Origin of the sequence: Klebsiella sp. 4_1_44FAA (assembly GCF_000238715.1) — a bacterium.
Classification (GTDB): Bacteria; Pseudomonadota; Gammaproteobacteria; order Enterobacterales; family Enterobacteriaceae; genus Klebsiella; species Klebsiella pneumoniae.
The window spans coordinates 27,640-83,953 of the sequence record NZ_JH414801.1; the positions used below are offsets into that span (position 1 = coordinate 27,640).

53 protein-coding genes and 3 pseudogenes (1 of these 56 cut by a window edge) are annotated in these 56,314 nt (G+C 57.6%); 21 read left to right on the plus strand and 35 right to left on the minus strand.

The annotated features are described in order from the left end of the window. The 9 genes from HMPREF1024_RS12535 to fkpA all read right to left on the minus strand — a co-directional run. On the minus strand, positions 1–401 hold a 401-nt coding region (locus tag HMPREF1024_RS12535), incomplete at its 3' end, for a GTP-binding protein (protein ID WP_009308712.1). A gap of 69 nt (positions 402–470) precedes the next feature. Further along, a complete protein-coding gene (fusA, locus tag HMPREF1024_RS12530; RefSeq protein ID WP_002920103.1) occupies positions 471–2,585 on the minus strand; it encodes an elongation factor G in 2,115 nt (704 codons plus the stop codon). A 96-nt stretch (positions 2,586–2,681) separates the two neighbouring features. Next, on the minus strand, positions 2,682–3,152 hold the full coding sequence (rpsG, locus tag HMPREF1024_RS12525; RefSeq protein ID WP_002920113.1) for a 30S ribosomal protein S7: 471 nt from the start codon (positions 3,150–3,152) through the stop codon (positions 2,682–2,684). Between the two features lie 96 nt (positions 3,153–3,248). Further along, on the minus strand, positions 3,249–3,623 hold the full coding sequence (rpsL, locus tag HMPREF1024_RS12520; protein ID WP_002920115.1) for a 30S ribosomal protein S12: 375 nt from the start codon (positions 3,621–3,623) through the stop codon (positions 3,249–3,251). 124 nt (positions 3,624–3,747) lie between these two features. Next, positions 3,748–4,035: a sulfurtransferase complex subunit TusB gene (tusB, locus tag HMPREF1024_RS12515; protein WP_002920119.1), complete on the minus strand. Its 288-nt coding sequence runs from the start codon at positions 4,033–4,035 to the stop codon at positions 3,748–3,750. 7 nt (positions 4,036–4,042) lie between these two features. Next, complete coding sequence (gene tusC / locus HMPREF1024_RS12510) at positions 4,043–4,402, minus strand: sulfurtransferase complex subunit TusC (protein ID WP_004174061.1); 360 nt, start codon at positions 4,400–4,402, stop codon at positions 4,043–4,045. Next, positions 4,402–4,788 (minus strand): sulfurtransferase complex subunit TusD, encoded by a 387-nt coding sequence (gene tusD, locus HMPREF1024_RS12505; protein WP_002920128.1) that lies wholly within the window; start codon positions 4,786–4,788, stop codon positions 4,402–4,404. Before tusD ends, tusC begins: the two co-directional genes overlap by 1 nt. Beyond that, positions 4,788–5,510 (minus strand): transcriptional regulator, encoded by a 723-nt coding sequence (locus HMPREF1024_RS12500; protein ID WP_002920130.1) that lies wholly within the window; start codon positions 5,508–5,510, stop codon positions 4,788–4,790. The genes tusD and HMPREF1024_RS12500 overlap by 1 nt, the downstream gene beginning before the upstream one ends. A gap of 168 nt (positions 5,511–5,678) precedes the next feature. Further along, positions 5,679–6,509 carry an FKBP-type peptidyl-prolyl cis-trans isomerase gene (gene fkpA, locus HMPREF1024_RS12495; protein WP_009308719.1) on the minus strand — a complete coding sequence of 277 codons (831 nt, stop codon included), beginning with the start codon at positions 6,507–6,509 and terminating at the stop codon, positions 5,679–5,681. 222 nt (positions 6,510–6,731) lie between these two features. Here fkpA and HMPREF1024_RS12490 point away from each other — a divergent pair, with 222 nt between their 5' ends. Continuing rightward, on the plus strand, positions 6,732–6,950 hold the full coding sequence (locus HMPREF1024_RS12490) for a protein SlyX (protein ID WP_002920136.1): 219 nt from the start codon (positions 6,732–6,734) through the stop codon (positions 6,948–6,950). 58 nt (positions 6,951–7,008) lie between these two features. Here HMPREF1024_RS12490 and slyD read toward each other — a convergent pair whose 3' ends face one another. The 4 genes and pseudogenes from slyD to kefG form a co-directional block, all read right to left on the minus strand. Beyond that, a complete protein-coding gene (gene slyD / locus HMPREF1024_RS12485; RefSeq protein WP_002920140.1) occupies positions 7,009–7,596 on the minus strand; it encodes a peptidylprolyl isomerase in 588 nt (195 codons plus the stop codon). A 93-nt stretch (positions 7,597–7,689) separates the two neighbouring features. After that, on the minus strand, positions 7,690–7,890 hold the full coding sequence (locus tag HMPREF1024_RS12480; RefSeq protein WP_002920143.1) for a YheV family putative zinc ribbon protein: 201 nt from the start codon (positions 7,888–7,890) through the stop codon (positions 7,690–7,692). Between the two features lie 11 nt (positions 7,891–7,901). Beyond that, a pseudogene (kefB, locus tag HMPREF1024_RS12475) lies at positions 7,902–9,705 on the minus strand (glutathione-regulated potassium-efflux system protein KefB). Further along, positions 9,692–10,255, minus strand: coding sequence for a glutathione-regulated potassium-efflux system ancillary protein KefG (gene kefG / locus HMPREF1024_RS12470; RefSeq protein WP_004151401.1), 564 nt, complete (start codon positions 10,253–10,255; stop codon positions 9,692–9,694). The pseudogene kefB and the gene kefG overlap by 14 nt, the downstream one beginning before the upstream one ends. Positions 10,256–10,428: 173 nt before the next feature. On the opposite strand from kefG, the gene HMPREF1024_RS12465 reads away from it, so the two are divergent. The 4 genes from HMPREF1024_RS12465 (at position 10,429) to HMPREF1024_RS12450 (ending at position 14,680) form a co-directional block, all read left to right on the plus strand. Beyond that, complete coding sequence (locus HMPREF1024_RS12465) at positions 10,429–12,333, plus strand: ABC transporter ATP-binding protein (protein WP_009308721.1); 1,905 nt, start codon at positions 10,429–10,431, stop codon at positions 12,331–12,333. A gap of 227 nt (positions 12,334–12,560) precedes the next feature. Beyond that, positions 12,561–13,559 (plus strand): hydrolase, encoded by a 999-nt coding sequence (locus tag HMPREF1024_RS12460; protein ID WP_024264627.1) that lies wholly within the window; start codon positions 12,561–12,563, stop codon positions 13,557–13,559. Continuing rightward, entirely contained in the window at positions 13,556–13,774 is a 219-nt protein-coding gene (locus tag HMPREF1024_RS12455; RefSeq protein ID WP_004174055.1) for a YheU family protein, read from the plus strand. Before HMPREF1024_RS12460 ends, HMPREF1024_RS12455 begins: the two co-directional genes overlap by 4 nt. 36 nt (positions 13,775–13,810) lie before the next feature. Continuing rightward, complete coding sequence (locus HMPREF1024_RS12450; RefSeq protein ID WP_002920153.1) at positions 13,811–14,680, plus strand: phosphoribulokinase; 870 nt, start codon at positions 13,811–13,813, stop codon at positions 14,678–14,680. A 54-nt stretch (positions 14,681–14,734) separates the two neighbouring features. Here the strand turns inward: HMPREF1024_RS12450 and HMPREF1024_RS12445 are convergent, their stop codons facing one another. After that, positions 14,735–15,139 carry an OsmC family protein gene (locus tag HMPREF1024_RS12445; protein WP_002920158.1) on the minus strand — a complete coding sequence of 135 codons (405 nt, stop codon included), beginning with the start codon at positions 15,137–15,139 and terminating at the stop codon, positions 14,735–14,737. A gap of 306 nt (positions 15,140–15,445) precedes the next feature. Between HMPREF1024_RS12445 and crp the strand changes: the two genes are divergently transcribed. Together crp and HMPREF1024_RS12435 are read left to right on the plus strand one after the other, a co-directional pair. Beyond that, positions 15,446–16,078, plus strand: a complete 633-nt coding sequence (gene crp, locus HMPREF1024_RS12440; protein ID WP_000242758.1) for a cAMP-activated global transcriptional regulator CRP — start codon at positions 15,446–15,448, stop codon at positions 16,076–16,078. 51 nt (positions 16,079–16,129) lie between these two features. Continuing rightward, on the plus strand, positions 16,130–18,208 hold the full coding sequence (locus tag HMPREF1024_RS12435; protein ID WP_004151402.1) for a YccS/YhfK family putative transporter: 2,079 nt from the start codon (positions 16,130–16,132) through the stop codon (positions 18,206–18,208). Here HMPREF1024_RS12435 and HMPREF1024_RS12430 read toward each other — a convergent pair. The 5 genes from HMPREF1024_RS12430 to ppiA all read right to left on the minus strand — a co-directional run bounded on the left by HMPREF1024_RS12430 (position 18,198) and on the right by ppiA (position 21,540). Next, positions 18,198–19,418: an aspartate aminotransferase family protein gene (locus HMPREF1024_RS12430; protein ID WP_002920226.1), complete on the minus strand. Its 1,221-nt coding sequence runs from the start codon at positions 19,416–19,418 to the stop codon at positions 18,198–18,200. The genes HMPREF1024_RS12435 and HMPREF1024_RS12430 overlap by 11 nt on opposite strands. A gap of 90 nt (positions 19,419–19,508) precedes the next feature. Then, on the minus strand, positions 19,509–20,072 hold the full coding sequence (gene pabA, locus HMPREF1024_RS12425; RefSeq protein ID WP_002920229.1) for an aminodeoxychorismate synthase component 2: 564 nt from the start codon (positions 20,070–20,072) through the stop codon (positions 19,509–19,511). Positions 20,073–20,104: 32 nt separating this feature from the next. Beyond that, complete coding sequence (locus HMPREF1024_RS12420; RefSeq protein ID WP_002920230.1) at positions 20,105–20,707, minus strand: putative adenosine monophosphate-protein transferase Fic; 603 nt, start codon at positions 20,705–20,707, stop codon at positions 20,105–20,107. Beyond that, entirely contained in the window at positions 20,697–20,864 is a 168-nt protein-coding gene (locus HMPREF1024_RS12415; protein ID WP_002920231.1) for a YhfG family protein, read from the minus strand. The genes HMPREF1024_RS12420 and HMPREF1024_RS12415 overlap by 11 nt, the downstream gene beginning before the upstream one ends. Positions 20,865–20,970: 106 nt before the next feature. Beyond that, entirely contained in the window at positions 20,971–21,540 is a 570-nt protein-coding gene (gene ppiA, locus HMPREF1024_RS12410) for a peptidylprolyl isomerase A (protein ID WP_002920238.1), read from the minus strand. Between the two features lie 276 nt (positions 21,541–21,816). On the opposite strand from ppiA, the gene tsgA reads away from it, so the two are divergent. After that, the gene (gene tsgA, locus HMPREF1024_RS12405) at positions 21,817–23,004 is read left to right on the plus strand and encodes an MFS transporter TsgA (protein ID WP_002920240.1); all 1,188 of its coding nucleotides are present in this window, start codon (positions 21,817–21,819) and stop codon (positions 23,002–23,004) included. Here the strand turns inward: tsgA and HMPREF1024_RS12400 are convergent. Further along, positions 23,001–24,323 (minus strand): cytosine deaminase, encoded by a 1,323-nt coding sequence (locus HMPREF1024_RS12400; protein ID WP_009308722.1) that lies wholly within the window; start codon positions 24,321–24,323, stop codon positions 23,001–23,003. The two genes, tsgA and HMPREF1024_RS12400, sit on opposite strands and share 4 nt — an antisense overlap. A 238-nt stretch (positions 24,324–24,561) precedes the next feature. Here HMPREF1024_RS12400 and nirB point away from each other — a divergent pair, with 238 nt between their 5' ends. The 3 genes from nirB (at position 24,562) to cysG (ending at position 28,955) form a co-directional block, all read left to right on the plus strand. Beyond that, a complete protein-coding gene (gene nirB, locus HMPREF1024_RS12395) occupies positions 24,562–27,105 on the plus strand; it encodes a nitrite reductase large subunit NirB (RefSeq protein ID WP_009308723.1) in 2,544 nt (847 codons plus the stop codon). Beyond that, a complete protein-coding gene (gene nirD / locus HMPREF1024_RS12390; RefSeq protein ID WP_002920249.1) occupies positions 27,102–27,428 on the plus strand; it encodes a nitrite reductase small subunit NirD in 327 nt (108 codons plus the stop codon). The genes nirB and nirD overlap by 4 nt, the downstream gene beginning before the upstream one ends. A 153-nt stretch (positions 27,429–27,581) precedes the next feature. Then, positions 27,582–28,955, plus strand: a complete 1,374-nt coding sequence (gene cysG, locus HMPREF1024_RS12385) for a siroheme synthase CysG (RefSeq protein WP_002920252.1) — start codon at positions 27,582–27,584, stop codon at positions 28,953–28,955. A gap of 72 nt (positions 28,956–29,027) precedes the next feature. Here the strand turns inward: cysG and trpS are convergent, their stop codons facing one another. From trpS to HMPREF1024_RS0126590, 12 genes and pseudogenes are all read right to left on the minus strand, one after another. Then, positions 29,028–30,032 (minus strand): tryptophan--tRNA ligase, encoded by a 1,005-nt coding sequence (gene trpS / locus HMPREF1024_RS12380; protein ID WP_002920253.1) that lies wholly within the window; start codon positions 30,030–30,032, stop codon positions 29,028–29,030. After that, on the minus strand, positions 30,025–30,786 hold the full coding sequence (gene gph / locus HMPREF1024_RS12375) for a phosphoglycolate phosphatase (protein ID WP_004188345.1): 762 nt from the start codon (positions 30,784–30,786) through the stop codon (positions 30,025–30,027). The genes trpS and gph overlap by 8 nt, the downstream gene beginning before the upstream one ends. Next, entirely contained in the window at positions 30,779–31,456 is a 678-nt protein-coding gene (gene rpe, locus HMPREF1024_RS12370; protein ID WP_002920259.1) for a ribulose-phosphate 3-epimerase, read from the minus strand. The genes gph and rpe overlap by 8 nt, the downstream gene beginning before the upstream one ends. Before the next feature lie 17 nt (positions 31,457–31,473). Beyond that, positions 31,474–32,301 carry an adenine-specific DNA-methyltransferase gene (dam, locus tag HMPREF1024_RS12365; protein ID WP_002920260.1) on the minus strand — a complete coding sequence of 276 codons (828 nt, stop codon included), beginning with the start codon at positions 32,299–32,301 and terminating at the stop codon, positions 31,474–31,476. 78 nt (positions 32,302–32,379) lie between these two features. Further along, on the minus strand, positions 32,380–33,666 hold the full coding sequence (damX, locus tag HMPREF1024_RS12360) for a cell division protein DamX (RefSeq protein ID WP_009308724.1): 1,287 nt from the start codon (positions 33,664–33,666) through the stop codon (positions 32,380–32,382). 84 nt (positions 33,667–33,750) lie between these two features. Then, on the minus strand, positions 33,751–34,845 hold the full coding sequence (aroB, locus tag HMPREF1024_RS12355) for a 3-dehydroquinate synthase (RefSeq protein ID WP_009308725.1): 1,095 nt from the start codon (positions 34,843–34,845) through the stop codon (positions 33,751–33,753). A gap of 55 nt (positions 34,846–34,900) precedes the next feature. After that, on the minus strand, positions 34,901–35,422 hold the full coding sequence (gene aroK, locus HMPREF1024_RS12350) for a shikimate kinase AroK (protein ID WP_002920267.1): 522 nt from the start codon (positions 35,420–35,422) through the stop codon (positions 34,901–34,903). Positions 35,423–35,692: 270 nt separating this feature from the next. Continuing rightward, positions 35,693–36,937: a DNA uptake porin HofQ gene (gene hofQ, locus HMPREF1024_RS12345; protein ID WP_009308726.1), complete on the minus strand. Its 1,245-nt coding sequence runs from the start codon at positions 36,935–36,937 to the stop codon at positions 35,693–35,695. Beyond that, positions 36,870–37,253 carry a HofP DNA utilization family protein gene (locus HMPREF1024_RS0126585; RefSeq protein WP_002920279.1) on the minus strand — a complete coding sequence of 128 codons (384 nt, stop codon included), beginning with the start codon at positions 37,251–37,253 and terminating at the stop codon, positions 36,870–36,872. Before HMPREF1024_RS0126585 ends, hofQ begins: the two co-directional genes overlap by 68 nt. After that, positions 37,243–37,671, minus strand: coding sequence for a hypothetical protein (locus HMPREF1024_RS12340; protein ID WP_004151403.1), 429 nt, complete (start codon positions 37,669–37,671; stop codon positions 37,243–37,245). Before HMPREF1024_RS12340 ends, HMPREF1024_RS0126585 begins: the two co-directional genes overlap by 11 nt. Then, complete coding sequence (locus tag HMPREF1024_RS12335) at positions 37,661–38,194, minus strand: PilN domain-containing protein (RefSeq protein WP_009308727.1); 534 nt, start codon at positions 38,192–38,194, stop codon at positions 37,661–37,663. The genes HMPREF1024_RS12340 and HMPREF1024_RS12335 overlap by 11 nt, the downstream gene beginning before the upstream one ends. Further along, positions 38,178–38,979 (minus strand): annotated as a pseudogene (locus HMPREF1024_RS0126590) (pilus assembly protein). Before HMPREF1024_RS0126590 ends, HMPREF1024_RS12335 begins: the two are co-directional and overlap by 17 nt. Positions 38,980–39,097: 118 nt before the next feature. Here HMPREF1024_RS0126590 and mrcA point away from each other — a divergent pair. Continuing rightward, entirely contained in the window at positions 39,098–41,656 is a 2,559-nt protein-coding gene (mrcA, locus tag HMPREF1024_RS12330) for a peptidoglycan glycosyltransferase/peptidoglycan DD-transpeptidase MrcA (RefSeq protein ID WP_004185951.1), read from the plus strand. Between the two features lie 53 nt (positions 41,657–41,709). Here mrcA and nudE read toward each other — a convergent pair whose 3' ends face one another. Next, on the minus strand, positions 41,710–42,270 hold the full coding sequence (nudE, locus tag HMPREF1024_RS12325) for an ADP compounds hydrolase NudE (protein ID WP_002920321.1): 561 nt from the start codon (positions 42,268–42,270) through the stop codon (positions 41,710–41,712). Positions 42,271–42,590: 320 nt separating this feature from the next. Between nudE and HMPREF1024_RS12320 the strand changes: the two genes are divergently transcribed. From HMPREF1024_RS12320 to pckA, 5 genes are all read left to right on the plus strand, one after another. Then, positions 42,591–44,720 carry an intracellular growth attenuator family protein gene (locus HMPREF1024_RS12320; RefSeq protein ID WP_004174025.1) on the plus strand — a complete coding sequence of 710 codons (2,130 nt, stop codon included), beginning with the start codon at positions 42,591–42,593 and terminating at the stop codon, positions 44,718–44,720. Positions 44,721–44,780: 60 nt separating this feature from the next. Beyond that, positions 44,781–45,464 (plus strand): GMP/IMP nucleotidase, encoded by a 684-nt coding sequence (gene yrfG, locus HMPREF1024_RS12315; RefSeq protein WP_004181456.1) that lies wholly within the window; start codon positions 44,781–44,783, stop codon positions 45,462–45,464. After that, positions 45,461–45,862 carry a ribosome-associated heat shock protein Hsp15 gene (gene hslR, locus HMPREF1024_RS12310; RefSeq protein WP_002920326.1) on the plus strand — a complete coding sequence of 134 codons (402 nt, stop codon included), beginning with the start codon at positions 45,461–45,463 and terminating at the stop codon, positions 45,860–45,862. Before yrfG ends, hslR begins: the two co-directional genes overlap by 4 nt. Before the next feature lie 18 nt (positions 45,863–45,880). Continuing rightward, entirely contained in the window at positions 45,881–46,765 is an 885-nt protein-coding gene (hslO, locus tag HMPREF1024_RS12305; protein ID WP_004188324.1) for an Hsp33 family molecular chaperone HslO, read from the plus strand. 360 nt (positions 46,766–47,125) lie between these two features. Then, the gene (pckA, locus tag HMPREF1024_RS12300) at positions 47,126–48,748 is read left to right on the plus strand and encodes a phosphoenolpyruvate carboxykinase (ATP) (RefSeq protein ID WP_002920331.1); all 1,623 of its coding nucleotides are present in this window, start codon (positions 47,126–47,128) and stop codon (positions 48,746–48,748) included. A 77-nt stretch (positions 48,749–48,825) separates the two neighbouring features. Here the strand turns inward: pckA and envZ are convergent, their stop codons facing one another. After that, positions 48,826–50,181, minus strand: a complete 1,356-nt coding sequence (envZ, locus tag HMPREF1024_RS12295) for a two-component system sensor histidine kinase EnvZ (RefSeq protein WP_002920333.1) — start codon at positions 50,179–50,181, stop codon at positions 48,826–48,828. Further along, a complete protein-coding gene (gene ompR, locus HMPREF1024_RS12290) occupies positions 50,178–50,897 on the minus strand; it encodes a two-component system response regulator OmpR (RefSeq protein WP_001157751.1) in 720 nt (239 codons plus the stop codon). Before ompR ends, envZ begins: the two co-directional genes overlap by 4 nt. Positions 50,898–51,124: 227 nt before the next feature. Here ompR and greB point away from each other — a divergent pair, with 227 nt between their 5' ends. The 4 genes and pseudogenes from greB to feoB form a co-directional block, all read left to right on the plus strand. Beyond that, the gene (gene greB / locus HMPREF1024_RS12285) at positions 51,125–51,598 is read left to right on the plus strand and encodes a transcription elongation factor GreB (RefSeq protein WP_002920503.1); all 474 of its coding nucleotides are present in this window, start codon (positions 51,125–51,127) and stop codon (positions 51,596–51,598) included. Positions 51,599–51,698: 100 nt separating this feature from the next. Then, positions 51,699–54,029 (plus strand): Tex family protein, encoded by a 2,331-nt coding sequence (locus HMPREF1024_RS12280; RefSeq protein ID WP_004174023.1) that lies wholly within the window; start codon positions 51,699–51,701, stop codon positions 54,027–54,029. Positions 54,030–54,441: 412 nt separating this feature from the next. Continuing rightward, a complete protein-coding gene (gene feoA / locus HMPREF1024_RS12275) occupies positions 54,442–54,669 on the plus strand; it encodes a ferrous iron transporter A (protein ID WP_002920506.1) in 228 nt (75 codons plus the stop codon). A 28-nt stretch (positions 54,670–54,697) separates the two neighbouring features. After that, positions 54,698–56,314, plus strand: a pseudogene (gene feoB, locus HMPREF1024_RS30650) (Fe(2+) transporter permease subunit FeoB) (it continues 704 nt past the right edge of the window).

Sequence of the window (56,314 nt, forward strand, 5' to 3'; positions counted from 1 at the left end):
AACACGATGATGTACGGAACGCCTACCTGACGACCCAGCAGGATGTGCTCACGAGTCTGCGGCATCGGGCCGTCAGTCGCAGCAACAACCAGGATCGCGCCGTCCATCTGCGCAGCACCGGTGATCATGTTTTTAACATAGTCGGCGTGGCCCGGGCAGTCTACGTGCGCGTAGTGGCGAGTCGGGGTGTCATATTCAACGTGAGAGGTGTTGATGGTGATACCACGAGCTTTTTCTTCCGGCGCGTTATCGATCTGGTCGAATGCGCGAGCGGAACCACCGTAGGTTTTAGCCAGAACGGTAGTGATGGCAGCAGTCAGGGTAGTTTTACCATGGTCAACGTGGCCGATAGTACCAACGTTGACGTGCGGTTTTGTACGTTCAAATTTTTCTTTAGACACGGCTATATTCCTTACTATAGTGCTCTCCCCTTCGGAGAGAGCACGGGACTTAGGTTTTAATCCTGTGGATTATTTACCACGGGCTTCAATAACGGCCTGAGCAACGTTGTTCGGCGCATCATCATACTTCAGGAATTCCATGGTGTATGATGCACGACCTTTGGTCAGAGAACGCAGCTGAGTTGCATAACCGAACATTTCGGACAGCGGTACTTCAGCGTGGATCTTAACGCCGGTTACTTCGGATTCCTGACCGCGCAGCATACCGCGACGACGGCTCAAGTCACCGATAACGTCACCAGTGTTCTCTTCCGGAGTTTCTACTTCAACCTTCATGATCGGCTCAAGCAGAACTGGTTTTGCTTTCTTAAAGCCTTCTTTAAAGGCAATAGACGCAGCCAGTTTAAACGCCAGCTCAGAGGAGTCAACGTCGTGGTAAGAACCGAAGTGCAGACGGATACCCATATCAACTACCGGGTAACCTGCCAGCGGACCAGCTTTCAGCTGTTCCTGGATGCCTTTATCAACGGCCGGGATGTATTCGCCAGGAATTACACCACCTTTGATGTCGTTGATGAACTCGTAACCTTTCGGGTTAGAGCCCGGCTCCAGCGGGTACATGTCGATCACAACGTGACCGTACTGACCACGACCACCAGACTGCTTGGCGTGTTTACCTTCGATATCGGTAACTTTCGCGCGAATCGCTTCACGGTAAGCAACCTGAGGTTTACCGACGTTCGCTTCAACGTTGAATTCACGCTTCATACGGTCAACGATGATGTCGAGGTGCAGCTCACCCATACCGGCGATAATGGTCTGGTTAGACTCTTCGTCAGTCCATACGCGGAAAGACGGGTCTTCTTTAGCCAGACGACCCAGAGCCAGACCCATTTTTTCCTGGTCAGCTTTGGTTTTCGGCTCAACGGCGATGGAGATTACCGGCTCAGGGAATTCCATACGCTCCAGAATGATCGGCGCATCCGGGTCACACAGGGTGTCACCAGTGGTTACGTCTTTCAGACCGATAGCAGCAGCGATGTCGCCCGCGCGAACTTCTTTGATCTCTTCACGTTTGTTAGCGTGCATCTGAACGATACGACCGAAACGCTCACGTGCAGCTTTCACGGAGTTCAGTACGGTATCACCAGAGTTAACCACACCGGAGTACACGCGGAAGAAGGTCAGGTTACCCACGAACGGGTCGGTAGCGATTTTGAACGCCAGTGCAGAGAACGGCTCGTCGTCGCTTGCGTGACGCTCAGCCGGGGTATCTTTACCGTCGTCCAGAATACCGTTGATCGCAGGTACGTCAACCGGGGATGGCAGGTAATCAATTACCGCATCCAGCATCGCCTGAACGCCTTTGTTCTTGAACGCAGAACCACAGGTTACCAGGATGATTTCGTTGTTCAGAACGCGCTGACGCAGAGCTTTTTTGATCTCTTCTTCAGTCAGTTCTTCACCACCCAGGTATTTTTCCATCAGCTCTTCAGAAGCTTCAGCTGCGGATTCGATCAGGTTCTGGTGCCATTCATCAGCCAGGTCCTGCATGTCAGCCGGGATATCTTCGTATTCGAAGGTTACGCCCTGGTCTGCATCGTTCCAGTTGATGGCTTTCATTTTCACCAGGTCAACAACGCCGGTGAAACCTTCTTCAGCACCAATTGCCAGCTGCAGCGGAACCGGGTTCGCGCCCAGACGGGTTTTGATCTGACCAACAACTTTCAGGAAGTTAGCGCCCATGCGGTCCATTTTGTTAACGAACGCGATGCGCGGAACTTTATATTTGTTTGCCTGACGCCATACGGTTTCAGACTGCGGCTGAACACCACCAACTGCGCAGTAAACCATTACCGCACCATCAAGAACACGCATGGAACGTTCTACTTCGATAGTGAAGTCAACGTGCCCCGGGGTGTCGATGATGTTTACGCGGTGCGGTTCATACTGTTTGGCCATACCAGACCAGAATGCAGTAGTCGCAGCGGAAGTGATGGTGATACCACGTTCCTGCTCCTGCTCCATCCAGTCCATGGTAGCGGCGCCGTCATGAACTTCACCGATTTTGTGGTTTACACCGGTGTAGAACAGAATACGTTCGGTAGTAGTGGTTTTACCGGCGTCGATGTGCGCACTGATACCGATGTTACGGTAGCGTGCGATGGGTGTTGTACGAGCCATTTGATTCCTCGTTTATTTCTTTAGGCGTTCAGTTAAGTTATCCAGAGCGGGCGACTCATCTGAAGCGCCCGCCTGGTGACTATGACTCCGAAGGGATTACCAACGGTAGTGAGCGAACGCCTTGTTGGCTTCGGCCATACGGTGAACGTCTTCACGTTTCTTAACTGCAGTACCTTTGTTGTCTGCAGCATCAGTGAGTTCGTTCGCCAGGCGCAGAGCCATGGATTTATCACCGCGTTTACGAGCAGCTTCAACGATCCAACGCATTGCCAGGGCATTACGACGGACCGGACGAACTTCAACTGGAACCTGATAAGTAGAACCACCTACGCGGCGGGACTTAACTTCGACAGTCGGGCGCACGTTTTCGAGCGCAACTTCGAAGGCTTCCAGTTCAGATTTACCAGAACGCTGAGCCAGGGTCTCCAGCGCGCTGTATACGATAGTTTCTGCAGTAGATTTTTTACCATCTACCATCAGGATATTGACAAATTTAGCCAGCAGTTCTGATCCGAACTTCGGATCCGGCAGAATTTTACGCTGACCAATGACGCGACGACGTGGCATGGAAATACTCCGTTGTTAATTCAGGATTGTCCAAAACTCTAAGAGTTTAGTATGACATTAAGATAAATCAGTTTGGCCTTACTTAACGGAGAACCATTAAGCCTTAGGACGCTTCACGCCGTACTTGGAGCGAGCCTGCTTACGGTCTTTAACGCCGGAGCAGTCAAGCGCACCACGAACGGTGTGGTAACGAACACCCGGAAGGTCTTTAACACGACCGCCACGGATCAGGATCACGGAGTGCTCCTGCAGGTTGTGACCTTCACCACCGATGTAGGAGGTGACTTCGAAACCGTTAGTCAGACGCACACGGCAAACTTTACGCAGTGCGGAGTTCGGTTTCTTAGGAGTGGTGGTATATACGCGAGTACATACGCCACGTTTCTGCGGGCAGGCTTCCAGCGCTGGCACGTTGCTCTTTGCAACTTTGCGCGCGCGTGGTTTGCGTACCAGCTGGTTAATTGTTGCCATTAAATAGCTCCTGGTTTTAGCTTTTGCTTCGTAAACACGTAATAAATCGCCTCATATATTATGAGGACGCAGAATTTTAGGGCGGTGCCGAAAAGGTGTCAAGAAATATACAACGATCCCGCCATCACCAGGCCAACTGACCGGCATGTTTGACTGTGAGTCTGACGAAATCAGTATAGCTAACCCTGCCGACACTGTCCGCAATTTGACCAGCCAGCCCGCGGGCGTCAACGTCGTCTTGCAGCACGTATAGGGTTATGGGGGCGGATTGCAGGATCTCAAGGAAGCGACCATCGGCGATGGCCGCGGTGACGCCGTCAGACAGTAGTACCAGATCGTCGCCGTGCTCCATCAAACGAAGCATCGCTGCGATGTCGGCATGCCAGGGGGAAACACTGAGCGTATGGAGCATGGGGGCCTCAGAAACGCAAAATCACATCAAATTCATGCAGACGGGCGCGCAGGGCATCCGGCGCCAGGCATTCGACATCCACCACCCACGGGGTCGCGGGATCCAGGCCGCGCTCTCGCGCTGAGTCGGCGCACAGCCAGCACTGGTCGATATCATATAGCGACAGCAATTTAAAGGTAGCGATGTAGTCGCGGGCCAGCACAGCGCCAGGCCGCTGTTCGGGTAACAGCTGAAACACGCCGTCGCCCACAAAAAACACGCCAATATCGTCGGTGAGCGCGGAGGTTGCTAATAAGGCATCGAGGCCTTCCCTGCCAGCGGCGCTGCCGTGCGGCGCAGAGGAAAATACAAAAGCCACACGTTTCATCAGAACTGCACCATCCGATCGCAAGTAAGCGCCGCTTCCGCTAGCGCGCCGAGCCCGCTCAAGGTAAAACCCGGCTGCAAATTGTGGCCAGGCAGAGCGAGCTGTTGCGCTTCGCGTTCGTCCGTTACGCCACGACGCAGGGCGGCCGCCACGCAGATATGCAGCGCGACGCCGTGCTCATCGTGGAGGGATTGCCACCCGCGCACCAGATCGAACTCATCGCTGGCGGGCGCCGTCAACTGGTTAGCGTTAAGCACGCCTTCGCGATAGAAAAAAACGCACGCCAGCTCATGGCCTTCCTGCAGCACGGCCTGGGCAAATTGCCAGGCGCTGCTCGCCTGCTGCGTGCCATAGGCTGGGCCGGTCACCGTGAGGGCAAAACGCATTACTTATCCAGCCCCTGGAAATCGCCGCTTTTGAACTGGCGAATATAGAGGTAGACGGTGTGCTTGGAGATGTTCAGACGATCGGCTACCTGGTTAATAGCGTCTTTAATATCGAAGATCCCTTTCTCGTAGAGATTCAGCACGATTTGACGGTTTTTCGCATTGTTAGACACGCTGCGATCGGCATTCACCTCTTCAATGGTGAACTCCAGCGTCTGGGCGACCAGATCGTCTACCGAAGAAGCAAAGTTCACCGGCGAGTTCACTTCAGGCGTTTCTGGCGGAATAAAGGTGCTCATGATCTGGGAAAACGGCACATCCAGATTCATGTTGATACACAGCAGACCAATCACCCGGTGATCGCGGTTGCGAATGGCAATCGTCACCGACTTCATCAGTACGCCGCTTTTAGCACGGGTAAAGTAGCATTTGGAAACGCTGCTATCGGCGCCCGTCATATCGTGCAGCATGCGCAGCGCAAGATCGGTAATCGGTGAACCAATTTGGCGGCCGGTATGTTCACCATTGGCGATACGGATGGCAGAGCATTTCAGATCCTGCAAAGAATGCAGCACGATTTCACAGTGCGAACCGATGAGCATCGCCAACCCGTCCACTACCGCTTCATAAGATTTGAGAATATCGAAATCGGTCTGGTCAAAGGGACGTTGATCCAGCAGGTCAAGCTCGCTGGTTTCATTGGTTAAAAGCGACCTGGACATGAAAAAAAGCACTCCTTTTCAGGAGCCTGTCGTTATTGTCAGGGCAGGCTCATCATCATTATTAAGCTATCTAAAGTAATACAGCGCCTGAGGATCTTTCCAGTTTTAATTATATCTGCGCTCAATAAAAAAGCCGCCGCCTCTGACGAGACGGCGGCCTGAACCTGATTACTTCTTAGCGTCAGCTTTCGCGTCCGCGGCTTTCGCATCGCCTGCGGCTTCCGGCTGTGCATCTGCCTTCGGCGCCGGTTTGATATCCAGCAGTTCTACATCAAAGACCAGCGTAGAGTTGGCCGGGATGCCCGGGACGCCAGTTTTACCGTAGGCCAGGTCCGGCGGAATAACCAGCTTGATTTTGCCGCCTTTCTTGATGTTCTTCAGGCCTTCAGTCCAGCCCGGGATCACGCCGTCGAGACGGAAAGAGAGCGGCTCGCCGCGAGTATAAGAGTTATCAAACTCTTTACCGTCGATCAGGGTACCTTTGTAGTTTACCACCACGGTATCGCTGTCTTTCGGCGCATCGCCAGCGCCTTCTTTCTCGACTTTATACAGCAGGCCAGTTTTTGAGGTTTTCACGCCCTTCTCTTTGGCAAAGTTGTCACGGAAAGCTTTACCTTTGGCTTCGTTCTCAGTGGCGTCTTTTTCCATTTTCTGCTGAGCCGCGGTCTTCACGCGCGTTTCAAAGGCCTGCAGAGTCTGTTCGATCTCCTGGTCGGACAGTTTGCTCTTATCGGCAAACGCGTCCTGTACGCCGGCGATCAGCTGGGATTTATCCAGCTTAATGCCCAGCTTCTCTTGTTCTTTCAGGGAGTTTTCCATGTAACGCCCCAGGGACGCGCCCAGCGCATAGGCCGATTTCTGATCGTCATTTTTAAATGCCGATTTACTCTCAGCCGCCGGGGCTGCCTTCGTTGCCGTATCTGCAGCGAAGGTCAGCGGTGCATTCAGGGCGACGGCCATTGTGGCCGCCAGCAGCGTTACTTTAAACAGTGATTTCATCCATTTCTCCAGGGCCGGGGCCTCTCGCCCCAGGGTTATCGTAAAAAGCAAAAAACGTACTATAGAACGTTGCCATTAAAATCTACATACGGACGTTCCTGAATATCGCCTCTTTTAGGACTATTTTTGTATGAATAAGTTTCCTGTACGGCGCAGCGATGCTGCGCGCCAGGGGAAACTTAAGTAGAATCCGCCCGCAGGATCAGACTAAAGAGGTTACCCATGCACGATAGCACATTAGAAACGCGCCTTGCGGAGCTGGAAAGCCGGCTGGCGTTTCAGGAAATCACCATCGAAGACCTCAACAAAACCGTGACCGCCCACGAGATCGAGATGGCGAAGATGCGGGAGCATATGCGTCTGATGATCGAGAAGCTTAAGGCGACCCAACCCTCCCATATCGCCTCCCAGGCGGAAGAGACGCCACCGCCGCACTATTGAGGCGTAAAAAAAGCGGGTTTCCCCGCTTTTTTGTCGTCTTCGTGCCGAAGCGCAAAGATTAGTGGCAGCCGCAGCCACCGTGGCCGCCGCAGCCGCCTTTACCATGGTCGTGACCATGATCGTGGCCGTGGCCGCCGCAGCAACCGTCATGACCATGGTCATGATCGTGATCGTGGCCATGCGCGCCGTGCACGTGACCGTGCTCCAGCTCTTCCGCAGTCGCTTCGCGGATGGCGACGACTTCCACATTAAACTTCAGGTTCTGGCCAGCCAGCATGTGGTTGCCATCAACCACAACGTGGTCGTCTTCAACTTCAGTGATTTCTACTGGTACCGGACCCTGATCGGTTTCCGCCAGGAAGCGCATGCCAACCTGCAGTTCATCAACGCCCATGAAGACGTCTTTCGGTACACGCTGCACCAGGTTTTCGTCATACTGACCGTAAGCGTCGTTAGCGCCGACGGCAACGTCAAATTTGTCGCCCACTTCGTGGCCATCCAGCGCGTTTTCCAGGCCGGAAATCAGGGAGCCGTGACCGTGCAGGTAATCCAGCGGCGCGCTTACCGGAGACTCATCAACCAACACACCGTCTTCTGTACGTACCTGATAGGCCAGGCTGACCACCAGGTCTTTTGCTACTTTCATGATATCTCCTGAGATGGGAAGAATAGTGGCGCAGATTGTAGCGGAATTCTGCTGCCGTGTACCCTTTAGCTTAAAAAAAGCCGACGGATAACGCTAGTCGGGATGAAAAATGCCAATCACCTGCTCCTCTTTGCGTACATGCTCACGGGCCTCTTTATCTGCCTCACGCATCTGATGACCGCATTTAACGCACTCAACAACATCGACATTATTCTCACGCCACATTGCCAGCGAATCCTGCGCCTGGCACGCCGGACATTTCGCCCCGGCAATAAAACGTTTACGCACTGCCATAAGATTTACCTTTATTCAAACTCGTCCCAGCCGTCCAGCTGCCGGCTCTCTTTCTGCATTTCGCGCTGGAAAATCTCTTCCAGTTCGCGCCGGGCCTCCCGCACGCGTGATATCTGTACCGTATCAGTATGCACTGGCATTAGCTCGCGCAGCATTCGCATATCGAGGCGTCGGAAGTGCAGCTGCGCGCGCTGGGCCTGGTGAGGATGCATCCCGAGGGTGATGAGCGCTTTGCGCCCCAGTTCCAACGCACTGGAGAAAGTTTCACGAGAAAACTGCGTCACGCCGGCCTGCAGCAGCTCATGCGCCTCAACGCGCCCGCGAGCGCGGGCCAGAATATGCAGATGTGGAAAGTGTTGTTGACACATTTCCACCAGCCGCATGGTATCTTCTGGCTCATTACAGGTGATGACGATCGACTGCGCCTCTTCCGCTCCCGCCGAGCGCAGCAGCTCCAGCTGGGTGGCATCGCCAAAATAGACTTTATAGCCATAGTTGCGCATCAGATTTACCGCGCTGATGTCCCGCTCCAGTACCGTAATACGCATCTTATTGGCCATCAGCAGGCGACCAATGACCTGACCAAAGCGACCAAACCCGACAATAATCACCTGCGGCTTGTCATCCTCCACCCACGGCGCCTCATCAGTATCGTCCGCCGGATTCAGCCGTCGCGACAATAGCTTATCTATCCCCTTCATCAGCAGCGGCGTCGTCATCATCGACAACGTTACCGCCACCAGCAGCAGCGCCATCTGGTCGTGCTGAAACAACCGCTGAGAGGCGGGCAGCGAAAAGAGGACAAACGCGAACTCGCCGCCCTGGCTTAATACGCCCGCGAACTGCATCCGCTCGGAACTTCGCAGGCCATAGAGACGGGCCAGCAGATAGAGCACCAGCATTTTTACCGCCACCAGCACCGCCACGCTTACCGCCACCCACAGCAGATGGGTATACAGTACGCCAAGGTTCAGCGCCATGCCGACGGAAATAAAGAACAACCCGAGCAGCAGCCCCTTGAACGGATCGATAGCGATCTCCAGTTCGTGGCGATACTCACTTTCCGCCAGCAGCACGCCGGCAATAAAGGTGCCCAGCGCCATCGACAGCCCCAGCGCCTCCATAAACAGGGCAGATCCGAGGACCAACAGCAGCGTGGCGGCAGTGAACACCTCCCTGACCCCCGAGCTGGCGATAAAACGGAACACCGGCCGCAGCAGATAGCGTCCGCCAATCAGCATCCCGGCAAAGGCCAGGACCTTCATGCCGACCGTCAACCAGTTCACATGCTCATCCGCTGAACCGGCCAGCAGGGGCACCAGCGCCAGCGCCGGGATCACCGCCAGATCCTGAAACAGCAGCACCGAAAAGCCTAGCTGTCCCGCTTCGCTGCGGCTCATTCCCTTCTCACGCATCAGCTGCAGCGCCATGGCGGTGGAAGACATCGCCAGGCCGATCCCGCCGACCACCGCCGCCTGCCATGAAAACCCGGTCGTCATCAGCAACCCACCGAGGATCGCCGCGCTGAGCATCACCTGCGCCGCGCCAACGCCGAAGATGGAGCTCCGCAGTCGCCATAGCTTGGCGGGATTGAGCTCCAGGCCGATGATAAACATCAGAAACACTACGCCGAGCTCAGAGAAATGGAGAATTTCATCCACATCGCTGATAAACCCGAGCCCCCACGGACCAATGGCGATCCCGGCCAGCAGATAGCCCAGCACCGCGCCAATCCCCAGTCTTGAAGCCAGAGGGACGGCGATGACGGCCGCGAACAAAACAACACCCCGCCAGCAGCAAATCAGATCCCGCCATGGACACCTCCGGCGGCGATGGGGTTGGCCAACCAGTCCCGGTAGGCCAGGGCGCGGCTGCGCAGCTCCTCTGGCTGCTGCCTCCGGGCCCAGTAGACGATAATGGGGCTCATCCAGTGCATACGGCACATGCCGGCGGTCAGTTCAAAAGGACGTAAAATATCGTTCATCGGATAGCGATTAGCATCGCGACGGTAGGCGCTCTCAGGCTCGCCGGTAGTGATCACGCTGCGCCAGTACTTTCCCGCCAGTTCGTTCCCTCCGGCGCCGCTGGCGAAGCCGCGGCTTAACACACGATCCAGCCACTCCTTAAGCAGCGCCGGACAGCTCCAGGTATATAAAGGGTGCTGGAAAACAATCACCTCATGCTGGCGCAGCAGGTCCTGTTCGTAAGCAATATCGATAAAAAAATCCGGATAGTGCGCGTAGAGATCGTGCACGGTGACGTTCGGCAACTGTAAGGCCGGCTCTAATAAAACCCGGTTGGCCACGGAATCCTGAGATTCTGGGTGGGCATACAGCAGCAACACTTTCGCTGTCTGAGACATCATTCCCCTCCCGTAGGTCTTCTGGCGGCCTGCACAGCCCCGGCGTTTTGACACAGCCAGAATGACTTTGTGTATCGTCTTCGTTTTGGGCTACCATGGCGGCCCGGTGAAGCGATTCGCTTCCACACTACATTATCATAATGACAAATTAACATAGTCTGAACATACGGCGCCTTATGATTGTTTTCTCCTCGTTACAAATTCGTCGCGGCGTACGCGTCCTGCTGGACAACGCCACCGCTACCATCAATCCTGGCCAAAAGGTCGGTCTGGTGGGGAAAAACGGCTGCGGGAAATCGACGCTGCTATCGCTTTTGAAAAACGAGATAAGCGCTGACGGCGGCAGTATGACCTTTCCCGGCAACTGGCAGCTGGCCTGGGTGAATCAGGAAACCCCGGCGCTACCGCAGCCGGCAATCGATTATGTCATTGACGGCGATCGAGAATATCGCCAGCTGGAGGCCGCGCTCCAGCAGGCTAACGAACGCAACGACGGTCATGCTATCGCCACCGTCCACGGTAAGCTGGACGCCATCGACGCCTGGACGATCCGTTCGCGCGCCGCCAGCCTGCTGCACGGTCTGGGGTTCAGCAATGAACAGCTTGAGCGGCCGGTCAGCGATTTTTCCGGCGGCTGGCGTATGCGCCTTAACCTCGCCCAGGCGCTGATCTGCCGCTCCGATCTGCTGCTGCTCGATGAACCGACTAACCACCTCGATCTCGATGCGGTGATTTGGCTGGAGAAGTGGCTGAAGGGCTATACGGGAACGCTGATCCTCATCTCCCACGATCGCGATTTTCTCGATCCTATCGTCGACAAAATTATCCATATCGAACAGCAGACAATGTTTGAGTACACCGGCAACTACAGTTCGTTTGAAGTGCAGCGCGCCACCCGCCTCGCTCAGCAGCAGGCGATGTACGAAAGCCAGCAGCAGCGCGTCGCGCACCTGCAAAGCTATATCGATCGCTTCCGTGCCAAAGCCACCAAGGCCAAGCAGGCGCAAAGCCGGATCAAAATGCTGGAGCGGATGGAGCTTATCGCTCCGGCGCACGTGGATAACCCGTTCCACTTCAGCTTCCGCCAGCCGGAGAGCTTGCCTAACCCACTGCTGAAGATGGAGAAAGTCAGCGCCGGCTACGGCGAGCGTATTATTCTCGACTCCATCAAGCTTAACCTGGTGCCGGGCTCGCGTATCGGCCTGCTGGGCCGCAACGGCGCCGGGAAGTCGACGCTGATTAAGCTCCTGGCAGGCGAGCTCCAGCCCGTAAGCGGCGAGATCGGCCTCGCGAAAGGCATCAAGCTCGGCTACTTCGCCCAGCATCAGCTGGAATTCCTGCGCGCCGATGAGTCGCCGCTGCAGCACCTGGCGCGTCTGGCGCCGCAGGAGCTGGAGCAGAAGCTGCGTGATTATCTCGGCGGCTTTGGTTTCCAGGGCGATAAGGTGAGCGAAGAAACCCGCCGCTTCTCCGGTGGAGAAAAGGCGCGCCTGGTACTGGCCCTGATCGTCTGGCAGCGCCCTAACCTGCTGCTGCTCGATGAACCGACCAACCACCTTGACCTCGATATGCGTCAGGCCTTAACCGAAGCGCTGATCGACTTTGAAGGGGCGCTGGTGGTCGTATCGCACGATCGGCACCTGATCCGTTCCACCACTGACGATCTGTACCTCGTCCACGATGGTAAAGTCGAGCCGTTCGACGGCGATCTGGAAGATTATCAGCAGTGGCTCAGCGACTCGCAAAAACAGGAGTCCCAGAGCGTCGAGGCGCCAAAAGAGAGCGGCAATAGCGCCCAGGCGCGCAAAGACCAGAAGCGTCGGGAAGCGGAGCTGCGCAGCCAGACCCAACCGCTGCGCAAAGAGATCGCCCGTCTGGAAAAAGAGATGGACAAGCTCAACGCGCAGTTGGCCGGTGCGGAAGAAAAACTTGGCGACAGTGAGCTTTATGACGCCTCACGTAAAGCCGAGCTGACCGAATGCCTGCAGCAGCAGGCCAGCGCGAAGTCCGGGCTGGAGGAGTGCGAGATGGCCTGGCTGGAGGCCCAGGAGCAGCTGGAGCGCATGCTTCAGGAAGGCTAAACTCTTCCTCTTCATCCTGCCTGCGCGTACGCTGCCGCTGGCAGGGTGGGTTTCTGCCCTCTTCATGGCCTGGCCATCAGCGACATCAATGATTTGTTTTTGCTGTAAGCTGGCGTCACTGGCCGCAAGACCACATATTGGCTAACCCCCTGCATGCCCTGCGCGGTATAGTCATCATCACGTTTATTAATTGTTCTGGTGCTATGGTTGAAATCATCCCCACAGACATGACGCCCCCCGAAAACGATTCGCGTGAGTTCCATCCGATGCGCGGCGTGGGCAATCGTCATCTGCAAACCATGCTGCCGCGGCTGATTCGCCGTAAATTGCGCTTTACCCCGCACTGGCAGCGCCTTGAGCTGCCGGACGGCGATTTTGTCGATCTGGCCTGGAGCGAAGACCCGCACCAGGCGCGCCATAAGCCGCGCCTCGTCGTTTTTCACGGCCTGGAAGGCAGTCTGCACAGCCCGTACGCCCATGGTCTGATCCACGCGGCGATGCAGCGCGGCTGGCTGGGCGTGGTGATGCATTTCCGCGGCTGCAGCGGCGAACCTAACCGCAATCACCGCATCTATCACTCCGGCGAAACGGAAGATGGCACCTGGTTTTTGCACTGGCTGAAGCGCGAGTTTGGTCCCGCGCCGACCGCGGCCGTCGGCTATTCGCTGGGCGGCAATATGCTGGGCTGCCTGCTGGCAGAGGAAGGCGACCGCTGCCCGCTGGATGCGGCGGTGATCGTCTCCGCGCCTTTCATGCTCGAAGCCTGCAGCTATCATATGGATAAGGGCTTCTCGCGAGTTTATCAGCGCTATCTGCTCAATCTGTTAAAAGCCAACGCTTCACGCAAGCTGAAAGCGTACCCGGGCTCGCTGCCCGTCGATTTACGCCAGCTCAAAGGGATGCGCCGCATCCGGGAATTTGACGATATGATCACCGCCAAAATCCATGGCTTTGCCGATGCGCTGGATTATTACCGGCAATGCAGCGCCATGCCGCGGCTCAGCGATATCACTAAGCCGACGCTCATCATTCACGCGAAAGACGATCCGTTTATGGATCACCACTCGATTCCGCCGCAGGAGCAACTGCCCGCGAACGTAGAGTATCAATTGACCGAGCAAGGCGGCCACGTTGGCTTTGTCAGCGGCACTCTGCGTAAACCGGAGATGTGGCTGGAAAGACGCATTCCCGACTGGTTAAACCGCTGGCTGGAGGTTCCCGTATGATTATTCCCTGGCAGGATCTGGATCCCGAAACGCTGGATAACCTGATTGAAAGCTTTGTGTTACGTGAAGGCACCGATTATGGTGAATATGAACGTTCACTTGCCGATAAAGTCGCCGATGTAAAACAGCAGCTGAAACGCGGAGAGGCGGTCCTTGTGTGGTCGGAACTGCATGAGACGGTCAATATTATGCCGCGCGCGCTGTTTAACGGCTAAGGCGACGCCACTACATCGTTTAACCAGGGAGTTGTTATGTCTGCCAAACATCCGGTGATCGCCGTCACGGGCTCCAGCGGCGCGGGCACTACCACCACCAGCCTTGCCTTTCGCAAAATCTTCGCGCAGCTAAACCTGCACGCCGCGGAGGTGGAAGGCGATAGCTTTCATCGCTACACCCGCCCGGAAATGGACATGGCGATCCGTAAGGCGCGGGATCAGGGTAAACATATCAGCTACTTTGGCCCGGAGGCGAACGACTTCGGCCTGCTGGAGCAGACCTTTGTCGACTATGGTCGCCACGGCAAAGGTCAGTCGCGGAAATACCTCCACACCTATGACGAAGCCGTGCCGTGGAATCAGGTGCCGGGGACCTTTACCCCCTGGCAGCCGCTGCCGGAGCCGACAGACGTGCTGTTCTATGAGGGGCTGCACGGCGGGGTTGTCACGCCGCAGCATGATGTCGCCAGCCATGTCGACCTGCTGGTCGGGGTGGTGCCTATCGTTAACCTCGAATGGATCCAAAAGCTTATTCGCGACACCAGCGAACGCGGCCACTCCCGGGAGGCGGTGATGGACTCGGTCGTCCGCTCGATGGAAGATTACATCAACTTCATTACCCCGCAATTTTCCCGCACCCATATCAACTTTCAGCGCGTGCCGACGGTGGACACCTCCAACCCGTTTGCCGCCAAAGCGATCCCCTCGCTGGACGAGAGCTTTGTGGTGATCCATTTCCGCAATCTGCAGAATATCGATTTCCCCTGGCTGTTGGCGATGCTGCAGGGCTCGTTTATCTCGCACATGAACACCCTGGTGGTGCCGGGCGGTAAAATGGGGCTGGCGATGGAGCTTATCATGACGCCGCTGGTCGAGCGCCTGATGGAAGGCCGTAAGATAGGCTAACCAAAAAACCCCGGCCTGGCCGGGGTTGAGATTCGATACAACGGCAGGCGAAGACTACGCCTCGATCACTTCATAGGAGTGAGTGATGTTCACCGCTTTTTCCAGCATCAGCGCCACCGAGCAGTATTTCTCTGCCGACAGGTCCACCGCCCGGGAGACCGCGGCATCTTTCAGCGCCTTGCCGGTGACGATAAAATGCAGATTAATATGCGTGAACAGACGCGGAGCCTCTTCGCGACGCTCGGAGGTCAGCTTCACTTCGCAATTGGTCACGTCGTGACGACCTTTTTGCAGAATGGAGACCACATCGATCGCACTGCAACCGCCCGCCGCCATCAGCACCATCTCCATCGGGCTGGGAGCCTTATCCCCGGAGTTGCCATCCATCAGAATCTGGTGTCCCGATGCGGACTCCCCGATAAAGGTTAACCCTTCTACCCATTTCACACGCGCTTGCATAAAATTTAACTCCAGTATCGCAATATTCCTGTCAGATTACGCGCACATAACAATTCTCGCAACGGAAGGCGACCTGCGTCATGCTGAAGCGAGACACCAGGAGACATGCGGCGAAAGCTATGCTAAAACAGTCTGGATGCTACAGTAATACATTGATGTACTGCATGTATGCAGAGGAGTTCACATTACGGGCTGTCGAAAAATCATCAGCCAGCTTCCCAGGTATAGGGAAACAATACGATTGCATGCCCGGACGCCGTGTAGTGTCGGCGCCCGGAGATAGCTTATAACAGAGGATAACCGCGCATGGTGCTTGGCAAACCGCAAACAGACCCTACCCTTGAATGGTTCTTGTCTCATTGCCACATTCATAAGTACCCATCAAAGAGCACGCTGATCCACCAGGGTGAAAAAGCAGAAACGCTGTACTACATCGTTAAAGGCTCCGTGGCTGTACTCATCAAGGATGAAGAAGGTAAAGAGATGATCCTCTCCTACCTCAACCAGGGCGATTTCATCGGTGAATTAGGCCTGTTTGAAGAGGGTCAGGAGCGTAGCGCCTGGGTACGGGCGAAAACCGCATGTGAAGTGGCCGAAATCTCTTATAAGAAATTCCGTCAGCTGATCCAGGTGAACCCGGACATTCTGATGCGTCTCTCTTCGCAAATGGCTCGCCGTCTGCAGGTCACGTCTGAGAAAGTGGGCAACCTCGCCTTCCTCGACGTGACGGGCCGTATCGCCCAGACGCTGCTGAACCTGGCGAAGCAACCGGATGCCATGACCCACCCGGACGGTATGCAAATTAAAATTACCCGCCAGGAAATTGGTCAGATCGTCGGCTGCTCTCGTGAAACCGTTGGTCGTATTTTGAAAATGCTGGAAGATCAGAACCTGATTTCCGCGCACGGTAAAACCATCGTCGTCTACGGCACCCGTTAAGTTGCTAAGCGGCGTATTGCTCCCACAGTACGCCGTTTTTGTTTTTCCCTCATGTGGCGCAGGCTGATTTACCACCCGGAAGTCAACTATGCACTGCGGCAAACGCTGGTGCTGTGTCTGCCCGTGGCCATCGGTCTTCTGCTCGGCCATCTCCAGCAGGGGCTGTTATTTTCCTTAGTCCCCGCCTGCTGCAACATTGCCGGTCTTGATACCCCGCATAAGCGCTTTTTCAAACGCCTGATTATCGGCGGCTGCCTGTTTGCCGGATGCAGTCTGGTGGTGCAGTTGCTGCTTGCCCAGGCGATACCCCTGCCGTTTATTCTCAGCGGCCTGGCGCTCTTGCTCGGCGTTACCGCGGAGATCAGTTCGCTGCACGCGCGGCTGCTGCCCGCGTCGCTGATCGCCGCCATCTTTACCCTGAGCCTGGCGGGCAATATGCCCATCTGGGAGCCGCTGCTGATCTACGCCTTCGGCACGCTGTGGTACGGCGTGTTTAACTGGTTCTGGTTCTGGCTGTGGCGCGAACAGCCGCTACGGGAGTCGCTTAGCCTGCTTTACCGGGAGCTGGCGGACTACTGTGAAGCCAAATACAGCCTGCTGACCCAGCATACCGATCCCTCGACCGCCCTGCCGCCGCTGCTCACCCGCCAGCAGAAAGTGGTCGATCTGATTACCCAGTGCTATCAGCAGATGCATATGCTGGCCGCTAACCAACGCAACGATCATAAGCGCCTGCTGCGGGCGTTTCAGATGGGGCTGGATCTGCAGGAGCATATTTCGGTCAGCCTGCATCAGCCGGAAGAGGTGCAAAAGCTGGTGGAACGCAGCCATGCCGAAGCGGTGATCCGCTGGAACGCGCAGACCGTCGCCGCCCGCCTGCGCGTGCTGGCGGATGACATGCTCTATCATCGCTTTCCAAAGCGCTTTCAGATGGATAAACAGATCGAGGCTCTGGAAAAGATCGCCAGACAACATCCGGATAACCCGGTCGGCCACTTCTGCGCCTGGCACTTCAGCCGCATCGCCCGGGTGCTGCATACCCAGCGCCCGCTGTATGCCCGGGACCTGATGGCCGACAAAGAGCGTCGTTTACCGCTATTTCCCGCGCTAAAGAACTACCTGTCGCTAAAATCGCCCGCGCTGCGCAATGCCGCCCGCATCAGCGTGATGCTGAGCGTCGCCAGCCTGATGGGCAACGCCCTGCACTTGCCTAAGCCCTACTGGATCCTGATGACGGTGCTTTTCGTCACCCAGAACGGCTATGGCGCCACCCGGGTGCGTATTGTTCACCGGGCGGCGGGGACGCTCGCCGGCCTGACGATCGCCGGGCTGACCTTGCATTTTCACGTTCCGGAGAGCTACACCCTGAGCGGGATGCTGCTGATTACCCTGCTCAGCTATCTGATCATTCGCAAACACTATGGCTGGGCGATGGTTGGGTTTACGGTGACGGCGGTATATACCCTGCAGCTGCTGACGCTTAACGGCGAACAGTTTATTATCGCCCGGCTGATCGACACCCTTATCGGCTGCCTGATTGCCTTCGGCGGGATGGTCTGGCTGTGGCCGCAGTGGCAGAGCGGCCTGCTGAAAAAAAACGCCCACGATGCGCTGGAGGCCGACCAGCAGGCAATTCGCCTGATCCTCAGCGCCGATCCAAAAGCCCCCGCGCTGGCCTATCAACGCATGCGCGTCAACCAGGCGCACAACGCGCTCTACAACTCCCTGAATCAGGCGATGCAGGAACCCGGGTTTAATACCCACTATCTGGAAGATATGAAGCTGTGGGTGACGCACAGCCAGTTTATCGTCGAACACATCAACGCTATGACCACCCTGGCCCGGGAGCATACGATGCTGACCCCGGATCTTGCCCAGCGCTATCTCGAATCCTGTGAGATTGCGCTGCAGCGCTGCCAGCAGCGGCTGGACAGCGATGGTCCCGGCAGCGCAGGGGATGCCAATATTATGGAGTCGCCGGAAAGCGAGGCGCCGATCGGTCCGTTAAGCACCCTGGAGCAGCATCTGCAACGCATTCTGGGCCATCTGAACACCATGCACACCATTTCATCAGTGGCATGGCGTCAGCGGCCGCACCATGGCATCTGGCTGCGGAAGATCAGCCGTTAATCACCTTTGCCACGGCCTGAGCAAAGCGCGCCATCCCCTCGGCAATATCCTGCTCGTCGATGATCAGCGAGGGAACAAAACGCATCACGTCCGGCCCGGCGTTGAGCACCATGACGCCGGCGTCGGCCGCGGCATAGAGGAAATCACGCGCGCGGCCTTTGTGCTGCGGCTTGAGTTCCGCGCCGATCAGCAGGCCCATCCCGCGTATATCACTGAACAGATCAAACTCGGCATCCAGCCGCTGCAGGTGTTTGACGAACAGTTCGCGCTTCGCGCTCACGCCATCCAGCACCGCCGGGGTATTGATCAGATCGAAGGCGGCGTTGGCGACCGCGCAGGCCAGCGGGTTGCCGCCGTAGGTTGAGCCATGGGAGCCCGCATGGAAGGCGCTGGCGATCTCGTGGGTGGTCAGCATGGCGCTGACCGGGAAGCCGCCGCCCAGCGCTTTGGCGCTGGTCAGAATATCCGGGGTCACGCCGTAGTGCATATAGGCGAACAGCGATCCGGTACGCCCCATACCACACTGTACTTCATCAAAGACGAGCAGCGCCTGGTGCTGATCGCACAGCTCGCGCAGTCCCTGCAGGAAAGCCGGCGTGGCCGCCGTCACGCCGCCTTCGCCCTGAATCGGCTCCACCACCACCGCGCAGGTGTGGTCATCCATCACCGCTTTTACCGCCTGCAGATCGTTGAAGGGAACATGGACAATATCCGCCGGTTTTGGGCCGAAACCATCGGAATACTTCGGCTGACCGCCGACGGAAACGGTAAACAGGGAGCGGCCATGAAAGGCATTATGGAAGGCGATGATTTTGGTTTTATACGGGCTATGGCGGGTCACCGCATAGTGACGCGCCAGCTTAAAGGCCGTTTCATTGGCTTCGGTGCCGGAGTTCATAAACACCACGCGCTCGGCGAAGGTAGCCTCGACAAGTTTACGTCCCAGACGCAGCGCCGGCTCATTGGTAAAGACATTGCTGGTGTGCCACAGCGTTTCGCCCTGCTGATGCAGCGCCGCCACCAGCGCCGGATGGCAATGGCCAAGCGCCGTCACCGCGATACCGCCGGCGAAATCGATATACTCTTTCCCCTGCTGATCCCAGACGCGGCTGCCTTTCCCCTTCACCGGGATGAATTCTGCCGGTGCATAAATTGGCAAAATAACTTCATCGAATGTGGCGCGGGTGATTGCCGGTTGTTCAGTTGCCATGTCTTGCCCATCCCTCTTCGTTACGCAGATGCGATTATGATAATCTAATCACAAAATATGCATAAAAAATCAGTCAATAGCAACTGAAAATCACCGTTTCAAAAAGTTGGCCAGCAATTGATGGCCCTGCTCGCTGAGGATGCTTTCCGGATGAAACTGCACGCCCTCGAGATCCCATTCGCGGTGACGGATCCCCATAATCTCACCGCTGGCGCTGCGGGCAGTGACGTTAAACTCGGACGGGAGCGTCGGCGGGTCAATCACCAGCGAGTGATAGCGGGTCACCGTCAGGGGATTATTCAGCCCCTGAAACACCCCTTCGCCGTTATGCTCGATAAGCGAGGTTTTGCCATGCATGACCTGGGCCGCCCGCACGATAGTCGCGCCAAACGCCTGGGCGATCGCCTGATGCCCGAGACAGACGCCCAGCAGCGGCGTTTTTCCGGCATAGTGGCGGATAACCGCGAGGGAAATCCCCGCCTCATCCGGCGTGCAGGGGCCTGGCGAGATCACGATTTTCTCCGGCGCCAGCGCCGCTATCTCCTCCAGCGTCAACGCATCGTTGCGCCTGACCAGTACTTCCGCCCCCAGTTCGCAGAAGTACTGATACAGATTCCAGGTGAAAGAGTCATAGTTATCGATAAGCAGGATCATAGCGGCTCCGGAACAATCAAAACCGGGCTATTCTACTCAGATTCCCGCGCTTCGCTTACCACTTTGCGAAAGATCGCCACCAGCGGGGCCAGATCGCCCATCGCGCTCTGCTGGCAGGCCGCACTCCAGCCGGCGGGGTCAACGTCACGCCAGTTAAGAAGGTAGCCGGCATGTATCGCCAGCTGTTCAAAGAAAATGCGCTGGGTCAGGCCATTGCCAAGACGAAAAGGGTGCAGCACATTAATTTCACCATAGAACCAGCTCAGGCGTTCGATGAAGGTATCGCGCGGCAGGCCACTGAGATAATCCTCCTGCTCAAGGGCCTGCATCAGGGCATTCCCCTCCTCCTCGATCCGGGCAAAGTGGCAGAACGGCGTATCGCCCAGGTAGAGGTTCACTTCACGCAAGCGGCCCGCCCAGTCAAACAGATCCTGATACAACTGATGATGAATAGCGCACAGATAGGGTAAGCCGCGCACCCGCGGGCCCAGCGGCAGAGTGGCCGCCCGCAGCGCTGTCATCTCAAAGGCGGCCTGCTGCAGATTTTTAGCCTGGCGGATGCCGAGACGGTTGCGCAGCACGTTCAGCGCCGGATAGAGATAAGGATCGCGTTCATCGCCGAATTTATCGCTCATACTCCCTCCGCAACGTCGCCAGACGCGCCAGCGCCTCTTCGGCAGTCAGCGTAACCAGCGGCACCGTCACGCCTTCAAGGCGACGGCTGGCCTGAAAATTGGTATTGCGTGTCTGTTCCCAGAGTCGGGATTTTTGCTTATCGGTGAGTGGACGCATCGTCGCCCCCCTTATCGTCCCCTGTGTGCCACAAGTATAAGCAGCAATTTCAGGTTATGCCGGGAGGCGACCGGGCGCGGCGATAGACCACCGCGCCGCGGGAGGATTAGGGCAGCACTTTCGCTGAGAGGATAACGACTGGTTTGGTCGGCACATTCTGGTACGGACCAACGTTATGGGTCTGGACCTGGGAGATCTTATCCGCAACATCCATCCCCTTCACCACTTTGCCGAATACCGCATAGCCAAAGTCGCGCTGGCCATGGTCGAGGAAGGCGTTATCCGCCACGTTGATGAAGAACTGACTGGTGGCGCTATCCTGATCGGCGGTACGCGCCATCGCGATGGTGCCGCGGGTGTTGCGCAGGCCGTTGTCTGCTTCATTCTTGATCGGCGGGTTAGGCTGCTTCTGCTGCATCTGTTCGTTAAAGCCGCCGCCCTGCACCATGAATCCCGGGATCACGCGGTGAAAGGTGGTGTTGTTGTAGAAGCCGCTGTTGACGTACTTCAGGAAGTTATCCACGGAAATCGGGGCTTTCTGGCTGTTTAACTCAAGCTCAATGTTACCTGCCGAAGTGGTCAGCAGCACATGCGGATCGCCCTTTGCCGCCATGGCCGGGGAGAACGCTGAAATAGCGAAAACGGCAGCCATCGCCGCCAGTGTTGATTTGAGCATGGAAATTCCTTAACGGAGCAGAATAAAAGCGAGTGCCTTGATTCTAAAGAGCCTTTGCATCCTGGGCCAGCCTTTTACCAAATTTTACTTAGCTGTAATAATTGTAACCGCGCAAACGATCTCCTTTGCAGCGAACAAGCGTGATGCAGATCACATTAAAACATGCAAAAGATAACCCATTTCACAATAAACATTTAATTACATCACCTGAACGAATAAAATCTGTCCGCCCGGCGCAGCGTCAACGCGCTTTACCTTTCTATTCACAGGCCAGTCATGACTAACAGCAACCGTATTAAGCTCACATGGATCAGCTTCTTCTCCTACGCCCTGACCGGCGCGTTGGTGATCGTCACCGGGATGGTGATGGGTAACATTGCGGATTATTTCCATCTGCCCGTTTCCAGTATGAGCAACACCTTTACCTTTCTGAACGCCGGTATTCTTATCTCCATCTTCCTCAATGCCTGGCTGATGGAAATCGTGCCGCTGAAAACTCAGCTGCGCTTTGGCTTTATTTTGATGGTGCTGGCGGTGGCCGGCCTGATGCTCAGCCACAGCCTGGCGCTGTTCTCCGCGTCAATGTTCGTTCTTGGCCTGGTGAGCGGGATCACCATGTCGATCGGGACCTTCCTGATCACCCATATGTATGAAGGCCGTCAGCGCGGGGCGCGTCTGCTGTTTACCGACTCCTTCTTTAGCATGGCGGGCATGATTTTCCCGATGGTCGCCGCCGTCCTGCTGGCGCGCAGCATCGAGTGGTACTGGGTCTACGCCTGTATTGGTCTGGTGTATGTCGCTATTTTCGTCCTGACTTTCGGCTGTGATTTCCCGGTGCTGGGCAAAAAAGCCCAGAGTGAAAACAGCCAGCCGGTGGTGAAAGAGAAGTGGGGCATTGGCGTACTGTTCCTCTCCGTTGCGGCGCTGTGCTACATCCTCGGTCAGCTGGGCTTTATCTCCTGGGTACCGGAATATGCGAAGAGCCTGGGCATGAGCCTCGGCGACGCCGGTAAACTGGTGAGCGATTTCTGGATGTCCTACATGATCGGCATGTGGTCATTCAGCTTCATCCTGCGCTTCTTCGACCTGCAGCGTATCTTAACCGTCCTCGCCGGGCTCGCGACGGTGCTGATGTACCTGTTTATCAATGGTTCGCCGGAGCATATGCCGTGGTTTATTCTGACCCTGGGCTTCTTCTCCAGCGCCATTTACACCTCGATCATTACGCTCGGTTCGCAGCAGACGCGGGTCGCTTCGCCGAAGCTGGTGAACTTTATCCTCACCTGCGGCACCATCGGCACCATGCTCACTTTCGTGGTCACCGGCCCGATTGTGGCGGCCAGCGGTCCCCTGGCCGCGCTGCACACCGCTAACGGCCTCTATGCCGTGGTATTCGTAATGTGCTTTATCCTCGGCTTCGTCTCCCGTCATCGCCAGAACAACGCTCAGGCGGCGTCTCACTAAGCCTTCGGCCCCTTTGCATCCGCAAGGGGGCTGTTCCTCATAAAAGAAAGCTCCTCGCCACCGCGGTCAGTTTGGATCCAGCTTTGCGCCGGCAGGGTGGTCGCGATCACCCTTCCCTGGCGAATTGACCAGCGCACCGGCACCTGGCAGCGGACGGCCTCAAAGCCATTCTCCGCCGGGAGAATGATCAGGTTAGCCGGGTTGCCGCTGACAATGCCGTAATCCTCGAGGCCAAACGTGCGGGCGCTGTTGTCGGTGATAAGCTGCAGGCCGTCGTTGATCTGCTGGTAGCCCATCAGCTGGCAAACATGGAGCCCCATATGCAGGACCTGCAGCATATTGCCGGTCCCCAGCGGGTACCACGGGTCAAAGACGTCATCATGCCCAAAGCAAACGTTGATCCCCGCCGCCAACAGCTCCTTCACCCGGGTAATGCCCCGTCGCTTCGGGTAGTCGTCAAACCGGCCCTGCAGATGAATATTCACCAGCGGATTGGCGACAAAGTTGATGCCGGAGAGCTTAAGCAAGCGGAACAGACGCGAGGTATAAGCGCCATTATAGGAGTGCATAGCGGTGGTATGGCTGGCCGTTACCCGCGGCCCTATCCCCGCTTTCAGCGCCAGCGCGGCAACGGTTTCAACAAAGCGCGACTGCTCATCGTCAATTTCATCGCAGTGAATATCCAGTGGGCGGTCATATTGCTGCGCCAGACGGAAGGCGATATGCAGCGATTCCACACCATATTCACGGGTGAACTCAAAATGCGGGATCGCCCCGACGACGTCCGCCCCCAGCTTGAGGGCCTCCTCCAGCAGCGCCTCGCCGTTGGGGTAAGAGAGGATCCCCTCCTGTGGAAAAGCGACAATCTGTAACTCGACCCATGGCGCCACCTCCTGTTTGACCTCCAGCATCGCCTTCAGCGCCGTTAACGTGGGATCGGAAACATCGACATGAGTGCGGACAAACTGCACGCCATTGGCGATCTGCCACTTCAGGGTTTTCCACGCCCGGGCTTTGACGTCCTCATGGCTGAGCAGCGCTTTCCGCTCCGCCCAGCGCTCAATCCCCTCGAACAGAGTACCGGACTGATTCCAGTTCGGCTCGCCGGCCGTCTGGGTGGTATCCAGATGGATATGCGGCTCGATAAAAGGCGGGATCGCTAGCCCGCCGCGAGCGTTCAATACCTCATAGCTTTCATCGTGCGCCTCCCCCATCGGCGTGATCGCGCCAAAGCGGCCCTTATCAATGGCTATTTGCCACAGGCCGTCGCGGTCTGCCAGGCGTACGTTCTGAATCAACCAAAGCGGCGCTGCTGTCATATCACCCTCTCTATTCAATACGGCTTGTTTTCTGTCTAACCCCAATCGCGGCTTACCCAATTCTTGTACACAAAATCAGCAAAAAGGAAAAGTCAGCGTTTTCCATGACTTATAAAAATACTGACAAATCAAACGCATACCCATTAAGTGGTAGGTGAAGTTGTCATTGATTTGCATCAATAAGCCTGATGGCTGAATCGTTAAGGTAGGCGGTAATAGAAAAGAAATCGAGGCAAAAATGAGCAAAGTCAGAATCGCTATTATCGGTAACGGCATGGTTGGCCATCGCTTTATCGAAGAGCTTCTCGATAAGGCGCCTGCCGGACAGTTCGACATTACCGTGTTCTGTGAAGAACCGCGTATCGCCTACGACCGCGTCCACCTGTCGTCTTATTTCTCCCATCACACTGCGGAAGAACTGTCGCTGGTACGCGAAGGTTTCTATGAGAAACACGGCGTCAAGGTGCTGGTCGGCGAACGGGCGATCACCATCAACCGCCAGGAGAAAGTGATCCACTCCAGCGCCGGGCGTACCGTGTTCTACGACAAGCTGATTATGGCGACCGGCTCATACCCGTGGATCCCGCCGATTAAAGGCGCGGAAACCCAGGATTGCTTCGTCTATCGCACTATTGAAGATCTTAACGCCATCGAATCCTGCGCTCGCCGCAGCAAACGCGGCGCGGTAGTCGGCGGCGGCCTGCTCGGACTGGAAGCGGCCGGCGCGTTGAAAAACCTCGGCGTGGAAACCCATGTTATCGAATTCGCGCCGATGCTGATGGCCGAACAGCTCGACCAGATGGGCGGCGAGCAGTTGCGGCGCAAAATCGAAAGCATGGGCGTGAAAGTTCACACCAGCAAAAACACCAAAGAGATTGTTCAGCAGGGCACCGAGGCGCGCAAAACCATGCACTTCGCCGACGGTAGCGAGCTGCAGGTCGATTTCATCGTCTTCTCAACCGGGATCCGCCCGCGCGATAAGCTGGCCACCCAGTGCGGGCTGGCGGTCGCCCAGCGCGGCGGCATCATGGTCAACGATAGCTGCCAGACCTCCGATCCGGATATCTATGCCATCGGGGAATGCGCCAGCTGGAACAACCGCGTCTACGGTCTGGTCGCCCCCGGCTATAAAATGGCCCAGGTGGCCGTCGACCATCTCCTCGGCAGTGAAAATAGCTTCACCGGCGCCGACCTCAGCGCCAAGCTGAAGCTGTTGGGTGTGGACGTGGGCGGGATCGGCGATGCCCACGGCCGCACGCCGGGCGCCCGTAGCTACGTCTATCTCGACGAACGCAAAGAAGTTTATAAGCGCCTGATCGTCAGCGCCGACAACAAAACGCTGCTCGGCGCGGTACTGGTCGGCGACACCAGCGACTACGGCAATCTGCTGCAGCTGGTGCTCAACGCCATCGAGCTGCCGGAAAACCCGGATTCGCTGATCCTCCCGGCCCACGCCGGCAGCGGCAAGCCGTCCATCGGCGTCGATAAACTGCCGGACAGCGCGCAGATCTGCTCCTGCTTTGACGTCAGCAAAGGCGACCTGATCGCCGCTATCAACAAAGGCTGCCACACCGTGGCGGCGCTGAAAGCGGAAACCAAAGCCGGGACCGGCTGCGGGGGCTGTATTCCGCTGGTCACTCAGGTGCTCAACGCCGAGCTGGCGAAACAGGGCATCGAGGTCAACAACAATCTGTGCGAACACTTCGCTTACTCCCGTCAGGAGCTGTTCCACCTGATCCGCGTGGAAGGCATTAAAACCTTCGACGAACTGCTGGAAAAACACGGTCAGGGCTACGGCTGTGAAGTCTGTAAGCCGACCGTCGGTTCCCTGCTGGCCTCCTGCTGGAATGAGTACATCCTCAAGCCGCAGCACACGCCGCTGCAGGACAGCAACGACAACTTCCTCGCCAACATTCAGAAAGATGGTACCTATTCGGTGATCCCGCGCTCAGCTGGCGGCGAAATCACGCCGGAAGGGCTGGTCGCCGTGGGCCGTATCGCGCGTGAATTCAATCTGTACACCAAAATCACCGGCTCTCAGCGCATCGGCCTGTTTGGCGCGCAGAAAGACGACCTGCCGGAGATCTGGCGGCAGCTGATTGAAGCGGGATTCGAAACCGGCCACGCCTACGCCAAAGCGTTACGTATGGCGAAAACCTGCGTCGGCAGCACCTGGTGCCGCTACGGCGTTGGCGACAGCGTCGGCTTCGGCGTGGAACTGGAAAACCGCTACAAAGGCATCCGCACCCCGCACAAAATGAAGTTCGGCGTCTCCGGCTGCACCCGCGAATGTGCCGAGGCTCAGGGCAAAGACGTCGGGATCATCGCCACCGAGAAAGGCTGGAACCTGTACGTGTGCGGCAATGGCGGGATGAAACCACGCCACGCCGATCTACTGGCCGCGGACCTCGATCGCGATACGCTCATCAAATATCTCGACCGCTTTATGATGTTCTACATCCGCACCGCCGATAAGCTGACCCGCACTGCCCCGTGGCTGGACAATATGGAAGGCGGTATCGACTATCTGCGCAGCGTCATCATCGATGACAAGCTCGGTCTGAACGACCATCTGGAAGAAGAGCTGGCTCGCCTGCGCGCCGCCTTCGCCTGCGAGTGGACCGAGACCGTCAACAACCCGGCGGCGCAGACCCGCTTCAAACACTTTATCAACAGCGACCAACGCGACCCGAACGTTCAGGTGGTGCCGGAACGTGACCAGCACCGCCCGGCCACGCCGTATGAGCGTATCCCGGTTACTCTGGTGGAGGAAAAAGCATGAGCCAGTGGGTAAATATTTGCAGCATCGACGACATCCTGCCGGCCACCGGCGTCTGCGCCCTGCTCGGTCAGCAGCAGGTGGCGATCTTCCGTCCCTACCATGACGACAGAGTATTCGCCATCAGCAACATTGATCCGTTCTTCAACGCCAGCGTGCTGTCTCGCGGGATTATCGCCGAGCATGACGGCGCGCTATGGGTCGCCAGCCCGCTGAAAAAACAGCGCTTCCGCCTGAGCGACGGCCTGTGCATGGAAGATGCCAGCCACTCTATCGCCCGCTTCGACGCCCGCGTGAAAGACGGACACGTTCAGCTTAAAGCGTAAGTCCTTCTCCCTCCCCCCGGCCACGGGGGGAGATATAAGTAACAGTTCTGACCGACAGCGCATGAGTGCGGGATATGTCGCATGTTTTGTATTACCTTTGCTGCTATTCTACGACCACTCGTTTTCTACCCCTTATTTTTATGAGGTTATTCTGTGGATCACTTACCCATATTCTGCCAGTTGCGCCAGCGCGATTGTTTACTGGTTGGCGGCGGGGATGTCGCCGAACGCAAAGCCCGTCTGCTGCTGGATGCTGGCGCTAACGTCACGGTCAATGCGCTCGACTTCACGCCCCAGTTTCAGGTGTGGGCTGATTCACAGATGCTAACTCTGGTGCAGGGGGAGTTTATCCCCTCGCTGCTGGATAACTGCTGGCTGGCCATCGCCGCTACTGATGATGAGACGGTCAACCAGCAGGTTAGCGAGGCGGCCGAAGCGCGGCGTATCTTCTGTAACGTGGTGGATGCCCCGCGCCAGGCCAGCTTTATCATGCCGTCGATAATCGATCGCTCGCCGCTGATGGTCGCCGTCTCCTCGGGCGGGACATCACCGGTTCTGGCGCGCCTGCTGCGCGAGAAACTGGAGTCAATTCTGCCCCTGCATCTCGGCCAGCTGGCCCGCTATGCCGGCCATCTGCGCGCGCGGGTTAAGCAGCAGTTTGCCACCGTAGGCGAGCGTCGCCGCTTCTGGGAGAAGCTGTTTGTTAACGACCGTCTGGCGCAGTCGCTGGCTAATGACGATCGGCAGGCAGTCGCGGATACCACTGAGCAGTTGCTGACGGAGCCGTTGGAGCATCGCGGCGAGGTGGTGCTGGTTGGCGCCGGCCCCGGTGACGCCGGGCTGCTCACGCTCAAAGGCCTGCAGCAGATCCAGCAGGCTGACGTGGTGGTCTATGATCGGCTGGTCTCCGATGACATCATGAATCTGGTGCGCCGCGATGCCGATCGGGTGTTCGTCGGCAAGCGCTCAGGCTACCACTGCGTCCCGCAGGAGGAGATCAACCAGATCCTGCTGCGCGAAGCGCAAAAAGGAAGACGCGTGGTCCGGCTGAAAGGCGGCGATCCCTTTATCTTTGGCCGCGGAGGGGAAGAGCTGGAGACGCTTTGCGAGGCGGGCATCCCCTTCTCCGTTGTGCCTGGCATTACCGCCGCCTCCGGCTGCTCCGCTTATTCGGGGATCCCTTTGACCCACCGCGATTTCGCCCAGGGCGTCCGCCTGGTCACTGGCCACCTGAAAACCGGCGGCGAGCTGGACTGGGCGAACCTGGCGGTGGAGAAGCAAACCCTGGTGTTCTACATGGGTCTGAACCAGGCGCCGGCGATCCGCGAGAAGCTTATCGCTCACGGCATGGCTGAAGATATGCCCGCCGCCATCGTCGAGAACGGCACCGCTGTGACGCAAAAAGTGGTCAGCGGCACCTTAGGACAACTGGATATTCTGGCGCAGCAGATGGCCAGCCCGGCGCTGATCATCGTCGGCCGCGTGGTCGGTCTGCGGGATAAACTGAACTGGTTTTCGAACCATTAACCTTGCCTCCCATAAAGTGACAGGCATAAAAAAGGGCGGGATAGCATCCCGCCCTTTTAGCTGTTGCGTCGCTTACGGCTTGGCGACAAAGCCAATCGCTTCGTATACCGCTTTCAGGGTTTGAGAAGCCCGCGCGCTGGCCTTTTCCGCACCGTCTTTCATCACCTGATTGAGAAACGCTTCGTCGTTACGGAAACGGTGATAGCGCTCCTGCAGGTCAATCAGCATGCCCGATACCGCTTCGGCGACTTCGCCTTTCAGGTGGCCATACATTTTGCCTTCAAAATGCTGTTCCAGCTCAGGAATAGTTTTCCCGGTAACCGCGGAGAGGATATCCAGCAGGTTGGAGACGCCCGCTTTCTCTTTCAGATCGTAACGCACTACCGGCGGCTCGTCGGAGTCGGTGACCGCACGTTTAATCTTCTTGACCACCGATTTCGGATCTTCCAGCAGGCCGATGACGTTGTTGCGGTTGTCGTCGGACTTGGACATCTTTTTCGTCGGCTCCAGCAGCGACATCACGCGCGCGCCGGATTTAGGGATAAACGGCTCAGGCACTTTAAAAATATCGCCGTAGATGGCGTTAAAACGCTGGGCGATATCGCGGCTTAGCTCAAGGTGCTGTTTCTGATCTTCGCCCACCGGAACCTGGTTGGTCTGGTACAGCAGAATGTCAGCGGCCATCAGTACCGGATAATCAAACAGACCGGCGTTGATGTTCTCCGCGTAGCGCGCTGACTTGTCTTTAAACTGAGTCATGCGGCTCAGTTCGCCGAAATAGGTGTAGCAGTTCAGCGCCCAGCCTAGCTGGGCATGTTCCGGCACGTGCGACTGCACGAAGATAGTGCTTTTCTGCGGGTCGATGCCGCAGGCCAGATACAGAGCCAGGGTGTCCAGCGTCGCCTTGCGCAGCTGCTGCGGATCCTGGCGCACGGTGATGGCGTGCTGGTCCACGATGCAATAGATGCAGTGGTAATCGTCCTGCATGTTTACCCACTGACGCAGCGCACCCATATAGTTGCCAATGGTCAGTTCACCTGAGGGCTGTGCGCCACTAAAAACGATGGGCTTAGTCATGTTTCAATTCCTGAGTTTCACTGTGCGGTAACCCGAGAGCGGGTAAGAGTTCGTTAAACTGGTCGAAGAGATAGTCCGGCTCGCTCAGCGCAAGCGGTTCACCATAGTTATAACCGTAGGTCAGACCAACAGAGCAGCAGCCTGCCGCTTTGGCCGCCTGAATATCATTGCGCGAATCGCCGACAAACAGCAGCTCGGCTGGAGCCAGAGAGAGCTTTTCCGCCACCAGCAGCAGCGGTTCCGGATGCGGCTTTTTATTCTGCACGTCATCGCCGCCAATCACCACGGTAAAATATTTCGCAATATCGAGCGCGTCCAACAGCGGGGCGACAAACGGCGTCGGCTTATTGGTAACCAGCGCCAGCGGCAGGCCTTTGGCATGCAGCGCGCCGAGCGTATCGGCCACCGCCGGGAACAGGAAACTGCCCTCTTCCGCCGCTTCGGCGTAATAGCGGTCAAACAGTTTACGCAAAATGCGCAGCTGCTCGTCTTGCGGAATATCATGATCGTCGACGGAAGGCTTACCCATCGCCGCACGTAACGTTGCTCGCTCCTGACGAGCCCAGGTCAGCGCCCGCTCCATCAGGACATCGGCGCCGTTGCCGATCCAGGTTATAACGCGTTCTTCTCCCGCCACCGGCAGCTCCAGGGCGTACAGGGCGTTATCAACCGCCGAGGTTAGACCCGGCGCGCTGTCCACCAGCGTGCCGTCGAGATCAAATGCGATGCCGCGGATCGCCTGTAATTTATCCATGACTCACCTTCGCTAATTCACTACGCATTTGATCAATGACTTGCTTGTAGTCCGGCTGACCGAAGATCGCCGAACCGGCAACAAACATATCCGCACCCGCCGCGGCGATTTCGCCGATATTGCTGGCTTTCACGCCGCCATCCACTTCGAGGCGGATGTCGTAGCCGGACGCATCGATGCGCTGGCGCACTTCACGCAGTTTATCCAGCGTCTGGGGAATAAAGGACTGGCCGCCAAAGCCCGGGTTAACCGACATCAGCAGGATCACGTCCAGCTTATCCATCACGTAATCGAGGTAGCTCAGCGGCGTCGCCGGGTTAAACACCAGGCCCGCTTTACAGCCGTGCTCTTTGATAAGCTGCAGGCTGCGATCGACGTGTTCGGAGGCTTCCGGATGGAAGGTGATAATGCTGGCGCCGGCTTCGGCAAAATCAGGAATGATGCGGTCGACCGGCTTCACCATCAGGTGAACGTCGATAGGCGCGGTAATACCGTAATTACGCAGTGACTTCAGCACCATCGGGCCAATCGTCAGGTTTGGCACGTAGTGGTTGTCCATAACGTCGAAGTGCACGACATCCGCACCCGCCGCCAGCGCCTTCGCGGTATCCTCACCCAGACGGGCAAAATCAGCCGACAGAATCGAAGGGGCAATCAAATACTGCTTCATCCGCATCTCCTTGAAATTTATTTGGTCTTAGGCGGACGGTAGAGCGCTAATAGCTCGTCCACCTTTTTACGCGTACCACCGTTGCTGCTGATGCTGCGCCGAACCTTCACAATATGCGTTTCTGCCGCGTTTTTATACCATTCCTGCGTCAGCGGCGTGCGGTGGTTGGAAATCAGCACCGGGATGCGCTTTTTCATCAGCGATTCCGCCTTTTGCGCCAGCAGTACCTGTTGTTCCAGGTTGAAACTGTTGGTGTGGTAGGCGGTAAAGTTCGCCGTCGCCGTTAGCGGCGCATAGGGCGGATCGCAATACACCACTGTGCGGCTATCCGCACGTTGCATGCACTCTTCGTAAGATTCGCAGTAAAACTCGGCGTTTTGCGCCTTCTCGGCGAAATGATAGAGCTCAGCTTCGGGGAAATAGGGCTTTTTATAACGGCCAAACGGCACATTGAACTCGCCGCGCAGATTGTAGCGGCACAGGCCATTGTAGCCGTGACGGTTCAAATACAGGAACAGCACCGCGCGACGCAGCGGATCCTGGCTTTGGTTAAATTCATCACGATACAGGTAGTAGCGCTCAGCGACGTTATTTTCCGGGGTAAACATCTCACGGGCGGCGGCGACGTATTCGTCGGTGCGCAGTTTGACGATGTTGTACAGGCCGATTAAGTCACTGTTGATATCCGCGAGGATATAACGAGAAAAGTCGGTATTAAGAAATACCGACCCGGCGCCCACAAAGGGCTCGATCAAGCACTCGCCTTCCGGCAAATGCTTTTTAATATCGTCAAGCAGGGGGAACTTTCCCCCTGCCCACTTCAGAAAAGCGCGATTCTTTTTCATGCTGCCTAACTAATTACACGTTCTCCGGCTGTGGAGAAAGCTCCGACAGCATCCTGCGCTTAAGACTACCCCACGGCATTATTTCAGGTCAGCCTGAACCTGATGCAGCGGTTTTGCCCATGGATTTTTCGCCTGCACGTCCGCCGGCAGCGAGGTGACAGCACGTTTCGCTTCATCTTTCGATGCATAGATACCGCTCACCAGCACGTACCATGGTTGGCCGTTACGCGACGTTTCATAGACAACATATTTATCCAGCTTCTCTTTCTTCGCCCAGTTGTTGAGGTTGTCGTAGTTAGAGGAGCTGCTGAGCTGCAGAGTATAGTGACCCGACGGCGCAGTTTTCATTGAGCTGACGTCACCTGCCGTCTTCCCGGTCTTCGCTGCCGGCGCTGCCGCAGCTGCCGTTGCCGCTGGCGCTGCGGTCGTCGTGGTCGGTTTGCTCTGAGCGGTGGCCACCGGTTTGCTTTCGCTGACGGACGTTTTCGCCGGAGCGGTGGTCGCCGTGCTTTCAACATGCTTCGGCTGGACCGGCTTCGATTCTACCGGCGTTTTCGCCACGACCTGTGGCTTCGACTGCGGCTTCGCTTCGATAACGGTATGCTTACGTTCAGCCGGACGCGGGGTCGCTGCTGTCTGACGCTCGGTCGCCTGGCGCGGCGCCGCGGTGCCATTGGCGCCATTCCGGATTGGCGCGACGGTAGCCGGTTCAGTCGGCAGCGTCGAGTTAGCCACGGCGCCGTCCAGTTGGCCCTGCTGCTGGGTCAACGCATTGTTCAGATCGCCCTGAACTTCGATACGCTGCTGGCCCTGCGGCGCAACCGCTGCCTGGCCCTGCGTCGGGTTCGCGGCAATAGGCGGTACCGTTACGTCCTGCTGTGAGGTGCTGTTAGCGGCGGCAGTCTGGTCCTGGCCGGCAGCAGGCATGCTGGCGGACTGGTCGTCAGACAGATTAATGCTCTTCTCGCCGGAAGCGGTCTGCTGGCTGGAAGATGATGGCGATTTCAGTGCGGAACCGATACCCACGATCAACAGCAGCAGCACCAGAATCCCCACACCCATCATGATGTACTGGCGGGAGGCCGGTTTGGCCGGCGCTTTTTTACGCTTGCGCGGACGACGCTCTACAGGCTGCTCTTCGAGCATCTCCTCGTCTTGCGCATCCAGTTCTTCTTCGAACTCTTCCTCTTCACGCTCGCGACGGGCCTTACCAGCGCGCGTCGGACGGCCTTCATCGGCATCAAGATCAACATCGTCAAAATTGATCTGCGGATCGGCATCACGCTCGGAAGACTGACGGGAACGACCAGCACGACGATCGTTGCGATCGGCTTTCATATCGTCTTCTGGTTTGAAATCATCCATTTAACACCCCACTAAAAGGCTTATGCTCACGATTATTGCACATCACCCGAAATGATAACGCCGCGCGAACGCGGCCAGACCTTCTTATTGTTGCGCCTGCTGAGTATCAGCAATCGCGCCAAGAACCACATCGTGCGGCACTCCGCCGCACAGCTCGCTGCTTCCTATTGCGAGCGGGAGCACCAGCCGCATTTCGCCAGCCAGTACCTTTTTATCGCGCATCATATGGGGCAAATACGCCTGCGCACTCATTTCCTGCGGGCCGCGTACCGGTAAGCCTGCACGCTTGAGCAGCTCGATAATGCGCTGAGTATCCTGCGCGCGGAACTGCCCCAGCCGTTCGGACGTGCGTGCCGCCATCACCATACCTGCCGCCACCGCTTCGCCATGCAGCCAGTTACCGTAGCCCATTTCCGCTTCGATAGCATGGCCGAAGGTATGTCCAAGATTGAGTAAAGCACGTAACCCGGTTTCACGCTCGTCGGCAGCCACAACCTCCGCTTTCAGTTCACAGCAGCGGCGAATGCAGTACGCCATGGCGGTATCGTCCAGCGCCAGCAGCGCATCAATGTTGTTTTCCAGCCAGCTGAAGAATTCACCATCCAGGATCACCCCGTACTTGATGACCTCAGCCAGTCCGGAAGCGAGCTCGCGCTTCGGCAGAGTTTTCAGACAGTTAAGATCAACTACCACGGAAACCGGCTGCCAGAAGGCGCCAATCATGTTTTTGCCGAGAGGGTGGTTCACTGCGGTTTTGCCGCCGACCGACGAGTCGACCTGCGACAACAGGGTGGTAGGGACCTGGATGAAACGCACGCCGCGCTGATAGCTTGCCGCGGCGAAACCGGTTAAATCACCGATCACCCCCCCGCCAAGCGCCACCAGAGTGGTGTCGCGGCCATGTGGTTTTTGCAACAGCGCAGTAAACACGGTATCCATCACCGCCAGGCTTTTGTATTGCTCGCCGTCTGGCAGAATGACGCTGTCAACGTTGACCCCTGACTGCTTCAGCGCAGAGCGGACGGTATCCAGATAAAGCGGCGCCAGCGTTTCGTTGGTGACCAGCATAGCCTGGTCGCCCGACTTGAGTGGCAGGAAGGAAGCTGGATCGTTAAACAAACCAGCCGCGATGGTAATCGGGTAACTACGTTCCCCGAGGGTAACAGTAAGCCTCTCCATAACGCGACATCCACCTCAATGACTATTACTCTGACGCACTTTTATTAAGCCAGAATCAGTTGCTTTCCAGCATATGAATAATCTGGTTCGCGACGACTTTCGCACTCTGATCGTCTGTGCGGATAGTCACATCGGCGATCTCTTCATACAGCGGGTTACGCTCGTCAGCCAGCGCTTCCAGCACTTCACGAGGCGGCGCATCGACTTGTAGCAAAGGACGCTTTTTATCGCGCTGCGTACGGGCCAACTGCTTCTCGATCGTAGTTTCCAGGTAGACCACCACGCCGCGGGCGGAGAGACGGTTACGCGTTTCACGGGATTTTACAGAGCCGCCGCCAGTCGCCAGCACAATCCCCTGTTTTTCCGTCAACTCATTGATAATTTTCTCTTCACGGTCACGGAAGCCTTCTTCGCCTTCAACATCGAAGACCCAGCCCACATCAGCGCCAGTGCGTTTCTCAATCTCTTGATCAGAATCGTAAAATTCCATGTTGAGCTGTTGGGCTAACTGGCGCCCAATAGTGCTTTTGCCGGCACCCATAGGCCCAACCAGAAAGATATTGCGTTTCTCTGCCATTTTTTCGGTACTACTAAGACTATTCGTTAATGATAAACCCGCTTCGCAGACACCCAGCGCCGCAGGGCATGAACTGAAACCTCATATGCAATAGAGCGAGAGTCAGACTAAAAATTATCTCAATACTCCGGCTGGTTTGGCAACTGAATAAAATCGCCGGACAATAAAGGGAGGATTGATGTCGTACCCGACTCTCAAATCGGTACCCCTTGTATGCTAAATCCGTCCTCACGTCAAACACCTGAAACGTGTTTAGCATGAAAAACCTGCTTAACGTACTGCCAGAATCCGTGGCGTAATAAAGACAACCAGTTCGCGACGTTCATTATCTTTCCCGTCACGACGAAACAGACGTCCCAGTACCGGGATATCGCCAAGCAGCGGGACGCTGTCGCGGGCGGTTTTGTTTTTCTGCGAAAAGATGCCGCCCAACGCTAAAGTCTCGCCGCTGCGAACTTCCACCAGGGTCTCTATCTCCTGCTTATCGATGGCCAGCGCTTCGCCGTTTTCCTGCTTCAGCACCTGGCCTGGCGTATTCTCGCTTATTCGCAGCTTAAGCCGCACTCTTCCCTGCTGCAGCACCGTCGGCGTGACCTCCATGCCCAGCACCGCCTCTTTGAACTCCACCGAAGTGGCGCCGCTTTCGCCACTGGAAACCTGATAGGGGATCTCGCTTCCCTGCTTGATGCTGGCAGGCTGCATGTGGGAGGCCAATAAACGCGGGCTGGCAATAATTTCGACCTGCTGCTTGCGCTCCAGCGCGGATAGCTCCAGCTCAAGCAAGCGACCGTTGATCTTGCCGATGTTAAACCCTGCGCGGGTGCTGGCATCGTTTACCGATACATCGCTGCTTAGGGTGGTGATTTGCCCGGAGCCTGGCGGGCTTCCGGCTTCCGCAAGCCGCCACTTCACCCCCAGCTCACGAAGGCTGGTTTCGCTCATCGACACGATATGGGCGGCCAGCTCCACCTGGCCGACCGGCAGATCCATCTCCTGCGCCCAGGCCTTCAACGCCGGCAGGTGCCGGGCATCATCGCGGATCAGCAGCCGATTAGTCCGCTTGTCCGCCATCAGGTGTCCCCTGGCGCTGAGCAGCTTTCCGCCGCTTTTAGCCAGCTCCTCAGCGTCGGCAAAGTGCAGGGTCACGCTCTCCGCCTGCAGGGGCAGGTTCTGCAGGCGTTTCTCCTGTTCGGCTTCACGCTGCGCCTGATTTGCCTTTTGCCAGGCCTGAGTGTGCGCGTAGATGACCGCCCCCTGCTGTTGCAAAGAGAGACCCGCGCTATCCGCTACCGCCCGCAGCGCCTGGCTCCAGGGAACCTTCTGCAGACGCAGGGAGAGCGTGCCGCTGACGTCCGGCGCGACGACGAGGTTTTTATGGTTCATTTCGGCCAGGGCTTGCAGCACCTGGGCCACTGGCGCATCGTCAATCACCAGCGAAACCGGTTTATCATTGCGGGCGGCGGGGGCCACCGCCAGCGGCAGCAGCAGAAGCAGCAGGCTTATCCATCGCATCATGTTGTTTCCCTTCACGTTGCCAGCGCCACGCTGGCGGTTCACATCCCGAAGACGTGACGATGTCCAGCTCACCGGCCGTCAGCCGGCTCACCCGCCAGCCCGTGGGCAATTGCTCATCCATGCGTACCCGTCGCCACTTTCCGTTCCCATCCTGCAGAAACCCCGTCCAGCCAGCCTCATCCCCAACCGCCCCGCCATAGCGCCATTGCGAAAGCTGCGCCGTGCGGCAGGGATCCTCAACCGGCTGGAAAGGGTCACGCTCGGCCGCCAGCAGCGACAGCGGTAGCCACAGGAAGATCCAGCGTTTACCGCTCATCTTCCGCCTCCAGCAGCAGTCGCAGGCGGAGCGTCTGCGCCTCACGGCCCAGCGAAAACGAACGCGGATTCATCCCGCAGCGCGCCAGCCAGGAAAAAAGCGCGGGTACCGTTGACCAGGACAGGGTCAGCTCCATCTCGCCGCCGCTTCCCTGCGGACGCCAGGCGATAAGCTTCGCTCCGGAGAGCGGAATGGCTATGGGCGAAAATGACTGCGTGTCGATGCGCGCCCCGGGATTTTCCTCGCCGGGGATGCGCAGCGCCATGATCCGCCGCCACTGCGTTTGCAACGCCGCATCACGGGTTACCGCCGCCTGCGGAGGGCGCAGATCGCGCCAGAGCGCCACGCCGCCTCCCGACAGCCCCATTGCGAGCAGGATCGGCAGCCCCGTCCAGGCGCCCCGAAGGTTAATCCGCATCAGCGCGCGCTCCCGTCAGGGTAAAACTGAACTGCCAACGCCCCTCGGCGTCGCGCTGGGTCCCGCCGGCTTTTGCCGGCGCGAATCCCGCGACGCGAGTCAGCGCAGCCTCCACGCTGGTTAACGCCTGCAGGTTAAGGGCCAGGCCGTCCAGCGTGAGGAGTACGCCGTGGTACTCCAGCCGCGTCAGCCACGCCTGCGCGGGCAGATCTGCCGCCAGCGCCTGCAGCCTGGGTTGCCAGGCGGCGATCGCCGATCTGCGCTGGTACTGCTGGCGCTGCCGTTGATGCTGCTGCCACGCCTCACGCATCGCCTGCTCGCGCTGCTTAAGCGAGGCGAGCAGCTGCGCGTCGGCCGTCGTGTGAAGCGTCGCCAGGAAGTCGCGCTGCAGACGCGCCGTTCGGCTCACCAGCAGGCCCATCCCGCCCAGCAGCACAATGCCGATGGTTAACAACAGGACGTAGCGCAGGCGCTGGCGGCGACGCAGGTCGCTCCAGGGAAGAAGATTAACGACATGCGTCATGCCGCCCGCCTCCCAGCGCCAGCCCAAGGGCAATGGCGTAACGATCGCCATCGGCTGGCAGCGGGGGCTGCCGACGGTGAATCACTTGCCAGACATCAAAGCGACTGGCCTCATCGCCCGCGTCAATACACAGGCGCAGCGGAACCTGAAGCTGCCCCGCCAGCTGGCTTAAGGACCCGACATCAGCGCAGGCGTCACTGCCCCAGGCCTCACGGGTCGCCCACAGCCAGCGCTTTTCATCCCGCCACGCCAGGCCCTGGTCTGCCGCAGTCATCCAGGGGAAAAAAGGCGCCGAGCGCACTGGCATCCGGTACGATGGCCGCCACCCGCAGCCGCAGCCGCCCTGCCAGCTCCCGCAGAACATTGATATCCAGCCGCTGCGCCGCCGTAACCTGCCAGCCGTCATCCCGCGAGGTGGGCGCATAATCAATACATAGCGCGGAGGCAGGCATTGCCAGCTGCTGGCTCATGGCGCTGGCTACCCACGTCGCCTGTTCCCGCTCCCGCAGGGCGAACTGGGGATACGGAAGACGCTTTTGCAGTGTGCGCACCGCGGGAAAGGCGATACTAACCTGATGCTGCGCCGGTAGCTCCCGCCGCCAGGCGGCCAGCCGCGAACCGAGTGCGCTGACGTCCGCCACCATTCCCTGACGTACCAGCCCCGGCGGCAATGGGATACGCCACCAGCGGCGCAGCGCCCAGTGTGAACGTTCATGCAATAGCGCGACAATGGCAATGCTATCCTGTTGGATATGCATTCCAAGCCGCCAGTTTCTGAAAGCCATGCTTACGATCTCCTTATCCGGCAAAACTGCCCGGCTATATCAATGCACCTGGCTTGCCTTTATACTACCGCGCGTTTGTTTATAAACTGCCCAAATAAAACTAAATGGGAAAACACCGGTGAAGTTCGTAAAGTATCTATTGATCCTTGCAGTCTGTTGCGTACTGCTGGGAGCAGGCTCGATTTTTGGCCTCTACAAATACATAGAGCCGCAACTCCCCGACGTCGCAACCCTGAAGGATGTGCGTTTGCAGATCCCGATGCAGGTCTATAGCGCCGACGGTGAGCTTATTGCGCAGTACGGCGAAAAGCGCCGTATCCCTGTGACGTTGCAGCAAATTCCCCCCGAGCTGGTGAAAGCGTTTATCGCCACCGAAGACAGCCGCTTCTATGAGCACCATGGCGTCGATCCGGTAGGTATTTTCCGCGCCGCCAGCGTGGCGATGTTTTCAGGCCACGCCTCCCAGGGCGCCAGCACCATCACCCAGCAGTTAGCGCGTAACTTCTTTCTCAGCCCCGAGAAGACGTTGATGCGTAAGATTAAAGAGGCCTTTCTGGCCATCCGCATCGAGCAGTTGCTGAATAAAGATGAAATCCTTGAGCTGTATCTGAACAAGATCTACCTCGGCTACCGCGCCTATGGCGTCGGCGCCGCGGCGCAGGTCTATTTTGGCAAACCTATCGACCAACTGACCCTGAGTGAGATGGCGGTGATTGCCGGTCTGCCGAAAGCGCCTTCCACTTTTAACCCGCTCTATTCGATGGATCGCGCGACCGCCCGTCGCAACGTGGTGCTGTCGCGTATGCTGAGCGAAGGATACATCACCCAGGCGCAATACGATGAGGCGCGCAGCGAACCCATCGACGCCAGCTATCACGCGCCGAAAATCGCCTTCTCCGCCCCTTACCTGAGTGAAATGGTGCGCCAGGAGATGGTGAATCGCTACGGCGAGCAGGCCTACGAAGATGGTTATCGGGTCTACACCACCATTACCCGTAAAAACCAGCAGGCGGCCCAGCAGGCGGTACGCAATAACGTGCTGGATTACGATATGCGTCACGGCTACCGCGGCCCGGCCAGCGTACTGTGGAAAGTCGGCGAAACGCCGTGGGAGACGAAGAAGATCGTCGATTCGCTGAAGCGTCAGTCTGGCTACGGTCCGCTTTTCCCGGCGGTGGTCACCTCCGCGAATGCCCAGGAGGCTGTCGCGCTGTTGGCTAACGGCGACTCCGTTTCGCTGACGATGGAGGGCGTGCGCTGGGCCCGTCGCTTTATCTCAGATACGCAGCAAGGGGCGACCCCGCGTAAAGTCAACGACGTTGTGCAGGCCGGGCAGCAGATCTGGGTACGCAAGGTGGGTGACAGCTGGTGGCTGTCCCAGCTCCCGGACGTCAACTCAGCGCTGGTCTCCATTAACCCGCAAAACGGCGCGATTATTGCCCTTGTCGGCGGGTTTGACTTTAACCAGAGCAAGTTCAACCGCGCCACCCAGGCGCTGCGCCAGGTCGGCTCCAACATTAAACCGTTCCTCTATACCGCCGCGATGGATAAAGGCTTAACGCTGGCAAGTATGCTCAACGATGTGCCGATCTCGCGCTGGGATGCGGGCGCAGGTTCCGACTGGCGGCCGAAGAACTCGCCGCCGCAGTATGCCGGTCCGATTCGTTTACGCCAGGGCCTGGGGCAGTCGAAAAACGTGGTGATGGTGCGCGCTATGCGCGCCATGGGCGTAGACTACGCCGCCGAGTATCTGCAGCGCTTTGGCTTCCCGGCGCAGAACATTGTCCACACGGAATCGTTGGCGCTGGGCTCAGCCTCCTTTACGCCCCTGCAGGTCGCTCGCGGTTATTCGGTGATGGCCAACGGCGGCTTCCTGGTCAATCCTTTCTTTATCAGTAAGATTGAGAACGATCAGGGCGGGGTCCTCTTCGAGGAGCGTCCTAAAATTGCCTGTCCGCAGTGTGATTTACCGGTAATTTACGGCGATACGCCAAAATCCAACGTGCTGGAAAACAAGGATGTGGAAGATGTCGCCACCTCCGCGGAACCGCAGAATGGCAACGTGCCGCCGCAGCCGCAGCTGGAGCAGGCCAACCAGTCGCTGGTCGCGCAGAGCGGCGCACAGGAATACGCGCCGCATGTGATTAACACACCGCTGGCCTTCCTGATCAAGAGCGCGCTGAACAGCAACATCTTTGGCGAGCCGGGCTGGATGGGCACCGGCTGGCGCGCCGGACGCGATCTGCAGCGGCATGACATCGGTGGGAAAACCGGGACCACCAACAGCTCGAAGGACGCCTGGTTCTCAGGCTACGGACCGGGCGTGGTGACCTCGGTTTGGATCGGCTTTGACGATCATCGTCGCGATCTTGGCCGGACCACCGCCTCCGGAGCGATTAAAGATCAGATCTCTGGCTATGAAGGCGGTGCCAAAAGCGCCCAGCCGGCCTGGGACAGCTTTATGAAGAGCGTGCTGGAAGGCGTTCCGGAAGAACCGTTAACTCCGCCGCCGGGTATCGTCACGGTGAATATCGACCGTAGCACCGGTCAGTTGGCGAATGGGGGCAATAGCCGGGCGGAGTACTTTATTGAAGGAACCCAGCCCACCCAGCAGGCAGTCCGTGAGGTGGGCACCACCCTGACTGACGGCGGCGGTGAAACCCACGAATTGTTCTGACAAAAAAAGCGCCTGCGGGCGCTTTTTTATTGCTGCTTAGCGTGGACGCTCGTTCAGAGTCGGCCCTGGGCCTGCAGCCATTCCCGCACTAAAAACAACGCGCTGACGTTACGGGCCTCGTTAAAATCTTCTTCATCCAGCAGCGACATCAGCTGCGCCAGCGGCCAGCGCACCTGCGGTAGCGGCTCAGGTTCATCGCCCGGCAGTGACTCCGGATAGAGATCTTCCGCCACCATGATATTCATTTTGCTGGAGAAGTAGGAGGGGGCCATACTGAGCTTCTTCAAAAACGTCAGCTTATTGGCGCCATAGCCAACCTCTTCTTTCAGCTCGCGATTGGCCGCTTCATCCACGGTTTCACCTGGATCAATCAGCCCTTTGGAGAAGCCCAGCTCGTAGGACTCCGTCCCCACGGCATACTCACGAATCAAAATAATGTGATCATCCACAATCGGCACAATCATCACCGCTTCACGGGTGGAAGGCCGCATACGTTCATAAACGCGACGCACACCGTTGCTGAACTCCAGATCGACGCTTTCGACATTAAAGAGGCGCGAACGGGCGACAGTTTCAACATTGAGAATGGTGGGTTTTTGTAATGATTTGCTCATTGTCATCGGTCTATGCTGTGATTAAGCAGTCATTGTGCGATACGCAACACGCTTTCGGCAATCCAAATTGCTACTTATTTACAGAGTTGTAACCTTTTCCCTGCAGGGGAGAAAGTAATAAAGATAAAAAAGTCAATAGCTTGAATTCGCTTTGAGAATTTACCGATTTCTGCGCTTTAACGTTTTTGGTAAGCTTGTGCGCTGCTGCATGACATATTCACTACCCTGTAAGCAGGTGCGCCGCTAACACTGCAGCTTGACGTTAGTCTTCACGTTCACCGACGATTTCGTAAGAAAAAAATAACTTTGATGGGATGGGCATGGGCACCTTTCTGATATTCCTTACAGCTCTGCTAATCTGCGTATTGCTCATCGGATGGTGGTATCGCGCTCACGCCAGACGCCGCCGACTCCCCCTACTGCACGCCTTTAGCGACGCTACCACGCGGCAGCTTCCTGCGGATGAGCGCCAGGCTATTGAGAAGTATGTTGCCGAGTTGAGCCACGCCCAGCAGGTGCCGGCGTCCGGTGCGACCAGCGCGCCTGTCGCTCTGGCGCTGAACGAACAGAGTGATACCGTCTATGCGGTGACACGCGCCATCACCCGCTACGGGATCACCACCGACGCGCCGAATAAATGGCGCTATTTCCTCGATTCGGTTGAAGTTCATCTGCCGCCGTTCTGGGAACAGCATATCAACGATGAAAACAGCGTCGAGCTGATCCCCACCGACAGCCTGCCGCTGGTTATCACCCTTAACGGTCATAGCCTGAGCGACTATCGCCAGGAAGCGCAAAGCTACGCCCTGGAACGCGCTTCGGCCACCCAGGCCTCCATTCGCGGCGAAGAGAGCGAGCAGGTAGAGTTGCGGCAGATCCGTCGGGAAACGCCTGAAGAACACGCTCTGAATCGCCCGGACGGGCTGCGCGAAGCGATCCTGATCGTCGCCTCCTTTCTGTTCTTTTATTTCAGCCTGATTGGGCCAGCTGTCTTTACCCCCTGGCTGGTCGCCGCAGGTTTGTTGCTGCTCGCCGCCGGACTGTGGGGGATTTATGCCCCGCCGCGTCGCGCCGCGCTGCGCGAAATCCATTGCCTGCGGGGCGTCCCTAAGCGCTGGGGATTGTTTGGCGAAAACGATCAGGAGCAAATCAATAACATCTCGCTGGGCATTATCGATCTCATCTATCCGCGCCACTGGCAACCCTGGATTGCCCAGGACCTGGGGCAGCAGACCGATATTGATATCTATCTCAACCGCCACGTGGCCCGTCAGGGACGCTACCTGTCGCTTCATGATGAAGTGAAAAACTTCCCGCTGCAGTACTGGCTACGCAGCGCGATTATCGCCGCCGGCGCCCTGGTGGTGGTGATTATGCTGTGGGCCAGCGTACCGTTGAATATGCCGTTTAAGTTCACCCTGTCGTGGCTGAAGGGCGCGCAAACGATTGAAGCCACTACCGTCAGCCAGCTGGAAAAAGCCCATGTGCGCATTGGCGATACGCTGCGCCTGACCGGTACCGGGATGTGTAATATCCGCACGCCGGGCAGTTGGTCCGCCAAAGAGGATTCGCCGTTCCTGCCTTTCGATTGTTCACAGATTGTGTGGAACGACGCCCCTCCTCTGCCGCTGCCGGAGTCTGACATTGTCAGCAAAGCGACCGCCCTGATGCAGTCCGTCCAGCGCCAGCTGCACCCGGAAACCGACGATGATTCCCGCGTCAGCCCTGCCCTACGCTCCGCCATTCAGAAATCAGGCATGGTGCTACTGGATGATTTCGGCGATATCGTGCAGAAAACTAACGATCTCTGCTCGGCAAAGGATGATTGCCTGCGGCTGAAGAATGCGTTGGTCAATCTTGGCAATACCCGTAACTGGGAAACGTTAACCAAGCGCGCCACCGCCGGCAAGCTGGATGGCGTGAACGTGCTGCTGCGGCCGGTCAGCGCCGAGTCGCTGGAGAATCTGGTGACCACCTCAACCGCGCCCTTTGTGATACGCGAAACCTCACGGGCCGCGCAGGCGCTGAACAGCCCGGCTCCCGGCGGTTTTCTTATCGCCAGCGATGAGGGCAGCGTACTGGTCAATCAGCCGTGGCCGGCGGTGAGTCTGTATGATTATCCGGCCCATGAGCAGTGGGGCGAACTGCGGCGGCTGGCCGGTATGCTCATGCATACCCCCTTCCATGCCGAAGGTATCGTTACCAACCTGTTTACTGACGCCAACGGCACGCAGCATATCAACCTGCATCGCATCCCCGACCGCAGCGGCCTGTGGCGTTATCTGGGCATCACCCTGCTGCTGCTGTCAATGGTGGGGTGCATGGCTTACCACGCCGTGCAGGCCCTGCGTCGTTATCAACGCCATCGTCAGCGTATGGAAGAGATTCAGAAATATTACGAAAGCTGCCTTAATCCGGTTTTGCTCCCCTCATCTGACTCGCAAGATTAATTTTCCCGGCGACAGGGTGTGATACCCTGTCGCCCATTTTCCGCTCGCTGGAGAGTCATCATGCACTTTGATATCGCCTGGCAGGAGGTCGATACCGTTCTGCTGGATATGGACGGCACGCTCCTGGACCTCGCCTTCGACAACTACTTCTGGCAAACGCTGGTGCCTGAAACCTGGGGGGCCGCCCGCGGCCTCAATTTGCAGGAGGCGAAAGACGCCATGCGCCAGGAGTATCACGCCGTGCAGCATACGCTAAACTGGTACTGTCTGGATTACTGGAGCGAGCGCCTGGGTTTGGATATTTGTGCGATGACCAGCGAACAAGGTCCGCGCGCCACGCTGCGCGAGGATACCGTGCCGTTCCTTGATGCGCTCAAGGCCTGCGGTAAGCGACGCATTCTGTTGACCAATGCCCATCCCCACAATCTGGCGGTGAAGCTCAAACACACCGGCCTGGACGCGCACCTTGATTTATTACTTTCCACCCACACATTTGGTTATCCGAAAGAGGATCAGCGTCTGTGGCGCGCCGTGGCGGAGGAAACTGGCCTTGAGGCGCACAAAACGCTGTTTGTCGACGACAGCGAGGCGATACTGGATGCCGCGAGGGAGTTTGGCATTCGTTACTGCCTGGGTATTACCAATCCTGACTCCGGACTGGCGGAAAAGCAGTATCTGCGCCATCCGGGGCTGAATGATTACCGACGACTGATCCCTTCGCTTACCCCGAAGGAGAGGCGATGAAAGAGAAGCCCACCGAAACCGTCAGACTGGACAAATGGCTTTGGGCCGCCCGCTTTTACAAAACCCGCGCGCTGGCGCGGGAAATGATTGAAGGCGGCAAGGTGCATTACAACGGACAACGTAGCAAACCCGGAAAAATCGTCGAACTCGACGCCATGCTGACGCTGCGCCAGGGCAACGACGAGCGGACGGTGCGCATTATCGGCATTACCGAACAGCGCCGCCCGGCAAGCGAAGCCGTCAACCTGTATGAAGAGACGGCGGAGAGTATCGAGAAGCGTGAAAAAATGGCCCTGGCGCGCAAAATGAACGCCCTGACCATGCCGCACCCTGACAGACGTCCGGACAAGAAAGAGCGCCGCGACCTGATGAGATTTAAACACGGCGAGAGTGAATAACTCGCGCCAGAAAGAGAGATGATTATGACTCAACACGATCAATTACATCGTTATCTGTTTGAAAACTATGCCGTGCGCGGCGAGCTGGTGACGGTGTCGGAAACCCTGGAACAGATTCTGGCGAATCACACCTATCCCCAACCGGTCAAAACGGTGCTGGCGGAGCTGTTGGTCGCCACCAGTCTGCTGACCGCGACGCTGAAGTTTGCCGGCGACATTACCGTACAGCTGCAGGGGGATGGCCCTTTACAGCTGGCGGTGATCAACGGCAATAACCAGCAGCAGCTGCGCGGCGTCGCGCGCGTGCAGGGCGAGATTGCGGACGATGCGGATCTGAAAACGATGGTCGGCAACGGCTACCTGGTCATTACCATCTCTCCGGAAGAAGGTGAGCGCTATCAGGGCGTGGTCGGTCTGGAAGGCGATACGCTGGCCGCCTGCCTGGAAGATTATTTCCAGCGTTCAGAGCAGCTGCCGACGCGCCTTATCATCCGCACCGGCGATCATGAAGGCCAGCCGATGGCGGGCGGGATGCTGCTGCAGGTGATGCCGGCGCAGGATGCCCAGACTGCCGACTTCGAGCACCTGGCGACGCTTACCGAGACCATTAAGGCGGAAGAGCTGTTCACCCTGCCGGCAAATGATGTGCTGTGGCGTCTGTACCATGAAGAAGAAGTCACGGTCTACGACCCGCAGAGCGTGGAGTTCAAGTGCACCTGCTCCCGCGAACGCTGCGCCGGCGCGCTGAAGACGCTGCCGGATGAAGAGATTGATAGCATCCTCGCCGACGAAGGCGAAATTGATATGCACTGCGACTACTGCGGTAACCACTATATCTTCAATGCCATGGATATTGCCGAGATCCGTAATAACGCCTCTCCGGCCGATCCGCAGGTTCATTAATCCCCGCATCTTTCTCAGGCACAGGGCGGCAATGTTGTTTGTCGCGTTGTGCCTGACTTTTAATTTATTCGCGAGTTGAATCGATTTTCCCTGAAAGAGTTACGTAATTTAATTTCAGGAAAGCGATTACATTCACATTTCGGCAGTTTTTTTAATTACTTTTTAACCATTGAGAAACATCTAACCCCACCATCCGCCCATTTCCTGAGATAATCCACTCCACTTCGTGACAGGAGTCACCGTTTTTATCGTCATTCTGAGGAATGTCGAGATACGTAAATCTATGAGCCTGGTCGCGGTCAATACCCGGCAATTAACCCTACAATTTACAGCAGTACATCTTGGCTAAGGAGCAGTGACATGCGCGTTAATCATGGTTTAACCCCGCAGGATCTCAAGGCTTATGGTATCAATGACGTCCAGGATATCGTCCACAACCCCAGCTACGACATGTTGTTTCAGGAAGAGCTCGACCCGAACCTGGAAGGCTACGAACGTGGCGTATTAACCACTCTGGGTGCTATCGCCGTCGACACGGGCATTTTTACCGGTCGTTCTCCGAAAGATAAGTATCTCGTGCGCGACGACACCACCCGCGACACCGTCTGGTGGTCCGATAAAGGCAAAGGTAAAAACGACAACAAGCCGCTTTCGCAGGAAACCTGGCAGCATCTGAAAGGGCTGGTGACCCAGCAACTGTCCGGTAAACGCCTGTTTATCGTCGACGCTTTCTGCGGCGCCAACGCCGATACCCGTCTCAGCGTACGTTTCATTACCGAAGTGGCCTGGCAGGCGCACTTCGTTAAAAACATGTTCATCCGTCCGAGCGATGAAGAGCTGGCTGAATTCGAGCCCGACTTCATCGTGATGAACGGCGCGAAATGCACCAATCCGCAGTGGAAAGAGCAGGGCCTCAATTCGGAAAACTTCGTCGCCTTCAACCTCACCGAGCGCATTCAGTTGATCGGCGGCACCTGGTACGGCGGCGAGATGAAGAAAGGGATGTTCTCGATCATGAACTACCTGCTGCCGCTGAAGGGCATCGCCTCCATGCACTGCTCAGCCAACGTCGGCGAGAAAGGCGATGTCGCCATTTTCTTCGGCCTCTCAGGCACCGGCAAAACCACCCTCTCCACCGACCCGAAACGCCGCCTGATTGGCGATGACGAACATGGCTGGGATGACGACGGCGTGTTTAACTTCGAAGGGGGCTGCTACGCCAAGACCATCAAGCTCTCTGAAGCGGCCGAGCCGGATATCTATCACGCCATCCGCCGCAACGCCCTGCTGGAAAACGTGGTGGTACGCGCCGACGGCACGGTCGATTTCGATGACGGTTCAAAGACCGAAAATACCCGCGTCTCCTACCCCATCGACCACATCGACAACATTGTTAAGCCGGTGTCTAAAGCGGGTCACGCTACCAAAGTGATCTTCCTGACGGCCGATGCGTTCGGCGTCCTGCCGCCGGTCTCCCGCCTGACCGCCGACCAGACGCAGTACCATTTCCTGTCCGGGTTTACCGCCAAACTGGCCGGCACCGAGCGCGGCGTAACCGAACCCACGCCAACCTTCTCCGCCTGCTTCGGCGCCGCCTTCCTGTCGCTGCACCCGACGCAGTACGCCGAAGTGCTGGTCAAACGCATGCAGGCGGCTGGCGCGCAGGCTTATCTGGTCAATACCGGCTGGAACGGCACCGGCAAGCGCATCTCGATTAAAGATACCCGCGCGATCATCGACGCCATCCTCAATGGCTCGCTGGACAACGCGGAGACCTTTACCCTGCCGATGTTTAACCTGCAGATCCCGACGGCGCTCCCGGGCGTGGATACCCACATCCTCGATCCGCGCAGCACCTATGGTTCCCCGGAGCAGTGGCAGGAAAAAGCCGACCAGCTGGCGAAGCTGTTTATTGAGAATTTTGAGAAGTATACCGATACGCCAGCGGGCGCCGCGCTGGTGGCGGCAGGACCGCAGCGCTAACGGGCGCAAAGGTGAAAAAGCCGGGCTTGCCCGGCTTTTTATTGTGCAACATCCTGAGCAGCTAACCGCGGGCGCGATCAGCTCTCCCTGGCGGGTTTCATCGGCGCCAGCATCCGGTGCACCGGCAGCCAGGCGCGGATCAGTAACCCGCCGCGTTCGCTGGAGCCAATCTCCAGCCGGCCGTTGTGATTGTCGATAATACGCTGAACAATCGCCAACCCCAGCCCGGTGCCGCTGGTGCTGCGGGCGCTGTCGCCGCGTACAAACGGCTGAAACAGGTGCTCCCGCTGCTCAGGTTTAATCCCCGGTCCGTCATCTTCTACCTGGAACCAGGCCCGGCTCGCTTCGCTGCCGCTGCTGACCTTGATCCAGCCATTGCCATAGCGGGCCGCGTTGACCACCATATTCGCCAGCGCGCGCTTGATAGACAGCGGGTGCATACGTACCGGAATTTCGCCGGCCTGCAGGGCGGTGGCGATTTCCCGCTCATAGCCGCTCTCCGCAGCGATCACTTCCCCCAGCACCGCATTCAGATCCGCCAGCTCCATCGGCATCTCCTGCCCGGTGCGCAGATAGTCGATAAACTGCTCGATGATGGCGTTGCACTCTTCGATATCTTTGTTGATCGACTCCGCGAGATAGCCGTCCTGCTCGCCCATCATCTCGGTGGCCAGACGAATGCGGGTCAGCGGGGTTCGTAAATCATGACTGACCCCGGCCATCAGCAGCGTACGGTCATCAGCCAGCTGCTTCACGCCCGCCGCCATATGGTTAAAGGCGCGCGTCACCGAACGCACTTCGGAGGCGCCATACTCGCGCAGCGGCGGCGGAATAATGCCGCGCCCGACCTGCAGCGCCGCGTGCTCCAGATCCACCAACGGGCGGTTCTGAATACGAATAAACAGCCAGGCGCCGCCTATCGCCAGCAGCATGATCGCCAGGGTATAGCGGAACAGCGGCGAGAAGTCGCCCTGATGGATCTCGGTCAGCGGCACCCGCACCCAGATATTGGGCGACAGCCAGGTCTTCAGCCACACCACAGGGGAGCTTTTATTGACCTCTACCCGCACCTCTGTGGGGCCACCAAGCTGATGGGCCATCTGCTGACTTAAGAATTCATAATGCTGCGCCCAGCGCAGGCCTGCGTCTTCCGCCGCTTCATTGGAATAGAGCGAAATCCCCAGCTCGCGATAAATTTCACGACGAAACGCCGGGGGCACCACCAGCTGGGTGCCATCCTCCAGCTGCAGTTTGTCGGTCATCAGCATACGCACTTCGTAGGCTAACACTTTATTAAACTGCTGGAGACTCGGCAGGATCGCGAAATTCAGTACCACCAGATAGGTCGTCACCAGGCTGACGAACAGCAAGGTGACGATCAGGAGCAGTGTGCGAGCAAAGGAGCTGCGCGGCGAAAAGCGCACGCGTTTCATGCCTTAGAACCGTCCGGGACGAAGACGTAGCCCAGACCCCAGACGGTCTGGATGTAGCGCGGATGCGCCGGGTCCTCTTCCACCATGCGGCGCAGGCGGGAGATCTGTACGTCGATGGAGCGCTCCATCGCAGAGTATTCGCGGCCGCGGGCGAGGTTCATCAGCTTATCGCGCGACAGCGGCTCACGGGGATGGCTCACCAGCGCCTTCAGGACCGCGAATTCGCCGCTGGTCAACGGCATCGGCTCGTCTTCACGGAACATCTCGCGGGTGCCTAAATTCAGTTTGAATTTACCAAAGGCGATAACCGCCTCTTCCTGCGACGGCGCGCCCGGCAGCTCGTTCGCCTGGCGGCGCAGCACCGCCCGGATGCGGGCCAGCAGTTCGCGCGGGTTAAACGGCTTCGGAATATAGTCGTCAGCCCCGATCTCCAGACCCACGATCCGATCGACCTCTTCGCCTTTCGCCGTCACCATAATGATCGGCATCGGGTTACTCTGGCTGCGCAGACGACGGCAGATAGAGAGACCATCTTCGCCCGGCAGCATCAGATCCAGCACCATCAGGTGGAAGGATTCACGGGTTAACAGACGATCCATCTGTTCGGCGTTCGCCACGCTACGAACCTGGAAGCCCTGCTCGGTCAGATAACGCTCGAGCAGCGCACGCAGGCGCATGTCGTCATCCACAACCAGAATCTTATAATTCTCTTGCATTGTTTGTACTCCCAAAGGTTCACTGCAATAGTCAGTGCGTATTCTCAAAAAAGCCCGGCGCGCTCACCAGCTAAATCTGGTATATATTCCAGGCTAAATTGTTACAAAGCATATTTAACAGCAGGTTAAGTATACATTTAATCATAAGACACAGTATTTATCCTGTCGGTATTATTACGCGCTACAAATTGTGCGCAACGACAGACAGTCAGAAGGTTGAACTCACGATGAAAACGCCGCTGATCACCCGCGAGGGATATGAAAAACTGAAGCAGGAGATGGACTACCTGTGGCGCCAGGAGCGTCCGGAAGTGACCAAAAAGGTGACCTGGGCCGCCAGCCTCGGCGACCGCAGCGAGAACGCGGACTACCAGTACAACAAAAAGCGCCTGCGGGAGATCGATCGCCGGGTCCGCTATCTGACCAAATGTCTGGAACAGTTGAAAATCGTCGATTACTCGCCGCAACAGGAAGGTAAAGTCTTCTTCGGCGCCTGGGTAGAGATTGAAAACGATGAAGGCGATATCAAGCGCTTTCGCATCGTCGGTTACGATGAAATTTTTGGCCGCAAAGACTATATCTCCATCGACTCGCCGATGGCGCGCGCACTGTTAAAAAAAGAGGTTGGCGATCTGGCCATCGTCAACACGCCGGCGGGCGAAGCCAGCTGGTATGTCAACGAGATCGAATACGTTAAATAGACAAGAACTTTCCGAGAGACGCCCGGCGCGGCTGGTATTTTTAGCCGTCAGTCCGTATAACTAGTCCCTGTTTTTTGACCCTAAAGATGAATTAAAAGCCATGATGAATGATTCGCTCTGCCGCATTATTGCGGGTGAACTTCAGGCCAGAGCCGAACAGGTAGAAGCTGCCGTTCGCCTGCTTGATGAAGGGAACACCGTGCCGTTTATTGCACGTTATCGTAAAGAAGTCACCGGCGGTCTGGATGACACGCAACTGCGTAATCTGGAAACTCGCCTCGGCTATCTGCGCGAACTCGAAGACCGTCGTCAGGCGATCCTCAAATCCATCGCTGAACAGGGCAAACTGACCGACGCGCTGGAAAAAGCCATCAACACCACGCTCAGCAAAACCGAACTGGAAGATCTCTACCTGCCGTACAAGCCGAAGCGCCGTACACGCGGGCAGATCGCTATCGAAGCCGGGCTCGAACCGCTGGCTGACCTGCTGTGGAACGAACCGGCCCACGATCCGGAAGCGGAGGCCGCAAAATATATTGATGCCGATAAGGGCGTAGCCGACAGCAAAGCGGCCCTGGACGGCGCGCGCTATATTCTGATGGAGCGGTTTGCCGAAGACGCCGCGCTGCTGGCGAAGGTCCGTGACTATCTGTGGAAAAACGCCCACCTGGTCTCCACCGTCGTCAGCGGTAAAGAAGAGGAAGGCGCTAAATTCCGCGACTACTTCGATCACCATGAACCGATCGCCACCGTGCCGTCGCATCGCGCGCTGGCGATGTTCCGCGGTCGCAACGAAGGCGTCCTGCAGCTCTCTTTAAACGCTGACCCGCAGTTTGACGAGCCGCCGAAAGAGAGCCACGGCGAGCAAATTATTATCGACCACCTGGGCCTGCGCCTGAATAACGCCCCGGCGGACAGCTGGCGTAAAGGCGTCGTCAGCTGGACCTGGCGGATCAAAGTCCTGATGCATCTCGAAACCGAGCTGATGGGCACCGTGCGCGAACGCGCGGAGGACGAGGCAATCAACGTCTTCGCCCGCAACCTGCACGATCTGCTGATGGCCGCGCCCGCCGGGCTGCGCGCCACCATGGGACTCGATCCGGGCCTGCGCACCGGGGTGAAAGTGGCCGTCGTCGACGCCACCGGTAAACTGGTCGCCACCGATACCATCTATCCCCACACCGGCCAGGCCGCCAAAGCGGCCGTCGCCGTCGCCGCGCTGTGTGAGAAGTACAACGTTGAGCTGGTGGCCATCGGCAACGGTACCGCCTCGCGTGAAACCGAGCGTTTCTTCCTCGACGTGCAGAAACAGTTCCCGAAGGTCACCGCCCAGAAGGTGATCGTCAGCGAAGCCGGGGCTTCCGTTTACTCCGCCTCCGAGCTGGCGGCGCAGGAGTTTCCGGACCTCGACGTGTCGCTGCGCGGCGCGGTCTCCATCGCCCGCCGTCTGCAGGATCCCCTGGCCGAGCTGGTGAAAATCGACCCGAAATCCATTGGCGTCGGCCAGTATCAGCACGACGTCAGCCAGACCCAGCTGGCGCGTAAGCTGGACGCGGTGGTGGAAGACTGTGTGAACGCCGTCGGCGTTGACCTGAACACCGCCTCCGTTCCGCTGCTGACCCGCGTCGCCGGCCTGACCCGCATGATGGCGCAGAACATCGTCGCCTGGCGCGACGAGAATGGTCAGTTCCAGAACCGCCAGCAGCTGCTGAAAGTCAGCCGTCTGGGGCCGAAAGCCTTTGAACAGTGCGCGGGCTTCCTGCGTATCAACCACGGCGACAACCCGCTGGATGCCTCCACCGTTCACCCGGAAGCTTACCCGGTGGTCGAACGTATTCTGGCCGCCACCCAGCAGGCGCTAAAAGATCTGATGGGCAATAGCAGTGCGCTGCGCCACCTGAAGGCAGTGGACTTCACCGATGAGAAGTTTGGCGTCCCGACGGTCACCGACATTATCAAAGAGCTGGAAAAACCGGGCCGCGATCCGCGTCCGGAGTTTAAGACCGCGAAGTTCGCCGATGGTGTGGAGACCATGAATGACCTGCTGCCGGGAATGATTCTGGAAGGTGCCGTCACCAACGTCACCAACTTCGGCGCGTTTGTTGATATCGGCGTTCATCAGGACGGACTGGTACACATTTCGTCGCTTTCTGACCGGTTTGTTGAGGATCCGCACACCGTGGTGAAAGCGGGCGACATCGTCAAGGTCAAAGTGATGGAAGTCGATCTGCCGCGTAAGCGTATCGCCCTGACCATGCGTCTCGACGAGCAGCCGGGCGACAGCAACGCCCGCCGCGGCGGTGGTCAGGAGCGCCCGCTGGGAAATCGCCCGGCTGCGAAAGCCGCCAAAACCCGCGGTCGCGAGGCGCAGCCTGCCGGCAACAGCGCGATGATGGATGCCCTCGCCGCAGCGATGGGTAAAAAACGCTAAACTCTCCCTGCCCCTTTTTCAGGGGCAGTTTTTTTTCATGACCAGGCCATCGCCATCACGCGCAAAACAGCTTCAGTTGTTTCTGATAACCTGCTTTTATTCCACGCCTGAAAGGCAGCGAAATTAACATTTTCATTTCGTTAACTTCAGAAACCTTAATTAAACATTAGATCGCCGAAATAATATTTCGCGCATTTTTGATTACAGGCTGACTTTGCGGCATATCAATAAAAAGGTGATTTTCACTTTAAAAATAGCCTGCAGCGCATCATATGTATTGATGATAAAAACCATTCTCATTATCATCGATTACAGAACGTTTTTTCTTTTTTCGTTGGCTACGGTCCCCGGCGCAACTGCCTCCAGGCGTCCGGAAAATTCTTCTTCGGTTAGCGATAGACAAGTAGGCCCTATGCAATTCACACCTGATAGTGCGTGGAAAATTACCGGTTTTTCTCGCGATATTAGCCCAGCATACCGTCAGAAACTGCTCTCCCTCGGCATGCTGCCCGGTTCCTCTTTTCATGTGGTTCGCGTGGCGCCGCTCGGCGATCCTGTTCATATTGAAACCCGACGCGTCAGTCTGGTATTACGCAAAAAAGATCTCGCCTTAATCGAACTGGAAGCGGTTGCACAATAACGGCTGGCCCGGCACAAGAGTCTGAAATATGCAAAAATTAACCGTTGGTTTAATTGGTAATCCTAATTCCGGCAAGACCACCTTATTTAATCAGCTGACCGGCGCTCGCCAGCGCGTGGGCAACTGGGCTGGGGTGACCGTTGAGCGTAAAGAGGGGATTTTCGCCACCACTGACCACCAGGTCACGCTGGTCGACCTCCCGGGAACCTACTCCCTGACCACCATCTCCTCGCAGACCTCGCTGGACGAGCAGATTGCTTGCCACTACATCCTGAGCGGCGACGCCGACATGCTGATTAACGTGGTCGATGCCTCCAACCTCGAGCGCAACCTCTATCTGACGCTACAGCTGCTCGAGCTGGGGATCCCCTGCGTCGTCGCGCTGAACATGCTGGATATCGCCGAAAAGCAGCAGGTGCGGATCGATATCGACGCCCTCGCCGCCCGTCTCGGTTGCCCGGTCATTCCGCTGGTATCGACTCGCGGACGGGGGATCGAAGCGCTGAAGATCGCCCTCGACCGTCATCAGGCGAACAGCGATCTTGAGCTGGTCCACTATCCGCAGCCGCTGCTGCGCGAAGCTGACCTACTGGCGCAGCAGATGTCAGCGCAGATCCCGACCCGGCAGCGGCGCTGGCTGGGTCTGCAGATGCTGGAGGGCGATATCTACAGCCGGGCCTATGCCGGCGACGCCGCCGATAAACTGGATATCGCCCTGGCGAATCTCAGCGACGAGATCGACGACCCGGCGCTGCACATCGCTGACGCGCGCTATCAGACCATCGCCGCCATTTGCGACGCCGTCAGCAATACCCTGACCGCCGAACCAAGCCGCTTCACCGCCGCGATGGACAAAGTGATCCTCAACCGCTTCCTCGGGTTGCCGTATTTTTTCTCTTTGTCATGTACTTGATGTTCCTGCTGGCGATCAACATCGGCGGCGCGCTGCAGCCGATTTTCGATGCCGGCTCGGTCGCGATCTTTGTGCATGGCATTCAATGGCTGGGTTACACCCTGCACTTCCCGGACTGGCTGACCGTGTTCCTCGCCCAGGGGATCGGCGGCGGTATCAACACCGTGCTGCCGCTGGTGCCGCAGATCGGCATGATGTATCTGTTTCTCTCCTTCCTTGAGGACTCCGGCTACATGGCGCGCGCCGCCTTTGTGATGGATCGCCTGATGCAAGCCCTCGGCCTGCCGGGGAAATCCTTCGTCCCGCTGATTGTCGGTTTTGGCTGCAACGTGCCGTCGGTGATGGGCGCCCGCACCCTTGACGCGCCGCGCGAGCGTCTGATGACCATTATGATGGCGCCGTTTATGTCCTGCGGCGCGCGGCTGGCGATCTTCGCCGTCTTCGCGGCCGCCTTCTTTGGTCAGAACGGCGCGCTGGCGGTCTTCTCGCTCTATGTGCTGGGCATTGTGATGGCCATCCTCACCGGCCTGATGCTGAAGCACACCATTATGCGCGGCGAAGCCTCGCCGTTCGTGATGGAGCTGCCGGTGTACCACGTCCCGCATATCAAGAGCCTGATTATCCAGACCTGGCAGCGCCTGAAAGGCTTTGTGCTGCGCGCCGGGAAGGTGATCGTCATCGTCAGCATCTTCCTCAGCGCGCTGAACAGCTTCTCACTGAGCGGTAAGGTCG

What these genes read in the sequence shown, in the direction of transcription:
- HMPREF1024_RS12450 (WP_002920153.1), top strand. Translation starts at nt 13,811, where the DNA reads ATGTCTGCCAAACATCCGGTGATCGCCGTCACGGGCTCCAGCGGCGCG.
- HMPREF1024_RS12400 (WP_009308722.1), bottom strand. Translation starts at nt 24,323, where the DNA reads ATGACAGCAGCGCCGCTTTGGTTGATTCAGAACGTACGCCTGGCAGAC.
- trpS (WP_002920253.1), bottom strand. Translation starts at nt 30,032, where the DNA reads ATGACTAAGCCCATCGTTTTTAGTGGCGCACAGCCCTCAGGTGAACTG.
- ppiA (WP_002920238.1), bottom strand. Translation starts at nt 21,540, where the DNA reads ATGCTCAAATCAACACTGGCGGCGATGGCTGCCGTTTTCGCTATTTCA.
- hofQ (WP_009308726.1), bottom strand. Translation starts at nt 36,937, where the DNA reads ATGATGCGATGGATAAGCCTGCTGCTTCTGCTGCTGCCGCTGGCGGTG.
- HMPREF1024_RS12460 (WP_024264627.1), top strand. Translation starts at nt 12,561, where the DNA reads ATGACGCCCCCCGAAAACGATTCGCGTGAGTTCCATCCGATGCGCGGC.
- HMPREF1024_RS12280 (WP_004174023.1), top strand. Translation starts at nt 51,699, where the DNA reads ATGATGAATGATTCGCTCTGCCGCATTATTGCGGGTGAACTTCAGGCC.
- HMPREF1024_RS12335 (WP_009308727.1), bottom strand. Translation starts at nt 38,194, where the DNA reads ATGACGCATGTCGTTAATCTTCTTCCCTGGAGCGACCTGCGTCGCCGC.
- hslR (WP_002920326.1), top strand. Translation starts at nt 45,461, where the DNA reads ATGAAAGAGAAGCCCACCGAAACCGTCAGACTGGACAAATGGCTTTGG.
- HMPREF1024_RS12465 (WP_009308721.1), top strand. Translation starts at nt 10,429, where the DNA reads ATGATTGTTTTCTCCTCGTTACAAATTCGTCGCGGCGTACGCGTCCTG.
- HMPREF1024_RS12340 (WP_004151403.1), bottom strand. Translation starts at nt 37,671, where the DNA reads ATGCGGATTAACCTTCGGGGCGCCTGGACGGGGCTGCCGATCCTGCTC.
- yrfG (WP_004181456.1), top strand. Translation starts at nt 44,781, where the DNA reads ATGCACTTTGATATCGCCTGGCAGGAGGTCGATACCGTTCTGCTGGAT.
- nudE (WP_002920321.1), bottom strand. Translation starts at nt 42,270, where the DNA reads ATGAGCAAATCATTACAAAAACCCACCATTCTCAATGTTGAAACTGTC.
- kefG (WP_004151401.1), bottom strand. Translation starts at nt 10,255, where the DNA reads ATGATGTCTCAGACAGCGAAAGTGTTGCTGCTGTATGCCCACCCAGAA.
- HMPREF1024_RS12490 (WP_002920136.1), top strand. Translation starts at nt 6,732, where the DNA reads ATGCACGATAGCACATTAGAAACGCGCCTTGCGGAGCTGGAAAGCCGG.
- envZ (WP_002920333.1), bottom strand. Translation starts at nt 50,181, where the DNA reads ATGAAACGCGTGCGCTTTTCGCCGCGCAGCTCCTTTGCTCGCACACTG.
- aroB (WP_009308725.1), bottom strand. Translation starts at nt 34,845, where the DNA reads ATGGAGAGGCTTACTGTTACCCTCGGGGAACGTAGTTACCCGATTACC.
- feoA (WP_002920506.1), top strand. Translation starts at nt 54,442, where the DNA reads ATGCAATTCACACCTGATAGTGCGTGGAAAATTACCGGTTTTTCTCGC.
- aroK (WP_002920267.1), bottom strand. Translation starts at nt 35,422, where the DNA reads ATGGCAGAGAAACGCAATATCTTTCTGGTTGGGCCTATGGGTGCCGGC.
- pabA (WP_002920229.1), bottom strand. Translation starts at nt 20,072, where the DNA reads ATGATCCTGCTTATCGATAACTATGACTCTTTCACCTGGAATCTGTAT.
- HMPREF1024_RS12455 (WP_004174055.1), top strand. Translation starts at nt 13,556, where the DNA reads ATGATTATTCCCTGGCAGGATCTGGATCCCGAAACGCTGGATAACCTG.
- nirD (WP_002920249.1), top strand. Translation starts at nt 27,102, where the DNA reads ATGAGCCAGTGGGTAAATATTTGCAGCATCGACGACATCCTGCCGGCC.
- ompR (WP_001157751.1), bottom strand. Translation starts at nt 50,897, where the DNA reads ATGCAAGAGAATTATAAGATTCTGGTTGTGGATGACGACATGCGCCTG.
- damX (WP_009308724.1), bottom strand. Translation starts at nt 33,666, where the DNA reads ATGGATGATTTCAAACCAGAAGACGATATGAAAGCCGATCGCAACGAT.
- rpsG (WP_002920113.1), bottom strand. Translation starts at nt 3,152, where the DNA reads ATGCCACGTCGTCGCGTCATTGGTCAGCGTAAAATTCTGCCGGATCCG.
- crp (WP_000242758.1), top strand. Translation starts at nt 15,446, where the DNA reads ATGGTGCTTGGCAAACCGCAAACAGACCCTACCCTTGAATGGTTCTTG.
- tusB (WP_002920119.1), bottom strand. Translation starts at nt 4,035, where the DNA reads ATGCTCCATACGCTCAGTGTTTCCCCCTGGCATGCCGACATCGCAGCG.
- HMPREF1024_RS12500 (WP_002920130.1), bottom strand. Translation starts at nt 5,510, where the DNA reads ATGTCCAGGTCGCTTTTAACCAATGAAACCAGCGAGCTTGACCTGCTG.
- HMPREF1024_RS12320 (WP_004174025.1), top strand. Translation starts at nt 42,591, where the DNA reads ATGGGCACCTTTCTGATATTCCTTACAGCTCTGCTAATCTGCGTATTG.
- fkpA (WP_009308719.1), bottom strand. Translation starts at nt 6,509, where the DNA reads ATGAAATCACTGTTTAAAGTAACGCTGCTGGCGGCCACAATGGCCGTC.
- tusC (WP_004174061.1), bottom strand. Translation starts at nt 4,402, where the DNA reads ATGAAACGTGTGGCTTTTGTATTTTCCTCTGCGCCGCACGGCAGCGCC.
- rpsL (WP_002920115.1), bottom strand. Translation starts at nt 3,623, where the DNA reads ATGGCAACAATTAACCAGCTGGTACGCAAACCACGCGCGCGCAAAGTT.
- pckA (WP_002920331.1), top strand. Translation starts at nt 47,126, where the DNA reads ATGCGCGTTAATCATGGTTTAACCCCGCAGGATCTCAAGGCTTATGGT.
- nirB (WP_009308723.1), top strand. Translation starts at nt 24,562, where the DNA reads ATGAGCAAAGTCAGAATCGCTATTATCGGTAACGGCATGGTTGGCCAT.
- tsgA (WP_002920240.1), top strand. Translation starts at nt 21,817, where the DNA reads ATGACTAACAGCAACCGTATTAAGCTCACATGGATCAGCTTCTTCTCC.
- HMPREF1024_RS12420 (WP_002920230.1), bottom strand. Translation starts at nt 20,707, where the DNA reads ATGAGCGATAAATTCGGCGATGAACGCGATCCTTATCTCTATCCGGCG.
- HMPREF1024_RS12480 (WP_002920143.1), bottom strand. Translation starts at nt 7,890, where the DNA reads ATGGCAGTGCGTAAACGTTTTATTGCCGGGGCGAAATGTCCGGCGTGC.
- fusA (WP_002920103.1), bottom strand. Translation starts at nt 2,585, where the DNA reads ATGGCTCGTACAACACCCATCGCACGCTACCGTAACATCGGTATCAGT.
- HMPREF1024_RS0126585 (WP_002920279.1), bottom strand. Translation starts at nt 37,253, where the DNA reads ATGAGCGGTAAACGCTGGATCTTCCTGTGGCTACCGCTGTCGCTGCTG.
- tusD (WP_002920128.1), bottom strand. Translation starts at nt 4,788, where the DNA reads ATGCGTTTTGCCCTCACGGTGACCGGCCCAGCCTATGGCACGCAGCAG.
- dam (WP_002920260.1), bottom strand. Translation starts at nt 32,301, where the DNA reads ATGAAAAAGAATCGCGCTTTTCTGAAGTGGGCAGGGGGAAAGTTCCCC.
- rpe (WP_002920259.1), bottom strand. Translation starts at nt 31,456, where the DNA reads ATGAAGCAGTATTTGATTGCCCCTTCGATTCTGTCGGCTGATTTTGCC.
- slyD (WP_002920140.1), bottom strand. Translation starts at nt 7,596, where the DNA reads ATGAAAGTAGCAAAAGACCTGGTGGTCAGCCTGGCCTATCAGGTACGT.
- HMPREF1024_RS12430 (WP_002920226.1), bottom strand. Translation starts at nt 19,418, where the DNA reads ATGGCAACTGAACAACCGGCAATCACCCGCGCCACATTCGATGAAGTT.
- HMPREF1024_RS12445 (WP_002920158.1), bottom strand. Translation starts at nt 15,139, where the DNA reads ATGCAAGCGCGTGTGAAATGGGTAGAAGGGTTAACCTTTATCGGGGAG.
- greB (WP_002920503.1), top strand. Translation starts at nt 51,125, where the DNA reads ATGAAAACGCCGCTGATCACCCGCGAGGGATATGAAAAACTGAAGCAG.
- gph (WP_004188345.1), bottom strand. Translation starts at nt 30,786, where the DNA reads ATGGATAAATTACAGGCGATCCGCGGCATCGCATTTGATCTCGACGGC.
- hslO (WP_004188324.1), top strand. Translation starts at nt 45,881, where the DNA reads ATGATTATGACTCAACACGATCAATTACATCGTTATCTGTTTGAAAAC.
- HMPREF1024_RS12415 (WP_002920231.1), bottom strand. Translation starts at nt 20,864, where the DNA reads ATGCGTCCACTCACCGATAAGCAAAAATCCCGACTCTGGGAACAGACA.
- HMPREF1024_RS12435 (WP_004151402.1), top strand. Translation starts at nt 16,130, where the DNA reads ATGTGGCGCAGGCTGATTTACCACCCGGAAGTCAACTATGCACTGCGG.